We start from the raw sequence: 57,494 nt of genomic DNA, 5'->3' as shown, positions 1-57,494 counted from the left end.
CGACAATCATGATGCGGCGGTACGGTTTCTCTAGGCGTTGTAGCTCACTCATCACTGAGCGGATATGGTTACTTGCCGCTACAAAGAACACTTCATCATCGGCTTCAATGATGGTGGTGCCTTGTGGGCGAATAGGGCGACCTTGACGGAAGATAGCCGCTACACGTGTATCGATGTGCGGCATGTGCTCACGTAAAGCAGACAGGGCATTACCAACCAGTGGGCCACCATAGTAGGCTTTTACCGCCACTAGGCTCACTTTCTGCTCTGCGAAGCTCACCACTTGTAGTGCGCCTGGGTATTGAATTAAACGTTCGATGTAGCTGGTGACCAGTTCTTCCGGTGCGATCAGGTGATCAACCGGGATGGCACCAGATTTGAACAGCGCTTCTTTCTCTTCTAGATATTCTGGAGAGCGAATACGGGCAATTCGGTTTGGCGTGTTGAAAAGAGAGAAGGCAACTTGACATGCAGCCATGTTGGTTTCATCCATGTTGGTTACGGCAACCAACATGTCGGCATCTTGCGCACCCGCTTCACGTAGTGTGTTCGGGTGGCTGGCATAGCCGTTTACAACCCTAAGGTCGTATTTGTCTTGAAGTTCACGCAGTCGGTCGGCATTACGGTCGACGATCGTGATGTCATTGTTTTCACCTACTAGGTTTTCAGCAAGGGTACCGCCTACTTGTCCAGCACCTAGGATAATGATCTTCATAGCCTTTCTCTTATTTTCGCCGTTGTAATTCTAGTGCACTCATTTTGCTTCGATAATGCACTAGAAAGAAACAGCGGCTAAGAAATAAATTCTTAGCCGCTGTTAATTGTTATGCCTGTTTTACTAGAACTGCGTAGTAGAAGCCATCCATATCTTCTTCACCAGGCAGTATTTGACGACCCGGATTTTCGATATCAGACCCAACCAGCGTTGCGTTCTCGGTACGCTCTAGGAAAGCTTTCACTTGCAGAACGTTCTCTTGCGGTGTGATAGAGCATGTCGCGTAAACCATGGTTCCGCCTTCTTTCAGCTGACGCCACATTGCATCCATGATCTCACTTTGCAGTTCCGCAAGTGCATCAATATCAGATGCACGACGTAGCCACTTGATGTCAGGGTGACGGCGGATTACACCTGTCGCAGAACAAGGCGCATCAAGTAGGATACGGTCGAACTTATCGCCCATCCACCACTCTTCAGGGTAGCGAGCATCGCCACAAATTACGTCGGCACGCAGTTGTAGACGTTCAAGGTTATCGTAAACACGGTCTAGGCGTTTAATATCACAGTCAATGGCAACCACTTCAGTGTCGTTAGTGTGCTCAAGAATGTGTGCGGTTTTACCGCCTGGGGCTGCACAACAGTCTAGGATTAGCTCACCATCTTTTGGTGTTAGGTAATCTACAGAAAGCTGAGCCGCTGCGTCTTGTACTGATACCCAACCTCTGTCGAAGCCAGGTAGTAAAGTCACATCGCAAGGTGCGGCCAATTTTATGGCATCCGCCGCTTCTGGGTGCAGTGTGTATTCAATGTTTTCGTTTTTAAGCAGTTCAACATACTCGTCACGCGTGTGGTGTTGGCGGTTTACGCGCAACCACATTGGTGCCTTGCTGTTGTTTGCTTCAACCAGTTGCTCCCATTGATCTGGGTAGCTCTCTTGAAGCATTTTTAGAATCCAGCTTGGGTGGCCGTATTTGCCCGCATTGTGGCTAACCGCTTTCTCATCTAGCTCTTCTTGGTCACGTAGGTAGCTACGTAATACCGCGTTGATCAAACCACTTAGGCTTGGACCACGCAGTGTTTTGGTGCCCTCAACGGTTTCCGCAACGGCAGCGTGCGAAGGAATACGCATGAAACTCAGTTGGTAAATGCCCACCAAAATAAGGTGGTGGAATACACGCTTTTTACCTTTAAGCGGGTTTTCCATCAGTTCGTTAGCGATTGACTCTAGACGAGGCAGGTAACGAAGTGCGCCGTAGCAAATCTCTTGCAATAGAGCATGGTCTCGCGGGCGGATCGTTTTTTGAGCCGCAGGGAGAGCGTGTGAAAGAGAGTGGCCTTTATCGACAACTTGGAATAGGACATTTGCAGCAGCAGCGCGAACATTCATGAGGGGTACCGAATATTTATTTGAATACATGAGGGCATCTCTGCCCTCGTAAAGGTTTTCTAAGCTGCGCTTATGGCAGCTTTAAAAGCGATTAAGAAAGTTGAGTTCCAACTTCAAACCAGCTTGCACGAGAGTTCAAGATGTCCTGAACTGACATGGCTTTTTTACCAGGCACTTGTAGCTGTTCAAGAACAAGTACACCTTGTCCTGTTGCTACGTAGATACCCGTTTTATCGGCTTGCAGAATAGTACCTGCAGGCTTGTTAGAGGTTTGCTCTGCTACACGGCTTTGCCATACTTTGATGCTGTTTTCCGCAGCTTCAAAGTGGCTCATTGGCCATGGGTTGAAAGCACGAATGCAGCGCTCAATATGAGCCGCGTCATCACTCCAGTTGATACGCGCTTCTTCTTTACTTAGCTTCTTCGCGTAGTTAGCAAGTTCGTCGTCTTGCTTCTCAGCTACCGCTTTACCAGAAGCGATGTCAGACAAACACTCAACAAGCGCATCAGGGCCAAGGCCAGCTAGCTTTTCATACATCGAAGCACTGGTATCTGTCGCTTCAATTGGTAGCGTTGCGATGCTTAGCATGTCACCCGTATCTAGGCCAATATCCATCTGCATGATCGTTACGCCTGTCTCTTTATCACCCGCCCAAATAGAACGTTGGATAGGAGCAGCACCACGCCAGCGCGGCAAGATAGAACCATGCACATTGATACAACCTAAGCGAGGTGTATCTAAAACCACTTGTGGAAGCAATAAGCCGTACGCTACAACAACCATGATGTCAGCATTTAAATCCGCTAGTTCTTGCTTAGCTTCATCTGACTTGAAGTTTTCTGGTTGGTAAACCGGAATGTTGTTTTCAAGTGCGATGTTTTTTACTGGGCTCGCAGTTAGTTTTTTACCACGGCCTGCTGGACGATCTGGCTGTGTGTAAACAGCAATAACTTCATGCTCCGAAGACAACAACGCCGCCAAGTGACGGGCGGCGAAATCCGGAGTACCTGCGAAGACAATTCTTAAAGACTGACTCAAGGTAGGCTTCCTTCTAATTTAGTAATAGCAGCGGTGATTAACCCTGTTTCTCGTTGAAACGTTTAATTTTCGCTAGCTTATCTTGGATACGTTTACGCTTTAGTGGCGATAGGTAATCAACAAACAACTTGCCTTCTAGGTGGTCAAGTTCGTGCTGAACACAGATAGCCAGAAGGTCATCAGCATCGAATGTAAATTCGTTGCCGTCACGGTCTAATGCTTTAACCGTTACTTCTGCAGCGCGAGGTACTAGAGCTCGAGCGCCTGGTACAGATAGGCAGCCTTCTTCGATACCATCTTCGCCACGCTTTTCGGTGATTTCAGGGTTGATCAGAACCATAGGCTCATCACGCGTCTCTGAAATATCGATAACAACGATGCGTTGATGGAAATCTACTTGCGTTGCCGCAAGGCCGATACCTTCTTCGTCGTACATGGTTTCAATCATGTCATCAACGAACTTTTGAATCTCTGGGGTAACTTCTTTTACCGGTTTCGCCACGGTACGTAGACGATCATCTGGTAATGTTAATACTTGTAATACAGACATATACACTCGAAATATTGAACTGTGCCGAAACAGCTTAAACCTTGTTGGCTCAATTCTAGACATTTTAGAGGTCAAATGACAGCATCCTGAAGGTAATTCTCCAATCAGATGTCATATATTCAGACCAAGGAACCTAGGTCATGCGTCATTTATTCCCTGCTTTATCTCTTATTTGTGCCTCGATTTCGTTTGCCGCTACGGCTGAAAATAGTGAGCAACCTTTAACCATTAAACAGGGCGCGCCCGAGGCGTATGTGGTGGTTAAGGGCGATACCTTGTGGGATATCTCTGCGATGTATCTCGATAGTCCATGGCTGTGGCCAAGGTTATGGCAGGTGAACCCAGAGATAGAAAACCCTCACCTTATTTATCCCGGAGATAAACTGTCTTTGGTTTGGATTAATGGCGAGCCTGTATTGAGCCTCAAGCCTGTTATCAAACTTAGCCCCAAGATTCGTGTTTCTGAGAAGAAAGCAGTACCTACCGTCAACGAGGGACTGGTTCTACCTTATTTACAGTCTGATCGCTTGGTAGAGCAGCAAGACATCGAATCGGCACAACGAGTATTAGGAACTAGTGATGGTAAACGTTTCTTATCGGGTGCAGACCGGTTATTTATCTCAGGTAACCAACAGCATCAAAAGTGGGGTATCTACCGCGCAGTTGAAACTTATCAACGACAGCAACCTCAAGCGAGTATTACCTCGTTGCGTTTGGTTGCCACTGCGCGCTTAAAAGAGGTGGATGCTGAGTTCAGCAGCTTACATATAGAGACTCAGCTGCAAGAGGTACTGCTTAACGACCTGGTGCTACCTGAACTTGGTGTTGATCAGGTGAAGTTCTCTACCACGTTTTATCCTGCACCCAGTGCGGCGGGTCAGTTTGCTAATATCTTGGGTTCATTAGATGGCAGCCAGTACAGCGCGAAGAATCAGGTAGTGGTGATCAACAAAGGTTCACAGGATAATCTTCGTCAGGGGTCTATGTTTACCCTCAGCGAAAGCGGCGCGGTGGTGTTTGGTAAGCAGGGTGAATACAGCTATACAGAGTCAGCGGCGAGCGATAAGGTGCAATTGCCAAGTACCTCTCTGGGTAGCTTGATGGTCATTCGCCCTTATGAATATTTTAGCCTCGCGTTGATTACTCAGAGCTCTAAGCCTGTTAGTAATGACATTCTGGCAGTATCGCCTTTGGATCTTGCTTTGACGGAAGATATTAAGGGCACCGAGTGAATGAGCAACAACTGAGTGCTTGGCTAACTCTAAGTTTTGTTCCGCAATTGGGTGGCAAACGCCTTTCCCGCCTGCTGAGTATCGATTCCCCTTCGAACATTGTTGGCTACTCAAGTCAGCAGCTGCAAGCTATCGGTTTGTCAGCCAAGCAAATATCTTATTTAAGAGAGCAAGCCCCAAGAGAAGTTGAGGCTTGTCTCGCGTGGCAAGCAAGACAACCCAACCATCACATCATTACTCCTAATTGCTTACATTATCCCAAACTGCTGAACGAGATAGCTTCTGCGCCCAGTGTTCTTTTCGTTAAAGGACACGTTGAAAAGCTGATTGAACCTCAAATCGCCATGGTCGGCAGTCGCAATGCCAGTCTCGAAGGGCTGCAAACCGCGAAGTCCTTCGCCAAAGAGTTCGTCCAAAACGGTTTGATTGTCACCAGTGGCTTAGCTTTAGGCATCGATGGCTATGCACATGATGGTGCTCTAGATAAGGGAGGAGAAACTTTTGCAGTGTTGGGTTCTGGTTTGGACTCCATTTATCCTGCCCGCCACCGAAATCTAGCTGAGAGGATCTGTGAGAATGGCGCGCTGATTTCAGAGTTTCGCCCAAGTGCTAAACCAAGACCTGAACATTTTCCCCGTCGTAACCGTATTATAAGTGGCTTGTCGTTAGGCACTTTAGTGGTGGAAGCGGCTGAGAAGAGTGGTTCTTTGATTACGGCTCGCTATGCCATGGAGCAAGGGAGAGAGGTGTTTGCGCTGCCCGGTTCAATTCATAATCCAACCAGTCGCGGAGGTAACAGTCTCATCAAAGCTGGAGCATGTTTAGTGCAAAATGCTCAAGATGTTCTGATTGAAATAAAGAGTCTGTTAAACTGGTCTATAGATCAGCAGCCGAGCTTATTCGAACCTACGCAGAATAAGGGTGAAAATGAACAATTGCCATTTCCACAGCTGTTAGCTAACGTAGGATTAGAGGCGACACCCGTTGATATTTTGGCACAGAGAACCCATATACCTGTGCATGAAGTCATGATGCAGCTTTTAGAGCTTGAGCTCTCAGGGCATGTTGTTGCAGTTTCCGGTGGCTATATTCGAAAGGGGAGAGGCTAAGCTATGATGATGGACATACTGATGTACTTGTTTGAAACCTACATCCATAGCGATTCTGAATTGCAGGTGGATCAAGACGAACTTGAAGATGAGCTTCTTCGAGCAGGGTTTCACCAAGAAGATATTTATAAGGCCCTCCATTGGTTAGAAGACCTTGCGGCACTGCAAGATACCGATAACCAAGCGGCAATTACTATGTGCTCCAATACCTCGATGCGTGTTTACACTAGTCGAGAAGTATCGCGTATTAATATGGAGTGTCGAGGTTTCTTACTTTTCCTAGAGCAGATCAACGTGCTCACGACAGAGATTCGTGAAATGGTGATTGATCGTGTGATGGGACTTGAGACCAACGAATTTGAATTGGATGATCTGAAATGGATTATCTTAATGGTGCTATTCAATGTGCCGGGTAATGAAAGTGCTTACACGCAAATGGAAGAGCTGTTGTACACCAAAGAGCAAGGTATCTTGCATTAATACAGGCTTGTCATGAGTAGTAAGATTGATAATCAGCTTTTTTCAGCACATGAACATGCGTTAGAGCATGAACCATGTCCACAGTGTGGCGGGGAGCTTCAGCTTCGCCATGGTAAGCACGGCCCTTTTTTAGGCTGTAAGCAGTATCCGAGCTGTGATTACATCAAGCCTTTGCATCAAAACGATGGCCATGTGGTGAAAGAACTGGGTGTACCGTGTCCTAAATGCCAAAACGAATTGGTATTAAGACAAGGTCGCTTTGGGATGTTTATTGGTTGCAGCAACTATCCAGAGTGTAATCACATCGAATCTTTGGACCAGCCAAAAGAACAGCCTGAAGAGCAGCCGCTGGTTGCATGCCCTGAGTGTGGTAGAGGCCACTTGGTTGAACGCAAATCTCGCTATGGAAAAACCTTCTACGCTTGTGATAACTACCCTAAGTGTAAGTTTGCCATTAATCAGCCTCCTGTGATTGGTCGTTGTGAAGAGTGCCAGTTCCCGTTGTTGCTTGAGAAGAAAACAGCTAGTGGTACCAAGAAGCAATGTGCAGACCGCAAGTGTCATCACATTCAATCTCAGTAGTCATGTTAATCACAGTAAGTGAATGACCAGAAATAAAAAAACGGCGCTCAATGAGCGCCGTTTCTATATCCAATGAACTTTTTATATCCATAAACCAATGTAGGCTTACTTCATCTGCTCAGCAAACTCATGCACAGCCGGGTAGGCTTGCTTATCAAGAATATCAGCCAATGAGCACAACGCTCTTTGCAGTTCTGCATTGTAATCTGCGCTCACGTTGATGTGGCCCATCTTACGACCTGCACGCTTCTCTTTACCATACCAATGAACATGACAGCCGCCTTGAGCCAGAATAGCCTCAGGTAGAGTATCTTCACCAAGAATGTTGATCATTGCGGTTGGACGAATCAGCTTAGTGCTGCCTAGTGGCATGCCACATACAGCACGCAGATGGTTCTCAAACTGACAAGTTTCAGCGCCTTGCTGCGTCCAGTGGCCAGAGTTATGAACACGTGGTGCAATCTCGTTAACCAGCAGTGAACCTTGAACATCAAAGAACTCAAGTGCTAGTACGCCAACGTAATCTAAGCGTTCTGCTATTGCGGTGAACATGGTTTTTGCTTGATCTTGTAGTTCAATGTCATCAATCGCGGTCGATAAGCTCAATACGCCGTCGGTGTGAACATTTTCAGCCAGTGGGTACACTTGAATCTCGCCATTGGTACCGCGAGCACCAACCAGTGATACTTCACGGTCGAATGGGACGAACTCTTCAGCTACAATCGCTTGATTGTCGGTCGCTGCAATGCACTCAGCCATTTCTGCCCAAGTCGCGTCAACATTGTCTAATGTCTTTAAGCGCCACTGGCCCTTACCATCGTAGCCGCCAAGGGTGCTCTTCAGTACCATTGGTAAGCCAACGTGAGCGATCGCAGCGTCAAAGTCTTCGCGAGAATTAATCACATAATACTTAGCGTTTTTCACGTTCGCTTCGTCTAACAGCGCTTTTTCAAGACGACGGTCACCGCCTGCTTTGATAGCTTCTGTGGTCGGTAAGAACTTACCGCTGCGCTCACATACCTCAAGTACGTCGTGAGGGATGTGTTCGAACTCAGCAGTAATGACGTCCGCGCGCTCAATCGCATTTTCTAAGCCGTTGCCTAGAATCGCTTGCGTTAATGGATGAACAATATTTTTGCTGCCAACATCAAAAGCAGAAATTTCAATATTCAGCGGTGCCCCAGCTAGGGACATCATGCGAGCAAGTTGGCCCGCGCCTAACACAAGAACATGCATGGGAATTAGTCCTCTGCAGGGTTTGGATTCGCAAGTACCGTTTCTGTTTGCTCAGAGCGGAACGCTTCTACTTTTGCCATCACATCTTCATTGTATGTACCAATGATTTGTGCCGCTAGGATGCCAGCGTTCGCTGCACCCGCTTCACCGATAGCTAGAGTACCTACTGCGATGCCTTTTGGCATCTGTACGATAGAAAGTAGCGAGTCCATGCCTTTCAGTGCTTTAGACTGAACAGGAACACCAAGAACTGGGACGCTTGTGAAAGCAGCTGCCATGCCAGGAAGGTGAGCTGCACCGCCAGCACCAGCAATAATTACTTTAATATCGCGCTCTTTCGCACTGGTTGCGTAGTCTGCTAGCAACTGAGGTGTGCGGTGAGCAGAAACCACTTTTGTTTCGTACGCCACGCCAAACTGATCCAACATTTCTGCAGCTAGCTTCATTGTTGGCCAATCAGATTTAGAACCCATGATAATACCGACAGTCATCTCAAACTCCTTCAGGTACGATTTAATTAGTGATTAGATATTTTGCGCGCATTATACGGGTAAAAGTGCTTAAGGAAAACGTTTGCGTCAGTCTAAGTTGTTAATTGATGCATTTTATAAACAAATAGCTTTAGTCACAGTGAGTGATAATTTGTACACTTAGTGAGTTAGATAACTGAATTAATGAGGCACCCGTGGATAACTTTCAACATACATTGCAGGCATTACAACAAGGTGAAGTCATTGCTTACCCGACCGAAGGCGTTTTTGGGGTCGGTTGTGATCCAGATAATCCACAAGCCATCAAGAAATTACTCGAGTTAAAACAACGTCCGGTTGAAAAGGGCCTGATCTTAATTGCGGCAAGTTACGAGCAGTTGCTTCCTTATATTGATGAGAGCCAACTAACCGGTGACCAATTAGCGGCGGTTAAAGCGACTTGGCCGGGTCCGGTCACTTGGATTATGCCAACCAGCAGTAAAGTAACAGACTGGGTCAGCGGTCAGTTTGATTCGATCGCGGTACGCGTGACTGATCACCCTTTGGTTCAAAGAATGTGTAATGAATTCGGTAAGCCGTTAACCTCAACTAGTGCTAACTTAACGGGTGAGCCGCCTTGTATGACGACTGAAGAAGTCCAACAGCAACTGGGTCAGCACTTGGTCGCGATTCTTGAAGGTCAAACGGGTGGTCGCGAGAAGCCTAGCGAAATTAGAGATGCAAAAACGTCGAAAATATTAAGACAGGGTTAAACCCTGCAAAGGAAAGTAAAATGTCAGCAATTGATAAAGAAGCAGTAAAGCAGTTTTTACTGAGCCTACAAGATTCGATTTGCCAACAGCTTGAGCAAGCTGATGGTAACGCGTTGTTTGAAGAAGACGCATGGGAGCGCGAACCTGGCGAACGCCTCGGTGGTGGTGGTCGTACTCGTGTGATGACCAACGGTGCGGTCTTTGAGCAAGGTGGTGTTAACTTTTCTCACGTTGCAGGTAAGACAATGCCCGCTTCAGCAACCGCTCACCGCCCTGAATTAGCCGGACGTAAGTTTGAAGCGATGGGTGTATCGTTAGTTATCCACCCAAAAAACCCTTATATCCCAACCTCACACGCCAACGTACGATTCTTTATTGCCGAAAAGGAAGGGGAAGACCCTATTTGGTGGTTCGGTGGTGGTTTTGATTTAACGCCATTCTATCCAGTAGATGAAGATTGCCAGTCTTGGCATCAAACCGCTAAAGATCTGTGCGCACCATTTGGTGATAACGTGTATCAAGAGCACAAAGAGTGGTGTGATAAATACTTCTACTTGCCTCACCGTGATGAAACACGTGGTGTTGGTGGTCTGTTCTTTGATGACTTAAATGAGTGGGGGTTCGATAAGAGCTTTGCTTACATGCAGGCGGTCGGTGAAGGTTTTGCTGAGGCGTACTTACCTATTGTCGAGCGTCGCAAAGAGACACCTTATGGCGAACGTGAGCGTGACTTCCAACTATACCGTCGTGGCCGCTATGTTGAATTTAACCTAGTGTACGACCGTGGTACCCTATTTGGTCTACAAAGCGGTGGTCGCACAGAGTCTATCTTGATGTCTATGCCACCATTGGCTCGTTGGGAATACCGTTACGAACCACAAGTCGGGTCACCAGAAGCGCTGCTTTATAGTGACTACCTAAAACCGCGAGTTTGGTAGTTCTTCCTTCCTTATAGGGATAGTGATAGGGTCATCTATATAGATGACCCTTTTTATTATTTCTGTTAGGTAAGGATATGACACAGCAAGTAGATCGTTATGCCGTTTTCGGTAACCCTATTGGGCAAAGCAAATCGCCATTCATTCACACGTTATTTGCTCGCCAAACCAATCAACAACTTACCTATACAGCACTGCAGCCAGAACATGGCCAATTCATTACCGCGGCTAAAGCTTTTTTTAGCGAAGGTGGTAGAGGGTGTAATGTCACTGCGCCATTTAAAGAAGATGCCTATCAGTTTGCTAATCGCCTAACGGAAAGGGCTCAATTAGCCGGTGCCGTTAATACATTGAAGAAATTAGATGACGGAGAGATCATTGGTGATAACACTGATGGCGAGGGTCTCGTTCAAGACTTACTTCAGCATCAAGTGGTATTAGAGGGTGCTCGAGTTTTCTTGCTAGGTGCTGGTGGCGCAGCAAGAGGTGTAATTCAGCCCCTTCTTGATCAAAAACCACAACAATTGGTGGTTGCTAACCGAACCAGTTCCAAAGCTGAACTCCTAGCGGAGATGTTTTCTTCAAACGGCAATATCAAAGGAATGGGACTAAGTGATGTGAATGAAGGCTTTGATGTCATCATTAACTCCACCTCATCAGGCCTAAGTGGCCAACTCCCTGAAGTTTCCGATGCCATCTTTAATACAAACAGCGCCGTCTATGACATGGTCTACGGATCTGGAACGACAGTATTTAATCAGTGGGCGTTAGATAATGGTGTTCATGCTGCTTATGATGGTTTAGGTATGCTGGTGGGTCAGGCTGCAGAGAGCTTCATGTTATGGCGTGGTCTTCGCCCGGGAACCAAGCAGATCTTAAGAGAATTGCGTAGAAATCTAGAGATGTAATAAGGTACTTATAAAAATGAATCAATCAATCTTATTCCCTGACATCCAAGATTGGGATGAAGAGAGTCAGTCTATTGTTTTCCCAGCACAGCAGTCTGGTGCGTTGATCGAATGTGTTGTGTCTATTGAAGAGTTGTCTCGATTGGCAGGTAAAGATATAGAAGAAGGCAAACAAGCACTGGCTATATTTTCTGAGCTTCGTTTTGATATTGAAGAATTAGCAGAAGAGCTAATAGAAGAAGAGGAGTATGACTCCTCTAATCGAATTCAGATCAAAGCACTTTAAACAGGAAGCACAGAGTCTAGATAGTCGTTTTTATTCTGGACATAGTTGTCAGCCGACTTCTGCAAGAAAGCACGTTCTTTATCATTTAATGGGCGTGCTTGCTTAACGGGGCTTCCTACATATAGGTAACCGCTCTCAAGTACCTTGTTAGGTGGAACCAAGCTTCCCGCACCAATCATCACTTCTTGCTCGATAACCACACCATCCAGCACAATAGCTCCCATACCTACGAGTACGCGATCCTTAATAGTGCAGCCATGCAGCATGACTTTATGACCGATCGTGACATCATTACCTATTAATAGAGGATAACCCTCAGGGTTTTCTGCATTCTTGTGGGTCACATGTAGAACACTGCCATCTTGGATATTGGTTCTATCGCCTATATGTATGTGGTTCACATCTCCTCGAGCTGCAACCAAAGGCCATACACTAGAGTCATCACCGATTTTGATATCACCAACCAGTACAGAACTTGTATCTATATAGACACCTTGCCCGATCTGAGGTGATATACCTTTATAACTGCGTATTGAACTCATAAATCCTCCTTTATATAGGCACCTTAAGCCCTTAATTAAGGGGAATACTAGTGAAAACGGGGTGTTTTGAACAAAAAACGCTCGAACAATCAAAAAAGTAAGAAAAACTTCAAAAAGGGCTTGCCAGTGTGATCGAAATCTCTATAATGCCACCTCGCTGACACGGGATGGCTTCTTAGGAAACCAAAACGAATTAGCAAGCCAAATTAGCCAAGCTAAGCGCTTGAAAAAAGTTTTGAAAATAGTGGTTGACACTAAAACTTAAATCGCTAAAATGGCCGTCCGATTTGAGCGAAGCTCAAAAAGGAAAAGCTCTTTAACAATTTAAACCTATCAATCTGTGTGGGCACTCGTTGATGAATATCAAAACGTTTTATCATTAGATAAAACAGATTCTTCGGAATCAAAATGATTTCAATGAACTGAGTGACCAATACAAATAACTTCGGTTATTTGGCACAGTCAATTCATTATCATTCTGTTGGAATGGTAATAGCTTTAAAATTACATAGTAGTTTTGAAGTCAGTATTCGTTGAGTCACAAAATCTTAGATTGAAGAGTTTGATCATGGCTCAGATTGAACGCTGGCGGCAGGCCTAACACATGCAAGTCGAGCGGAAACGACACTAACAATCCTTCGGGTGCGTTAATGGGCGTCGAGCGGCGGACGGGTGAGTAATGCCTAGGAAATTGCCTTGATGTGGGGATAACCATTGGAAACGATGGCTAATACCGCATAATGCCTACGGGCCAAAGAGGGGGACCTTCGGGCCTCTCGCGTCAAGATATGCCTAGGTGGGATTAGCTAGTTGGTGAGGTAATGGCTCACCAAGGCGACGATCCCTAGCTGGTCTGAGAGGATGATCAGCCACACTGGAACTGAGACACGGTCCAGACTCCTACGGGAGGCAGCAGTGGGGAATATTGCACAATGGGCGAAAGCCTGATGCAGCCATGCCGCGTGTATGAAGAAGGCCTTCGGGTTGTAAAGTACTTTCAGTTGTGAGGAAGGGGTAGTGTTAATAGCGCTATCTCTTGACGTTAGCAACAGAAGAAGCACCGGCTAACTCCGTGCCAGCAGCCGCGGTAATACGGAGGGTGCGAGCGTTAATCGGAATTACTGGGCGTAAAGCGCATGCAGGTGGTTCATTAAGTCAGATGTGAAAGCCCGGGGCTCAACCTCGGAACTGCATTTGAAACTGGTGAACTAGAGTACTGTAGAGGGGGGTAGAATTTCAGGTGTAGCGGTGAAATGCGTAGAGATCTGAAGGAATACCAGTGGCGAAGGCGGCCCCCTGGACAGATACTGACACTCAGATGCGAAAGCGTGGGGAGCAAACAGGATTAGATACCCTGGTAGTCCACGCCGTAAACGATGTCTACTTGGAGGTTGTGGCCTTGAGCCGTGGCTTTCGGAGCTAACGCGTTAAGTAGACCGCCTGGGGAGTACGGTCGCAAGATTAAAACTCAAATGAATTGACGGGGGCCCGCACAAGCGGTGGAGCATGTGGTTTAATTCGATGCAACGCGAAGAACCTTACCTACTCTTGACATCCAGAGAAGCCAGCGGAGACGCAGGTGTGCCTTCGGGAGCTCTGAGACAGGTGCTGCATGGCTGTCGTCAGCTCGTGTTGTGAAATGTTGGGTTAAGTCCCGCAACGAGCGCAACCCTTATCCTTGTTTGCCAGCGAGTAATGTCGGGAACTCCAGGGAGACTGCCGGTGATAAACCGGAGGAAGGTGGGGACGACGTCAAGTCATCATGGCCCTTACGAGTAGGGCTACACACGTGCTACAATGGCGCATACAGAGGGCAGCAAGCCAGCGATGGTGAGCGAATCCCAAAAAGTGCGTCGTAGTCCGGATTGGAGTCTGCAACTCGACTCCATGAAGTCGGAATCGCTAGTAATCGTAGATCAGAATGCTACGGTGAATACGTTCCCGGGCCTTGTACACACCGCCCGTCACACCATGGGAGTGGGCTGCAAAAGAAGTGGGTAGTTTAACCTTTCGGGGAGGACGCTCACCACTTTGTGGTTCATGACTGGGGTGAAGTCGTAACAAGGTAGCCCTAGGGGAACCTGGGGCTGGATCACCTCCTTATACGAAGATATTCACGATAAGTGTCCACACAGATTGATTAGGTTTAGAAAGTAAAAGAGACGAAGAACTCCCAAGTTCTTCAATCCAGTGTCCCGTTCGTCTAGAGGCCTAGGACACCGCCCTTTCACGGCGGTAACAGGGGTTCGACTCCCCTACGGGATACCATTGGGTCGTTAGCTCAGTTGGTAGAGCAGTTGACTTTTAATCAATTGGTCGCAGGTTCGAATCCTGCACGACCCACCATTCTTTCTCCGCGAAGGAATTAAAACTATCGTGGGCGATTAGCTCAGTTGGGAGAGCACCTGCCTTACAAGCAGGGGGTCACTGGTTCGAGCCCGGTATCGCCCACCATTCTCTAAATATTCTTGGAAGTTAAAACTCCAAACCACTTCTTATGTCGCTGGTTGGATTTTTCGACTGTGAGAGTCTTTAGAAAATGTGAATTTTAGAACACTGGTTCTTAAAGTCTCATGCTCTTTAACAATTTGGAAAGCTGACTGATTGATTACTTACGAGTAATTCAATCAAATTTAAAAGTTCTCAATGTTTATCTTTTAGATAAACACAACAAACACATTCAAGTGTCTTGTATTCGATTCAAATTCGTTTGAATCACAATTGAGTCCGGCAAACAGTCATTGAGAATTAACCCTTCTTGATGACAACCAAAAACCTTGGTTAGTTGCCATACGCTAAGACCCTTTCGGGTTGTATGGTTAAGTGACTAAGCGTACACGGTGGATGCCTTGGCAGTCAGAGGCGATGAAAGGCGTAATAACTTGCGATAAGCCCAGATTAGGTAGTAATAACCTTTAAGTCTGGGATTCCTGAATGGGGAAACCCACTTACATAAGTAAGTATCCTGTTGTGAATACATAGCAACAGGAGGCAAACCGGGGAACTGAAACATCTAAGTACCCCGAGGAAGAGAAATCAACCGAGATTCCGAAAGTAGCGGCGAGCGAAATTGGATTAGCCCTTAAGCTTTTAATGAGACAGATGAAGGCTCTGGAAAGTGCCGCAATAAAGGGTGATAGCCCCGTAATCGACATCTCATCATCAGTGAAAACGAGTAGGGCGGGACACGTGATATCCTGTCTGAATATGGGGGGACCATCCTCCAAGGCTAAATACTACTGACTGACCGATAGTGAACCAGTACCGTGAGGGAAAGGCGAAAAGAACCCCTGTGAGGGGAGTGAAATAGAACCTGAAACCGTGTACGTACAAGCAGTAGGAGCACCTTCGTGGTGTGACTGCGTACCTTTGTATAATGGGTCAGCGACTTAATTTTAGTAGCAAGGTTAACCGTTTAGGGGAGCCGTAGGGAAACCGAGTCTTAACTGGGCGTACAGTTGCTAGGATTAGACCCGAAACCAGGTGATCTAGCCATGGGCAGGTTGAAGGTTGAGTAACATCAACTGGAGGACCGAACCGACTAATGTTGAAAAATTAGCGGATGACTTGTGGCTAGGGGTGAAAGGCCAATCAAACCTGGAGATAGCTGGTTCTCCCCGAAAGCTATTTAGGTAGCGCCTCGGACGAATACTACTGGGGGTAGAGCACTGTTAAGGCTAGGGGTCATCCCGACTTACCAACCCTTTGCAAACTCCGAATACCAGTAAGTACTATCCGGGAGACACACGGCGGGTGCTAACGTCCGTCGTGGAGAGGGAAACAACCCAGACCGCCAGCTAAGGTCCCAAAGTATAGCTAAGTGGGAAACGATGTGGGAAGGCTCAGACAGCCAGGATGTTGGCTTAGAAGCAGCCATCATTTAAAGAAAGCGTAATAGCTCACTGGTCGAGTCGGCCTGCGCGGAAGATGTAACGGGGCTAAGCTATACACCGAAGCTGCGGCTACGTACCTTAGGGTGCGTGGGGTAGGGGAGCGTTCTGTAAGCCGTTGAAGGTGGTCTGTAAGGGCTGCTGGAGGTATCAGAAGTGCGAATGCTGACATGAGTAACGATAAAGGGAGTGAAAAACTCCCTCGCCGGAAGACCAAGGGTTCCTGTCCAACGTTAATCGGGGCAGGGTAAGTCGACTCCTAAGGCGAGGCCGAAAGGCGTAGTCGATGGGAAACGGGTTAATATTCCCGTACTTTTACAATTGCGATGGGGGGACGGAGAAGGCTAGGTGGGCCTGGCGACGGTTGTCCAGGTTCAAGTACGTAGGCGGGTGGTTTAGGTAAATCCGGACCGCTACTAACGCTGAGATACGATGTCGAGCTACTACGGTAGTGAAGTCATTGATGCCATGCTTCCAGGAAAAGCCTCTAAGCTTCAGATTGTAAGGAATCGTACCCCAAACCGACACAGGTGGTCGGGTAGAGAATACCAAGGCGCTTGAGAGAACTCGGGTGAAGGAACTAGGCAAAATGGTACCGTAACTTCGGGAGAAGGTACGCTCTTATCAGTGAAGTCCCTTGCGGATGGAGCAGACGAGAGTCGCAGATACCAGGTGGCTGCAACTGTTTATTAAAAACACAGCACTGTGCAAAATCGTAAGATGACGTATACGGTGTGACGCCTGCCCGGTGCCGGAAGGTTAATTGATGGGGTTAGACTTCGGTCGAAGCTCTTGATCGAAGCCCCGGTAAACGGCGGCCGTAACTATAACGGTCCTAAGGTAGCGAAATTCCTTGTCGGGTAAGTTCCGACCTGCACGAATGGCGTAATGATGGCCACGCTGTCTCCACCCGAGACTCAGTGAAATTGAAATCGCTGTGAAGATGCAGTGTACCCGCGGCTAGACGGAAAGACCCCGTGAACCTTTACTACAGCTTGGCACTGAACATTGAACCTACATGTGTAGGATAGGTGGGAGACTATGAAACCGCGTCGCTAGATGTGGTGGAGTCGTCCTGAAATACCACCCTTGTAGTTTTGATGTTCTAACGTTGGTCCCTGAATCGGGATTACGGACAGTGCCTGGTGGGTAGTTTGACTGGGGCGGTCTCCTCCCAAAGAGTAACGGAGGAGCACGAAGGTGGGCTAAACACGGTTGGACATCGTGTGGTTAGTGCAATGGCATAAGCCCGCTTGACTGCGAGAATGACAATTCGAGCAGGTGCGAAAGCAGGTCATAGTGATCCGGTGGTTCTGAATGGAAGGGCCATCGCTCAACGGATAAAAGGTACTCCGGGGATAACAGGCTGATACCGCCCAAGAGTTCATATCGACGGCGGTGTTTGGCACCTCGATGTCGGCTCATCACATCCTGGGGCTGAAGTCGGTCCCAAGGGTATGGCTGTTCGCCATTTAAAGTGGTACGCGAGCTGGGTTTAGAACGTCGTGAGACAGTTCGGTCCCTATCTGCCGTGGGCGTTGGAAAATTGAAGGGGGCTGCTCCTAGTACGAGAGGACCGGAGTGGACGAACCTCTGGTGTTCGGGTTGTCATGCCAATGGCATTGCCCGGTAGCTAAGTTCGGAATCGATAACCGCTGAAAGCATCTAAGCGGGAAGCGAGCCCTGAGATGAGTTTTCCCTGACGCTTTAAGCGTCCTTAAGGGTTGTTCAAGACTAGAACGTTGATAGGCAGGGTGTGTAAGTGCTGCGAGGCATTGAGCTAACCTGTACTAATTGCCCGTGAGGCTTAACCATACAACACCCAAGGGGTTTTGTGGACTCAAAGACAGACCTTGAATGAGTTTGAAGAGACACTTTTAAATTACAGTTTTCCGAATTTTAAAATTTGCTTGGCGACCATAGCATTGTGGACCCACCTGATTCCATGCCGAACTCAGAAGTGAAACACAATAGCGCCGATGGTAGTGTGGGGCTTCCCCATGTGAGAGTAGGACATCGCCAGGCTTTAAATTATGAACGACTTGTCAGCGACGACAAGTAGTCCACTGCGGAGTGGTAGTTCAGTTGGTTAGAATACCGGCCTGTCACGCCGGGGGTCGCGGGTTCGAGTCCCGTCCACTCCGCCACTTATTCGATAACCTCGCCTAGTGCGAGGTTTTTTCGAATCTGAAGTAAGATAAATTTTTAGGGGTGTAGCTCCAATTGGCAGAGCAGCGGATTCCAAATCCGCGTGTTGGGAGTTCGAATCTCTCCACCCCTGCCATATTTAAGGCTCTAGCAGAAATGCTAGAGCCTTTTTGCTTTCCGCATCTAATATACGCCATTAGTAAAGCTGCGGATTCCCCGACCCACCAAAATAGCGCGTGTTGGGAGTCTAAACTTCCACTCCTGCCATATAAAACCTCATCAGAAATGCTGGGGCTTTTTTACGTCTGCTGGTTTGATTTTTAATCGATAATTCTTATCTTTGACAGAATCTATGCTTAAAAATGTAAGTGCTTACTTATCTCCGCTTCTTTTATAAACAATTGACAGCACAAACCGCACTTCTTTATGAGAATTGTTCTCAATATTTTGTTACATTTTGGTCGTTATTACTAAAAGGCAACAAATATGGATATTTCCCGTCGCAAGTTTATTCAATCATCTCTCGCTATATCTGCGCTAACCGTCCTACCTGCTTGCTCAATGAAGCGGTCTGTTGATGAGCAAGGAAAGCTCGTTTATGACTTAACTGCTGAGCCTTCAACCGCTGAGTTGGTGAAGGGATTTAGTACTAATGTTTTAGCCTTTAATGGACAGATTCCAGCACCGATTATTCGCTGTCGACAAGGCGAAAAGGTAACGATTCGATTTACAAACAAGCTATCAGAACCGACCACAATTCATTGGCATGGCCTGAGAATTCCGATCGAAATGGATGGGGTTCCTTTCTTAAGTCAGCCTCCTATTATGCCCGGTGAAACGTTTGTCTATGAGTTTGCGCCACCAGATGCGGGTACATTCTGGTATCACCCGCACATGAACAGTGTTAAGCAACTTGGTATGGGCTTGGTCGGGCTTATTATTGTCGAAGAGAGTGCGCCAGTTCAGTTCGATGAAGAGCATGCTCTGATGCTTAAACATTGGCATATCGACAAACAAGGCCAGTGGAAAGACTTGATGATTCCTCGTCTCAGTGCTCGTATGGGCACGCCAGGAGAGTGGAGTAGCGTCAATGGCGTACATGAACCCATCTATCAATTGAAGCAGCACGCAACGACTAGGCTACGTATCGCGAATGTTGATAACACGATTACCTATCCGATAGCTATTGAAGGTGCTGAAGCATGGGTGATTGCCATTGATGGTAACCCTGTAAAGACATCTTATAAGCTGACTCAACACAAAATTGGCCCAGGTATGCGTGTCGATCTCGGGTTGATTGCTCCCAAGGCGGGGGAGCGAGTGAATGTGCTTCAAATGAAAGGGCGCTTTCCTTTTTCCTTGTGTGAGTTTGAGGTTGTAGATTCCACGCTAATAGAAGGTCAAATACTTCCTTCATTGCCTCTCAATCCTGTGCCTAACTTAGATCTCGTTAACGCAGAAGAAATTGATTTTGTGTTTGAATGGGAAGGAGCAGTCTCACCGGTATCTAAAGATGGGAAGTCTATGCCTAAGTTTTGGCTTACGAATAAACGCGCGTGGGAGGGTATGAGCAAAGACAATATTCCCGATCCATTGGCGACTTTAGAGTTAGGCAAAACTTATATATTCGACCTTAAGAACGTCACTCAATACCACCACCCAATTCATATTCATGGTCATACATTCACTGTATTGGAACTAGATGGTAAAAAAATAGAAGAACCTTTCCATACCGATACTGTGTTACTAGGGAAAAATGGCCGAGCGAAAGCGGCATTTGTTGCAGACAACCCAGGACGTTGGATGTACCACTGTCATGTAATTGAGCACATGAAAACGGGTTTGATGGGATATATTGAAGTTAAGTGACACCTGTAACGTTTAATATTTGCACATGCATTCTTAGTTTCTACCCTCGCTTTTATCGGCGGTAAAGCTAGAATATAGGGACTGTTATTTGGGAGGATTCATGGGTCAGCTATCTATTTTAGGTTTTATTGCCATTGGTGGTGCATTTGGCGCTTGTTCGCGCTATTTGATTTCAGAGTTATGTGTAGTGATGTTAGGGCGTGGTTTTCCTTACGGTACACTAACTGTTAACGTAATCGGCTCCTTCATTATGGGTTTGCTCATCGCCGCATTTGAAAATGAGATGGTTGCGACTGAACCATGGAGACAGATCATCGGCCTTGGTTTCCTTGGAGCCCTGACTACGTTCTCTACATTTTCGATGGATAACGTACTTCTTATGCAGCAGGGTGCTTTCTTTAAGATGGGGCTCAATGTGCTGCTCAACGTGGTTCTCAGTATCTCGGCTGCATGGATCGGCTTCCAACTTTTGATAAAGTCTTAGAACTTTCTTACGATTTGTTAACAACTCGGCTTGGTTTATCCAAGCCGTTTTTATATACTCGATCGAACTTGTCGGAGTGCCATATGGCTGAGACCGTTAACTCGGGATCCGTTGAACCTGATCAGGCTAATACCTGCGAAGGGAACAAGAGTAGATATCTAACTAGAATCCTTCTAGAGATCTATCTCCAGATCACAACTGTATTTCTTACCGTGATCCCTCTTGTAGCATCTAATCCGTCAAGCATTTTTATCCCTATAAATAATGGCTAAAAGCCAAGGAAAAATGCTATGTCGAGTCGTAAACAAGCAAGACTGGAAGCGAAGAATTTCATCGATTCTTTATCCGTACAACCTTATCCAAATTCAAAAAAAGCTTACATCCAAGGATCTCGAGAGGACATTCAAGTCCCTGTACGAGAAATATCCCTCGCAGATAGCCTTGTTGGTGGTACCAAAAAAGAGCCTGTATTCGAACCTAATGAGCCGATTCATGTCTACGATACCTCCGGTGTTTATACCGATCCTACGCATGAAATAGACCTTTATAACGGCCTTCCTAAGTTGCGAGAGCAATGGATTGAAGAGCGTGGTGATACAGAATTGCTCGATGATGTAAGCTCTGTTTACACCAAAGAACGTTTAGAAGATGAAACCCTAGATGACCTTCGTTACGGAAACCTGCCTCGAATTCGTCGTGCTACTGGTGACCAATGTGTAACTCAACTGCATTATGCTCGTCAGGGCATTATCACTCCTGAGATGGAGTACATTGCGATACGTGAGAACATGGGGCGTCAGAAGTTCGCTGATGAACAGCTTAATCACCAACACCCTGGTCATAACTTTGGCGCAAACCTACCCAAAGAAATTACCCCTGAGTTCGTGCGCAAAGAGGTCGCTGAAGGCCGAGCTATCATCCCTTCAAACATCAACCACCCAGAATCAGAACCTATGATTATTGGCCGAAACTTCTTAGTGAAAGTGAACGCCAATATCGGTAACTCTTCGGTAAGCTCTTCGATTGAAGAAGAAGTTGAGAAGCTCGTGTGGTCGACTCGCTGGGGCGGCGATACCGTAATGGACCTTTCTACAGGCCGTAATATTCACGAGACTCGTGAATGGATCCTACGTAACAGCCCAGTGCCGATTGGCACGGTTCCTATGTATCAAGCGCTTGAGAAAGTGAATGGCGTAGCCGAAGACCTTAACTGGGAAGTGATGCGCGATACCTTGATTGAACAAGCGGAGCAGGGCGTTGATTACTTCACTATTCATGCCGGTTTGCTTCTTCGTTACGTTCCTATGACGGCTAAACGTGTGACAGGTATTGTCTCTCGTGGTGGATCTATCATCGCGAAATGGTGTCTTGCACATCACCAAGAAAGCTTCTTATACACACACTTCCGCGAGATCTGCGAGATCTGTGCGAAGTACGATGTGGCTTTGTCACTAGGTGACGGCCTGCGTCCTGGCTCTATTGCAGACGCCAACGATGAGGCTCAATTCTCGGAGTTACGTACTCTAGGTGAGCTGACTAAAGTAGCTTGGGAATACGACGTTCAGGTGATTATTGAAGGTCCTGGACATGTACCTATGCACCTTATTAAAGAGAACATGGACGAGCAGTTAGAGCACTGCCATGAAGCGCCGTTCTATACATTAGGCCCGCTGACCACTGATATCGCACCAGGTTATGACCACATTACCTCTGGTATTGGCGCGGCGATGATTGGTTGGTACGGCTGTGCGATGCTTTGCTATGTAACACCTAAAGAGCATTTGGGCTTACCAAATAAAGAAGATGTGAAGACTGGCTTGATTACTTACAAGCTGGCAGCACATGCAGCAGACTTGGCAAAAGGGCATCCGGGCGCACAAATCCGAGATAATGCATTATCTAAAGCGCGTTTTGAATTCCGTTGGGAAGACCAATTTAATCTAGCTTTAGATCCAGAAACAGCGCGTTCTTTCCACGATGAAACTCTGCCACAAGAGTCGGGCAAGGTTGCTCACTTCTGCTCTATGTGTGGACCTAAGTTCTGCTCGATGAAGATTTCTCAAGAAGTTCGAGAGTATGCGAAAGACACTGAACAAGTAGCCGCTGATCAGGCTATCGAGATTAAGATGCTAGATAACCCGTTGGAGGGAATGCGTCAAAAATCGCAAGAGTTCCGTGATACTGGCTCTGAACTTTATCACCCTGCTGTAGGCGCAAAAGAAGCTCAATTAGAGGAATAATGACAGTGAAGATTCTCATCCCATCTCAATACATCGAGTTAACGGGGGAGGTTCAAAGCTGTCTATTGGTTGCTAAACGACAAGGTTTAGCAACTGATGCAGTTGAGTTGGGTGTAAGCCCAACTCAATACTTCTCTATCGTTGATGCTCAACAGGCATTATCTATTGGCTTTGCTCATGATGTTGATTCATTGGCGGAGTGTCAGTTAGCGCAATTGAACCACGTTGTTGATTACAGTAATTCAGTTGCTTTAACCGATGTTTGTACTGCTTTGACTCAAGCTTCGAACACCGTCTATATCGGAGTCTCCGATGATTCATCTGTGTTAGATATCTGGTCACACTTAGATGCTAATCGTGCTATCGAGAGTGACACTACAGCTCCTCAAGAATTAGATAGTCGCGGTCACTTTGCTTGGCTACTTACTTTATTGGCGTTGGAATTCCCATTGGAAGACGCGCTGGCTTTAGCTCGCGCTGCATCGAATGTTTCACGTGGAACATGGCCATCACACTATCAAGATTTTCCTATCCCTGTCCTAGAAGATGAACGACTGGATATCAGTGTTGGTTGGGCCAACCAAGGGACATCACTTACCTTCCCTGAGTTGAGCAAAAATAGCCTCGGCTTATACCCGGTGGTTGATGATGTTGAGTGGATAGAAAGGTTGCTTAAACTCGGAATTAATACCGTCCAACTGCGTATTAAGAATCCTCAACAAGCCGATTTAGAGCAACAAGTCGCACGATCGATCGAACTTGGTCGAGAACATAACGCTCAGGTTTTTATTAACGATTACTGGCAGCTTGCACTTAAGCATGGTGCTTTTGGTGTGCATCTGGGGCAAGAGGATATTGAGGAATCAAACCTTTCCCAACTGAGCCAAGCGGGTATTAAGATCGGTCTATCAACTCATGGTTATTATGAGTTGCTACGCATCGTCCAAATCAATCCAAGCTACATTGCACTAGGCCATATATTTCCGACCACAACGAAAGAGATGCCATCGAAGCCTCAAGGTTTGGTGCGTTTATCTCTGTACCAGCAGCTAATTGATACCATCCCATATACAGAAGAACTTACTGGTTATCCGACGGTTGCAATTGGTGGTATTGACCAATCGACAGCTGCGCAGGTTTGGTATTGTGGTGTATCGAGCTTAGCTGTTGTACGTGCGATTACATTAGCGGAAGACCCACAAAAAGTGATCGAATTCTTCGACAAGCTAATGGCTCCTAGCTCTTCAACGCTTAGCAAAGAGGTTATGCGGGAGCCTAGCTATGTTGAGTGACTTTGAGTTCATTCGTTACCAACGACAAATTGCCTTACCTGAGATAGGTGAGCAAGGTCAACGAAACCTGTTAAACAGCCATGTGTTGGTTATTGGTTGTGGTGGCTTGGGTAATGCTGCTGCTCTCTATCTCGCAGCTTCTGGTGTGGGAAGAATTGTGTTGGTCGATGATGATTGTGTTGATTCGTCCAACCTTCAGAGACAGGTAGCGTTCAAGGAGAGCCAATTAGGTTTACCTAAGGTCGAAGCACTTAAACAACAACTGAATGAGCTCAATGGTCGAAGCCAAGTAAGAACCATCAATCTACGAATGAGTGAAAGCCAACTTGAATTAGAAGTCATGTTGGCTGATCTCGTGTTGGATTGTACTGACAACTTCGCGTCACGCCAGCAGGTTAACCGAGCTTGTTTTAAAGCTAATACACCTTTGATATCGGGTTCTGCAATCGGCTGGAAAGGTCAATTTATTGTCTTTGATTATCAGAACCAGAAAGGGTGTTACCACTGCCTTTTCCCGTTTGAGAACCATCCACAAACAACGCGTTGTAGTGATAGCGGCATCATTGGTCCTGTGGTCGGCACTATAGGTAACCTCCAAGCTCTTGCTGCTTTTCAGCGTATTAGTAGTGGCGAGTTTAAAGTCGCAACGCATCAACTAAAGTTGTTCGATGGCCAGACCATGAACTGGCAAAACCTATTGGTCACGCAAGATAGCGAATGTCCGGTTTGCAACACAACGGCGATCCAACACCTACAAGAAGAAGCACAATGAGCTACATAACTATTTCTATAAACGAGCAACCAGAGCAGGTCGCGCAATCGTCGTCTCTTTCAGACATCATCCAAGCACTATCGCTACCTGATTTAGGGTGTGTATTTGCTATCAATAACGCGGTTGTACCACGCAGCCAGTGGCAACAAACCATCGTCAACGAAGGCGATTCCATCTCTCTTTTCCAAGCTATTGCAGGGGGCTAACCATGTTAACCATCGCAGATAAAACGTTTCAATCACGTCTGTTCACTGGAACCGGCAAGTTCGCAAACAAACATTTGATGGCGAGTGCTATCGAAGCTTCCGGTTCTCAACTGGCAACCATGGCACTGAAGAGAGTTGATATTCGTTCTGAGCAAGATGATATTTTGCAGCCAATTATTGATGCTGGCGTAAATCTACTTCCGAATACCTCTGGTGCGAAGAACGCGAAGGATGCGATTTTTGCCGCACACTTGGCTCGCGAAGCACTAGGTACTAACTGGTTAAAACTTGAGATTCACCCAGATCCAAAGTACTTGATGCCAGACCCAATCGAGACACTTAACGCTGCTGAGCAGTTGGTGAAAGATGGCTTTGTTGTGTTGCCTTATTGCCACGCCGACCCTGTCTTGTGTAAGCGCTTAGAAGAGGTAGGTTGTGCTGTTGTGATGCCACTAGGTGCACCCATTGGTTCTAATAAGGGAATCGCGTCAGCCGACTTCTTAGAGATCATTATCGACCAAGCCAACGTTCCTGTGATTGTTGATGCCGGTATCGGAGCGCCATCACATGCTGCGCGTGCAATGGAAATGGGTGCTGACGCTGTGTTAGTGAATACTGCGATTGCAGCCTCACAACAGCCTGTTGAAATGGCGATTGCTTTTAAGTTGGCAGTTGAAGCGGGTCGTATGGCTTACCTTGCAGGACTAGCAGGTCAGGTATCTCATGCTGTTGCTTCCAGTCCGTTAACCTCATTCCTAGACGAGTAGTATTGCTATGACGTTTGTTGATCGATTTAAACAGCTCAACTGGGATGACATTGGTATGTCTATATTCAGTAAAACGGCGGCGGATGTTGAACGTGCTTTGAGTAAACCTAAGCGTGATTTAGAAGATTTTAAGGCTTTGATCTCTCCAGCGGCAGAGCCTTACTTAGAGCAGATGGCACAACAATCGTTGGCGCTAACGCGTAAGCGGTTCGGCAATACGATGTCGCTTTATATTCCTTTGTACCTATCGAACTTGTGCGCGAATGCGTGTACCTACTGTGGCTTCTCAATGGAGAACCGTATCAAGCGTCGTACATTAACTTTGGATGAAATTGATGCCGAGAGCGCGGCCATCAAAAAGATGAAATTCGATAGTGTATTGTTGGTGACCGGTGAGCACGAAACTAAGGTTGGGATGAAGTACTTCCGCGAGGTGTTACCGAATATCAAAGCGCAATTTAACTACCTTGCGATGGAAGTTCAGCCGCTTGATCAAGACGACTACGCGGAACTCAAAACCCTTGGCTTAGATGCTGTGATGGTTTACCAAGAAACATATAGCCCAAGTACTTACGCTGAGCACCACTTGCGTGGCAACAAAATGGATTTTGAATACCGGCTTGAAACGCCTGATCGTCTGGCAAAAGCGGGTATTGATAAGATAGGGATTGGTGCGTTGATTGGCTTGGAAGACTGGCGAACAGACTGTTTCTTCGTGGCCGCTCATTTGGATTACTTAGAGCGAACTTACTGGCAAACGCGTTACTCGATTTCGTTCCCACGCCTTCGTCCTTGTGAGGGTGGCTTGCAACCTAAGTCGATTATGAGTGATAAGCAGTTGGTGCAACTTATCTGTGCTTATCGACTATTAAACCCTGAGGTGGAGTTGTCGCTTTCGACTCGTGAGTCTGCAACGTTCCGTGATAACGTGTTGCCGTTAGGTATCACTAGCATGTCTGCTGCGTCAAAAACTCAACCGGGCGGTTATGCTTCGGGTGAGGAAGAGCTTGAGCAGTTTGAGATAAGTGATGAGAGAAGTGCAGCTGATGTTGAAACTATGATTCGTCAACGCGGCTTCGACCCGGTATGGCGAGATTGGCATAGCGCTTACTCAGGCTAACTAATACCAATCTAAATAAGTATCTGGACATTCTTGCTAGTTAAAATCGCTGATAGCATCGTTATAGATTTTGTAGGTAGGCCAACTAGCTAGCTGCAATCTATGCCCTGCTCTAAGCGATTTTTCCTACGCAATTATCTGATCACCTACTTATCCAGATTGGTATAACATCTTGGCTAATGTTCCACGTGAAACATCAGTGATGTGAAATCGACAAACAAAAACGGCTACCTGAGGGTAGCCGTTTGAATATCTAACTGAGCCAGCTAGTTTTGGTTCAGTTACCTGCTTAGCAAGGTATTAAGCGTGAGCAAGTGGTGTTGTTGATTGGCGTAGCCATTCCAACGTATCACCTTCAACTAATGGGCTAACATCGTTCCATACTTTTTGGTGGTAATCGTTCAGCCATGCAAGCTCAGGTCGTGTCAGTAGGTCGACGTTGATGTTGCGCTTATCGATAGGGCAACGTGTTAGCGATTCAAACGTCAATACTGAGAAGTCACCTTGAGTTGGCAGCTCAACAACCAATTCTAGGTTCTCGATACGAATACCAAACTCATCAGCACGGTAGTAGCCCGGCTCGTTTGATAACACCATGCCTTCAACAAGAGGTACGTCGATAAGCTTTTTAGAGATGCTTTGCGGACCTTCATGAACACTTAGGAAATGACCAACACCGTGACCTGTACCATGATCGTAATCGAAACCTTCTGCCCATAAGTGCTGACGCGCTAGGATATCAAGTTGGAAACCACGAGTACCTTGTGGGAAACGCGCACGTGCAATGCCGATGTGGCCTTTAAGCGCTAATGTGAACTGCTGAATCATTTCGTCGCTTGGTTGGCCAATCGCGATAGTACGAGTGATGTCGGTCGTACCATCTAAGTACTGACCGCCTGAATCGACTAGGTACAGAGTATTCAGTTCTAGCTGACCTGGTTCAGGTTGGTTCTCATGGTTGTAGTGACACATAGCTGCGTTGCCGCCTGCTGCTGAAATGGTGTCAAAACTTAGGTCCATCAGCGTTGGGTCTTGCTCGCGGAACGATTGTACTTTGTCAGCCAATACCGCTTCGTTGTGTAAGTTACCTTGCGCGACTTCAGCATCAATCCAAGACAAGAACTTTGCCATCGCAACACCATCACGAATGTGACACGCTTTCATGCCCGCAATTTCAGTTTCGTTCTTAGCTGCTTTTGGCATTAGGCATGGGTCGGCTGCTTCAATGACATGAGCGCCTGCGTTTTGTAGAACAAGCGTGTACCAAGCGTTGCTTGTGCCTGAATCAACTGACACATTCTTACCTTCTAAAGATTGAAGACGTGCTTCAAGCTCAGATGGGTGAGAAACACGAATACCATTACCAACGTGCGCTTCAAAGCCAGCAGGGATACGAGCTGGATCTAAGAAGAAATCGACACTTTCATCGGCGTGAATGATGGCATTAGACAATACAACCGGTAGGCGAGACACGTCTAAACCACGAACGTTGAGTAACCAGCAAATAGAGTCTAGTTCAGTAAGGATAGCGGCATCCGCACCTTTGGCTTTTAGTAAGCCTGCAATTTCAGCGCGTTTGCTTTCACTTGATTGACCAACGGCGTCGGTCGCCATTAGGCGAACATCAGATACAACAGGCTCAGGACGATCAGACCAAAGCTCATCAATCGGGTTTGCTGTTAATGTTGTGAGTTCGACTTTATCAGTGAGCTTTGCTTGTGCGCCTTTCAACCAAGCTGCTGTATGCATGCGTGGGTCGAATGCAACCTTGCTGCCTTGTGCTAGTGAATTGATGATCCAATCTAAAGCCGGCTCTTCAATAAGGTGGCGATACTCAAATAACTCTGCTGGTACCTGCTTACGAACCTGAACAGTATAGCGACCATCAACAAAAATAGCAGCGTTTTCACGAGTGATGACCGCTGCACCTGCAGAGCCAGTGAAACCAGTTAACCAGTGAAGTCGCTCGTTATGAGCTGGAACGTACTCGCCTAGGTACTCATCTTCGTGTGGGATGATAACGGCATCTAGTTGGTTTGCTTCAAGCCAAGCTCGAACCGCAGTAACGCGTTCCGCAGTGATATTGTGCATCTGTGTTTATCCTTATTGTTAGGGTCCTTGTTAACACTCACAGTAGATATACATGTGAGGGGACTTATTAGGTCAATAAGCTAGCGCTTTTGTTCGTTGGCTGCAAACGCTGTACGCCATTTTTATCTAAGGTGCAGAGTTTTTTCTTTGATGATATCTCGCAACCAAGTTAGCGCTGGGTCATTTTCTCTATCACGGTGCCAAAACAGAGTGTATGCCATCGGTGGAAATTCCATTGGTAGAGGGACAACGACTAAGTCGAGCTGCTTGGCAACAAGGTAGGTGAAGTGACTTGGTGCCGTAAACACAAAGTCAGTGTAAGTGCATAGGCTAGCCGCACTGTTGAAGTCGGGAACAGAAATAGCGATATCACGTTGGTGACCAAGGTCGGCAAGTTTGTAGTCGAGTAACCAACGATCGTTACCATCACATCTTACTTGTACATGACGCTGTGCGAGGTAGGTTTCCAGATCCCATTTGCCGCTCAGAGCAGGGTGGTTACGTCTTAGCACACACATTTGTGCATCGCGATAGATCTCTTGTTCGCAAATATCGTCTGGCGGCAACATGGTTAAACGCGCGTCGTTGATGTCGATATCCTTACCCGTGAGTCCGATATCCAGTTCACCAAGCTGCAATTTCTTAAAGGTTTGCTCCGTCCAAGCGTGAGTGTTGATATTCACCTTAGGGGCTTGTCGAAATATCGCCGGTAAGAAGTGGGGAAGAATAAGCGGGTAAACACTTTCAACTGCCGCAATGTGAAAACTGTGGTCACTGTTATTGGGAATGAACGTCTCTGGTTGGGTGAGCACATCAAGTTGGTTGATCAGCGTTTCTAATCGAGGTTTGAGAAAGACTGCCTTTGGTGTTGGTCTTAGGCCATGAGCACTTCGCGTGAAAAGGGGATCATTAAATTGCTCACGAAGTTTGGCTAATGACTTACTCACGGCTGACTGGCTTAGGCACAATCGATGTGCAGTGCGAGTAACACTCAGCTCTTCCATCAGTACTTGCAAGCAAACTAATAGATTGAGGTCGAGGCGTGATAGTTTCTCGATATTCATATGAGTTTCCTATTTGGAATAATGCTAATGAGTATATGCCATTTTTGTTCATATCTTTAGTTGGTTATTATGCACCTAAATTAACTCATCCGGAGAATCTTGTGCCTTCTAACGCGCTTCCAACCCCTAGTAAACTGCAGGTTGCTTTATTGGCAATGCTGGTTCTATTTAGCCCTTTGGCTATTGATATCTACCTACCAGCTCTGCCACAAATTTCGACAGCGTTTCACGTGGAACATGCACTAGCACAAGATACGATTACTTGGTTTTTATTTGCCATGGGTGTCGGGCAATTATTTGCAGGCCCTTTGGCTGATAAGCTAGGACGTCGAACCGTTGCATTGGGAGGTGTTAGTATCTATGCATTGAGTGCTTGCTTGGCGTGGGCAGCTCAATCGATTGATATGATGCTAATAGCTCGGCTGCTACAAGGCTTAGGAGCTTGTGCGACTTCTGTAGCAGCCTTTGCGACGGTTCGCGATCTATTTGGCCCTGAGAAGAGTGGCCGTATGATCAGTTACCTTAATGGTGCCATTTGCTTTATTCCTGCATTAGCACCGATTCTAGGTGCGTGGTTGACTCAACAGTTTGGCTGGCGCTCGAACTTCAGCTTCATGGCTGTGTTCGCTGTCGTGGTTGGCACAATTTTGTTTTTCCAAATGAAAGAGTCTAATCCAGCGACAGAAAAGGTCGCGGTGTTCAAACTTGAGCGTTACTGGTCGGTATTGAAAACACCATCATTCATCTTCCATGCGACATTGTGCTTGATGGCAATGGCAGTAATCCTGGCTTACGTTACCTCTGCACCTGTTGTGTTGATGGAAAACCTAGGTTTGACGATGAACGAATTTACCTTCTGGTTTGGTATTAACGCGGTTATCAACATCACGGCTGCATTCACTGCTCCGAAGTTCATGGACCGTTTTGGTACATATAAGGCGTTAGTTGTAGGTATCTCAACATTGGGTCTGGCTGGCGTCATTATGTTGGTACTTGCTGACTATGCTAGTGCGATCGCATTTATGCTACCAATCTTCTTGTCTTCAGTTGGTTTTGCTTGGATTCTTGGTGCTGCAGCCGGTAAGGCACTTGAACCTTTCGGTGACCGTGCGGGGACCGCAGCTGCGTTGCTTGGTTTGTTCCAAATGAGTGGCTCAGGTTTACTGGTTGGTACCATGCAGCGCCTTGATTTAACATCGCAAGTGATTATTGCGCTGCAAATGTTCCTTATTGTTCCTGCATTGTTAGTGCTTGCGAGCAAAGCAGGTAAGTCGTGGCACACGACGTTTGCTAAGGCATAAGTCTCAAGGGTGACAAAATATACAAATGGCGGTTTGCGAAACGTTAAAACATGGTATATTTGTCACTCATTGAAACGTTAGTCCCCAACGGAAAATACTGTAATGTCATTAACAACCTACGAAATGGCGCGCATCTTAGAACAAATGGAAGATGCACCTGAAAAGGTCATGTTTGGTAAATTGCTCAAAGAGCTAGGAAACCAAAGTGAAGAGCGTATTCGCAGTGCGGCAAAACAAGTTCCAATCGACACTTTGCGAGATATCATTTACCAATTTCAACGCGTGGTTGAATCTCGTAAAGGTGAACAAGTTCAGCTACTAGCAAAAGAGCTGGCAGAGCAAGGTATTTCAGCTGAGGAATTACAAGCTTTTCTGAGCAAGTAGTTTTTCACCAGTTAAAAAGAAACCACTCATTTGAGTGGTTTTTTGCGTTTTGGGTTTGCGATGAGGACTAGTTGCTAAATTGCTTCTTCAAGATTCTATCCAATGAGAATGGTCCTGCGCCCCATACAACGACGATAAGAATCATTAATCCCCAAAGCTGATGATCGTAGAAGCCTTGCGCCCACAATACAGGGTATGACACGACGGCCATGATATTGAAAACGAATAGTGCTGCAGCCATAGGTCGTGTTAATAAACCAAGTGCTAAGAATACTGGCAGAATCAATTCAGCGGCAGTACCCATATAGGCCGCTAACTCCCAAGGTAACAGTGGGACTTGGTATTCCAATTCAAACAAGTACAGAGTGCTATCCCAAGTTGCTATTTTAGTCAGCCCAGAATTAAAGAATACCCATGCCACCCAAAGGCGACAAAATAGTAGAAGCACTGGAACAAAAAGTGCCTGTGATTTCTCAATCAAATTGTCGTATTGAGCCATCATGTTCGTGACTGTGTTGTTATCCATATTATGTCTCCAATTCGGCATCGATTGAAAAACCTGATATGACGTTAAGCGCCATGACAGTATTCAGGTGTTGTAGTAGTGAAGGGGCAATCTCAGCGAGCGTTTGACCCGACTGCAATTCAGTTAATAGTTGGTGGCATTCTTCTGTCAAACAATGACTCTCAATCTGTGAATTCTCGGCGCGGATTAACACCCCAAATTCAGGTTGGTTGATGTCTAACCCGTCGAGTTGTTGCTGATAGATCGCTTGCTCAAGCGCGATCATCGTATAGCTAGAATTGACTAGCGTTATTGAACCTTTGAGATGAAAGACTAAAGCGCCTTGTTGCTCTTGTGGCACATCAGCTAAACAAGAAAGGGGACGTTGGTCGACATGTGATTCTGAAACACATCTCATCAAGCTATCTTTTTTCCATTCATACAAAGCCACTTCAGCGAGATAAGGTGCAGCCTCAATAACGGCAGGAAAAGCTTGGATAGTCTGTTCAAAGTGTTCCCCATAACCGCTGACATCACCAGAAGTCGATGGATAACTTAAGACATGTTGACGAGCCATCTGTTGGAAGCACTCTTCACCAACCAGTATTTCAGTGAGTGGGTAGGTAGCTGCCAGTACTTCGCTCAAGCTGATCACAAAGTTATTACGGTAAATCTGGATTCGCTGTTCATCGGTAAAATGGTTGCTCACTATGTCGCAGTGCTCACCATTGTTTTGATAGCGTAACGCGTTCGCAAACTCTGATTGAACATCAGCTAGGGAGTGGCTCATGATGCGCGACTCCTTTGGTTGAATTTGTCGTGTTGATACAAAATGTCGCTGGCTTTGGTTGCTTCAGCCAATAAAACTTGTGGCTCTGGAATATCGAGATCCCACTCAATCAAGGTATGGCGCAAACCATGTTTTGCTATCCAGTCAGTGTAGAGTTGCCACACTTCGTCACAGACAGGTTTACTGTGGGTGTCTATCCAGATCTCACCTTGTTCGAGTTTCTTTTTGGTGAAACCTGCCAAGTGAATCTCTTCCACTTTGTCTGCAGGAATTCCGCTTAAGTACTCTTCACAACTGAAACCATGATTAAAAGATGAGACAAAAATATTATTGAAATCGAGTAAGAGGCGACATTCGGTGCGCTTCTGTACCTCGACTAAAAACTCCCATTCAGGGATCGTTGAATGCTTGAAGGCAAGGTAACTCGATGGGTTCTCAATCAGCATAGGACGTTGCAGGCTGTCTTGGACCTCGATGACATTGCGACAGAAAACTTCTAACGCTTCTTCGGTATAAGGCAGCGGTAGCAAGTCATTGAAGTAATGCCCGCCAGTCTGACTCCAGCTGAGGTGGTCAGAAACCAAGAACGGCTCGATATCATCAATGAGGTCTTTTAACTGCACCAGATGGTGTTGATTGATGCGCTCAACAGAACCGAGAGACAAACCCACACCGTGGCAACTGATGTTGTGGGTGTTACGAATTTCTCTGAGTTGTTGACGTTGCGGTGATTGAGCTAAAAAGTAGTTCTCGCTGTGCACCTCTAACCAACTCACTAAAGCTGGGTTTTGGCTAAAGAAGTCCAAGTGCGGTGTTCTAAGGCCAACCCCTGTATTGGGGTGAAGAGTTTGAGTCACAACGATTCTCCTAATGGAAAGTGGAGGTGAGCTGAATGTCAGCTCACCATACTAAGCAGCTCAATTATGATGATTGAGTGTTACCACCTGATAATTTGCCACACAGTCCTTTAGGAACGACCACGAATGCATCGGATTGGTTGTCTTCTTTGGCTGTACCCGCACATGAACTTGTTTTGGTTGCACAATCATTTTGGCCAGCTTTTGCAACGCCGTAGCATTTCTCTTTTGCTGCTGCTTCCGCAGGTGCTGATGTAAGAACTGCACCGCCGAACGCTAGTACACTTGTGATTGCAGCTGTAACAGCAAGATTAGAATTTTTCATAGTCATTCCCTCTAGGACTTAATAGTATTTTTACATCGCAGGTTAATGAATTGTTAACTTGCTTACTAAAAAGGATAGGAAGAACTAGGAAATAATTTCATGGCATTATAAAAAATATCAATATTAATGATAATTCATCGATTAAGTTGCTGATTTTATGATGTTAATTTTTGATTGTTTTTTCTTCTGATTATCCTAAACGCAGCCTAGTGTTTAGGTTATAATCAACTTTTATGTATAAATACCCAGTAGTGAGCATATCCAATGATAGATCCTTCGCTTTTACTCGATGGCCTAAACGACAAACAACGTGAGGCGGTCGCGGCACCTTTAGAAAACCTACTTATTCTGGCAGGTGCTGGTAGTGGTAAAACGCGAGTGTTGGTGCATCGTATCGCTTGGCTGCAAAGCGTAGAGCAAGCATCACCGTTCTCTATTATGTCAGTTACCTTCACCAACAAAGCGGCAGCAGAGATGCGTGGCCGTATTGAAGAGTTGATGATGGGTAGCTCGTCGGGCATGTGGAACGGTACCTTCCACGGCATTTGTCACCGTATCCTTCGCGCTCACTACCTAGATGCAAAACTGCCAGAAGATTTCCAGATCATCGATTCAGATGATCAGATTCGTTTGCTGCGTCGCTTAATCAAAGCGCAAAACCTCGATGAAAAACAGTGGCCTGCAAAGCAAGCTTCTTGGTGGATCAACGGCAAGAAAGATGAAGGTCTGCGCCCAAGTCACATTGACGCCTACCATGATCCAGTCACTCAAACATGGCTAAAGATCTACTCTGCTTACCAAGAGGCATGTGACCGTGCTGGCTTGGTCGATTTTGCGGAGATCTTGCTAAGAGCACACGAACTTCTGCGTAATAAGAAACATATCCGAGAGCACTACCAAGCTCGCTTCAAGCACATTCTTGTCGACGAATTCCAAGATACCAACAACATCCAATACGCTTGGCTACGCATGATGGCAGGCCCTGATTGTCGTGTGATGATCGTGGGTGATGATGACCAATCTATCTATGGTTGGCGTGGTGCTAAGATCGAAAATATTCAGAAGTTCTTGGATGAATTCCCAGGCGCTTCAACGGTTCGACTCGAACAAAACTACCGTTCAACCAAAACCATTCTGCAGGCGTCGAACGAGCTTATCTCGAACAACACCGAGCGTATGGGTAAAGAGTTGTGGACCGACGGCAACGATGGCGAACCAATCTCAGTGTACTCGGCTTATAACGAGCTCGATGAAGCACGTTTCACGGTTAGCAAAATCAAAGAGTGGCAGGAGAAAGGCGGCGCGCTAGAAGATACCGCAATGCTTTATCGTAATAACGCCCAGTCTCGTGTTCTTGAAGAAGCCTTGATTCAAGGTGGTCTGCCTTACCGAATCTACGGCGGCATGCGATTCTTCGAGCGTCAGGAAATCCGAGATGCTTTGAGCTACATGCGCTTAATGGGTAACCGCAACGATGATGCTGCTTTTGAACGTGTGGTAAACACACCAACGCGTGGTTTGGGTGATAAAACCCTAGAGACGATTCGTTTCGCAGCGCGTGACCGTGGTGCAACGATGTGGCAAGCAAGTCTTGCTTTGATAGAAGAACAAGTGCTGCCAGGTCGTGCGGCTGGTGCCTTAAGCCGTTTTATCGAGCTAATTAATGCGCTTGAAGACGACACGCTAGAGCTTAGCCTACATGAACAAACTGACCACGTGATCAAATCGTCGGGTCTGTTTGCGATGTACGAGCAAGAGAAGGGTGAGAAGTCGAAGGCACGTATCGAGAACTTGGAAGAATTGGTAACGGCAACGCGCCAGTTTGAAAAGCCGGAAGAAGCGGATGAGATGAGCATGCTGACGGCGTTCTTAACTCACGCGGCTTTGGAAGCGGGTGAAGGTCAGGCCGGTGAGTTTGATGATGCGGTTCAGTTGATGACATTGCACAGTGCTAAAGGTCTAGAGTTTCCAATGGTATTCATGGTGGGTGTCGAAGAAGGCATGTTCCCAAGCCAGATGTCTGCCGAAGAAGCGGGGCGTTTAGAAGAAGAGCGTCGCTTGTGTTACGTAGGTATGACTCGTGCGATGGAGAAGCTTTACATCACGTATGCTGAGATGCGTCGTTTGTACGGTCAGGACAAGTACCACAAACCATCACGTTTTATTCGTGAGCTACCAGAGACCTGTCTAGATGAAGTACGTATGAAAGCGCAAGTCAGCCGTCCTGCAAGCAGTGGTCGCTTTAGCCAAACCGCTGTGAAAGAGAACTTCAATGAAACAGGCTTTAGCTTGGGCTCTCGCGTTAAGCACCCTAAGTTTGGTGAAGGCACTATCATTAACTTCGAAGGAAGCGGTCCACAGAGCCGAGTGCAAGTGGCGTTTAACGGTGAAGGGATTAAGTGGTTAGTAACGGCTTACGCGCGTTTAGAGCAGCTTTAATCTATTACTTCTGCATCTAATAACCGTTGATTATTGAAAACAAAAAGAGCAGCCAATGGCTGCTCTTTTTATTGCGTAGCGCTTTAAGCGATCACAATACATGACTGACTAGAAAGGATCTTACAGTGCTGCAAGTGCCGCTTCGTAGTTTGGTTCTTCAGTGATCTCTGCAACCAACTCGCTGTGTGTTACCACACCTTTTTCATCAACAACGACAACTGCACGTGTTGTTAGGCTTGCTAGTGGACCTTCAGCAATCGCTACGCCGTAGTCTGATGCGAATGTAGGAGAACGGAAAGTCGAAGCGTGTTGAACGCCTTCAATGCCTTCTAGTTCGCAGAAGCGACCTGCAGCAAATGGTAGGTCAGCAGAAATACAAACAACAACCGTGTTCTCAAGCTCTGCCGCTTTTGCGTTGAACGTACGTACGCTCGTTGCACAAGTTGCTGTGTCGATGCTTGGGAAGATGTTTAGAACCACTTTCTTGCCAGTAAGAGAAGCAAGAGTCAGTTCAGAAAGATCGCCTGCAGTCAGTGCAAAGCTTGGTGCCAGTTCGCCAGTTTGTGGGAATGTGCCAGTTAGCGGTACAGCAGCGCCTTTGAAGGTAACGTGTGACATGAATTTGTCCTTAGTTTAATTATGGTTATGAAACTAGTTGAGCCTAGTAAGACTTACGTTACTCGGAAGTGATTAAGAAGTGAATGATTTAAATGTCAGAATTGTAATCAAAGGTCGTTGATTTATTTGTTTTAAGGGAAGAAAAGGTGAGGCGACAGATAAAGAAAAACCCCGAGAGCTTGCGCTCATCGGGGTCTATAGTCTTACTCGCAGCAATCCGGCTACTAAGTGTGCTCCATGCATCAAATCCATGATAGTGTGCTGTTATCCTTCAGCGTATTCCTTTCGTCGCCTTCCTAGCGGTGTCCTTGATCTTATCCTGATCTGCCAACAATCCTCGTTAGTGCGCGTCACTTGTTCCTTGAGCGGTGTCCTTTACATCATCCTGATGTTCAGTCCTTTCCTCGTCCAGAGGTGTCCATTGTCTTTCCTTAGTAGCAACCATCCTAGTTACTATTGCGTCCATTCAATGTCCATTTCGCTATCCATGCCGATTATTCATCCTGAGTAATCGAATCTTCATCCTGAAGATAACCAAGTCCTTGGCGTTTCCTGTTCCGTGTCAGCATCCTTCCGACACCATTCATATTACCGATTCCTTATTTATCAGCAATGGTGCATAAGCGAATTTCTATATAATTATTTGAATGATAAATGTACGTATTGTTTAATTTCAATTGGTTACAATATGTAGGTGCTTAATTTCGCAGTTAAATATCGATATTTACTCACTGCCTTGTGAGAGATCTCGCACAAGACAGGGAGTAAAAAGGGAGTATTTTCCCTTATTGGCCGATAGCGGCACCTTCACGACGAGGGTCTGCAGCACCTTCTAGACCATCTTTTGTGATGCGAATAGCGTGCAAACCCGAGTTAAGATCGCGAACGTTGACCTCAAATCCCATCTTTTCTAGCTCAGGTTTGAAGTTTTCCGCCGATGTTCCTTTTTCCAAATCTAAGGTTCCGAAACGGTTTAGGAAGTGTGGTTGGTTGATCGCTTGTTGGATATCCATGTCCCATTGGGTGTGGGCAATAATGGCTTGTGCCACATAACCTATGATACGACTGCCGCCCGGAGAACCGATCGCCATGTAAGGTTTGTCGTCTTGCATGATGATGGTCGGTGCCATTGAAGAACGTGGGCGTTTACCCGGTTCAAGTCGGTTCGCGATAGGCTTGCCATCGTTATGAGTCTTGAATGAGAAGTCGGTCAGTTCGTTGTTGAGCAGGAAGCCTCTCACCATCAGGCGTGAGCCAAATGCGTTCTCAATGGTGGTGGTCATCGATACGACATTGCCATCGCTGTCGACAATATTGAAGTGGCTGGTGGACGGCAGTTCAATAGACACATCTTGGCTTCGTAACATGGCATGATCCCACGGTGGGGTACCTGATGGCGCACTCTCTAATGCCTTTCCAGCAGTAATTAGCTGGGCACGTTCCTGCAAATAGTCAGTATTCACTAACCCTTGGGTTGGCATTGGCACGTAATCTTGGTCGGCCATGTACATACCACGGTCTGCAAAGGCTAAACGAGAAGCGTCCGCTAACACTTGCCAAGATTTTGCGTCGTTTGGTCCCCATGATTTCAGATCAAACTGCTCGGTCATCGCTAAGATCTGCCCAACCGTTAATGCGCCTGAACTAGGTGGTCCCATTCCACAGATATCGTAGCTCTCATAAGCGGAACAAACCGGTTCACGTTGCTTAATTGAATACGCATCGAAGTCTTTCTGCGCTAATACGCCCGGGTTACCTTTGGCGGTTTGTACCGTGTTGATGATGTCGGCAGAAATCTCGCCTTGATAGAAAGCCTTAGCACCATTCTTCGAGATAGCGTTTAGCGTTGCCGCGTATTCTGGGTTCTTAAGTAGCGTACCTGCGGTTTTCGGGCTGCCATCGGCATTGAAGAAATAGGCCTTGGTGGTGACAAAGCGGCTTAGTCGCTCTTGGTCATTTTCAATCAAGGTCGCTAAACGTGGGCTGATGGTAAAACCTTTTTCAGCCAGTTGAGCGATAGGTTTGATCAGCGATGCCCACTCTAACTTGCCGTATTTTTGGTGAGTGTCCCACAGCAGTTGGACTGTGCCCGGTGTCGCCACTGAGCGACCACCAACCACAGCATCGTAAAACTTAAGTGGTTGGCCGTTTTCGTCTTGGAATAGACGTGGTGTTGCATCAAGTGGTGCGGTTTCACGACCATCGTAGGTTTTGAGTTGTTTGTCCTTGCCATCAAAGTAAACAAGGAACGCGCCACCGCCAATACCTGACGATTGTGGCTCCACTAAGCCAAGCATCAGTTGCACGGCAACCATGGCATCAATGGCATTACCACCACGAGCAAGTACATCAGCGCCCGCTTGGGTTGCCAGTGGGTTGGCCGCAGTGACCATCCAATCGTTGGCTTTAACGAGTTGTTTGGTTTCTAAACCACTACTTTGTTCTGGAGCGACGGAATCGGCAGCTTGATTTGCCCAACTGACGTGAGAGGCAAAAAGTAGGGTAGAAGTGGCAAGGGTTGTTAGTTTTGTTTTCCACTGCATGATCTTCTCCTTTTAATATGCAGAGCTAGATTGGCAGTGGAAAGATAAGATAGCCAGTGCGTTGTTAACGAATTGTAATCTTGATTCGAATTTAAGCGATTAAACCAGACAGCGACTGCCAAAGAATACTCAGGCCAATAATGCTGAATAGTACGCCACACAGGCCATCAATGTAGACTGTTGCTTCGCTAAGCTTCTTCTGTAGGGTTTTAGTCGAAAGCATCCACGCCAATAGCGAGAACCAGAATAGCGAAAGGCCGAATAGGATGATCAAAGCAAGGCCTTTGCCTGACAGCGACATGTCTGCAGGAACTAAGCTCGACATCAAACTGATGAAAAACACTAAGGCTTTTGGGTTCAAGATGTTAGTCGCAAACCCTTTCGAAAAAGCCTGACGTTTATTGGTGAGAATCAGATCCTTTGAATCGACAGGATTGGTCTCATCTTCGTGATGAGTAATGATCTGCCAAGTTGCCTTTAGTGCACCAACACCGAGATACAACAAGTAGCTACCGCCAGCTAACTGTATGGTGGCGAAAAGAGTTGGGTGCTGATGAACCAGATAACTGATACCCGTCAGGCTCAACAATGAATGCAGCAAGATCCCGCAAGATAATCCCAGAGCAATGTATAAGCCAGTTTGTCGTCCGTGGCGTGTTGCGTTTTGTACCACAAGGGCAAAGTCAGGGCCTGGGCTCATCAGGGCAATAAAGTGGATAGAGGCGAGGGTGACTAATATGGTGACTTCATTCATATCTGTTCCAATAACTGGGTTGTTCTGTTGAGAGTTGTTGAGCGCAGCTTACCGTGATTTCGAATCTCTCAATTGTAAATTATCAACACTTAGTTAATTTTCGACGGGGAAACACCAAATGCGGTCTTAAATGCCTTTGAGAAATGGGCTTGATCGTAAAAACCGACTTGATGAGCGACCTCGGTTCCGCCAACACCTGACTTAATTAGTCGCATGCCTTGTTCCATACGTAAACGGCTTAGCCAAGCATAAGGGGTAATGCCCATTTTGTTCTTAAAGTGGCGTTGAAACTGTGTGGTGGTGAGATCGCACAGTTCAGACAGCTGCTCTAGGCGTACTGGTTGGTCGAGGTTTGCCATTAAATAGTCTTTTAGTGTGTTAACCGATTGAGTACCAAGTTGCACCTGAGTTTTCGACCCAAACTGCGCGTAACGATCAACTATTGTCGAAAAACCTTCGAACGGTAGGCAGTCTTGAGCGAGTTGACTGATGTTTGGATTGATAAGTAGCCCATGAAGGTTACACAATTGTAAAAAAGTCGCTTGATCGGAGAGGATCAACTCCGAAAAGCTTAAAGTGTGACCATTTTCTCTGTGATCGGCAAGATCGCCCAGCCATTGCGGCGAGACAGCAAATACACTCACTTGGTAGCCAGATTCTAGCTTTGAATGGCCATCGTGCAGCTCATCCGGTGGCATCATCACCACTTGTCCTGCGCCTGCGTGGTAGCTTGTCCCTTTATAGACAAACTTTTGCTGACCCTGAGTGATTAGGCCGATATGAAAGTCCAAATGATAGTGGCGCTGAAAGGCAAACTCTTGGTATTGAGCTTGGATCAGGCTGATATCTTGGCTAGGTGTCGAGTAATAGTGGACTTTATCCATGGCATAAAAAAGCTTGGTTAAATTATCATCAATTCAACCAAGCTTATCTCTGTATTTATAGATTGTCTTGTAAAAAACGATCAGTGCTACTGTTTCGCGCGCTTGTTCTTTTTGCGTGGCGCAGACCATCAAAGCTAAAGATAACCAGTGCGCCCCAGATGAAGGCGAAGGTGATCGCTTTGTCACTGGTAAAGGCTTCACCATAGATAAGAACCGCCAACAAGAACATCAGGCTAGGGCCTATATACTGGAAGAAGCCGAGTGTCGATAGCTTCAAGCGGGTTGCTGCACCAGTAAAACAAAGCAACGGAACCGTGGTGATAACACCTGCTGCAATTAGTAATAGATTGAGTTGCATCGGGTTCATCGAAAAATCTGAGGTTGGACTGTCTGCGATAAACAACAAGTATGTTGCGGCGATAGGCAGCATCACTAATGTTTCAATGAACAAGCCAGTTTGCGCTTCTAAGCTAACTTTTTTACGCAATAGGCCATAGAAACCGAAGCTGAAGGCTAGGGCAATGGCAACGACTGGCACTGAGCCAAACGCGATCAATTGAATGATCACGCCAATTGCAGCAAGGGCGACCGCAAACCATTGAAGCTTGCGTAAGCGTTCGCCAAGGAAGAACATCCCGAGCAACACGTTAATCAGTGGGTTGATGTAATACCCCAAACTGGCATCAAGCATGTGATTGGAGTTTACCGCCCAGATAAAGATCAGCCAGTTAGCCCCCACTAAGATAGAGGTCGCCACCAAATAGAGCATTTTTGGCTTTGAGGTGAGGGTGTCGCGCACTTTGCGCCAACTGCGGCTAACGTGTAGTAAAAAAGCGAGTAGGAAAAAAGACCATACTACACGGTGGCTGAGAATCTCAAATGGGGAAACTTCACTTAAAGATTTGAAATATATAGGGGCGATACCCCACATTGTGTAGGCACCAACTGCAAGCAAAATTCCTTGGCGCGTACGTTGTTGTTCTTCTTGTGTCATGCATCTTTCTCTAGCACTGAGTGCTTATTAATAAGATTTATAAGAGAGTTGGCCAGTATAGGAGCGTTAACCCTTTTCACCTAACAATTTGCGGTTTAATTCGCCAGCGTTCCCCTCTACAATGTGCGCCTTGCTTGCGAATGATGCTGGCTGATTTTATACCTCGATTAGGAACCACAATGACCGCCACTCTGATTGCTGAGCAAATACCGACTCCCGCGAATGATGCGCAAAACATCTTACAAGATGTCTTTGGTTATCAAAGTTTTCGCGATGGTCAGCAAGAGGTCATCGATCTTGCCGTTGAAGGCAGAGACAGCTTGGTGATAATGCCAACCGGTGGTGGTAAGTCACTGTGTTACCAGATTCCTGCTTTGGTTCGTGAAGGGCTCACTCTGGTTATCTCACCGCTGATCTCGCTGATGAAAGACCAGGTCGATCAATTGAAGGCGAACGGTGTTGCGGCTGAGTGTATCAACTCTTCAATGCCACGTGACCAGCTGATGAGTGTGTTTAATCGCATGAATTCAGGCCAGTTGAAGATGGTTTATGTGTCGCCAGAGCGTGTGTTGATGCGCGATTTTATCGAACGTCTTCAAGGTTTACCGCTTTCGATGATTGCGGTGGATGAAGCGCACTGTATCTCTCAATGGGGACATGACTTCCGTCCGGAATACGCATCATTAGGTCAACTTAAACAATATTTCCCGCATGTGCCTTATATGGCGCTGACGGCAACCGCCGACGATGCAACGCGCAAAGACATTATCTCGCGTCTGCAGCTGGTGGATCCGCATACCTACTTGGGTAGCTTTGACCGTCCTAACATTCGCTACAATCTGGTTGAGAAGCATAAGCCCGTGTCACAGGTGGTTCGCTACTTAGAAACACAGAAGGGCAATTGCGGCATCATCTATTGTGGTAGCCGTAAGAAAGTAGAGATGGTGACCGAGAAGCTTTGCAACAACGGTATTCGTGCTGCGGGTTATCACGCAGGCATGGACACTGATGAGCGCGCTTACGTTCAAGAAGCCTTCCAACGTGATGATATCCAAATTGTTGTCGCCACCGTGGCGTTTGGTATGGGTATCAACAAACCCAACGTTCGCTTTGTTGTGCACTTTGATATTCCACGCAATATCGAGTCTTACTATCAAGAGACTGGCCGTGCTGGTCGTGATGGCTTGCCTGCTGAAGCCATGATGTTGTTTGACCCTGCTGATATGGGTTGGCTACGTCGTATGCTGGATGAGAAAGAAGAAGGCCCGCAAAAACAGGTCGAGATGCACAAGCTAAACGCGATGAGTGCCTTTGCCGAGGCGCAAACCTGTCGTCGTCAGGTGCTGCTCAACTACTTTGGCGAATATCGTGAGAAACAATGTGGTAACTGCGATATCTGTTTGGACCCACCAAAACACTTTGATGCGACCCAAGAGGCTCAGAAGGCGTTGTCTTGTGTGTATCGTGTGAATCAGTCGTTTGGTATGGGCTATGTGGTTGAAGTGATGCGTGGCATGCAGAACATCCGAGTGCGCGATAATGGTCACGATAAGCTGTCTACTTACGGCATTGGCCGCGATCATAGCCATGATTACTGGATCAGTATCTTCCGTCAGCTGATTCACAAAGGTTTACTGTTCCAGAACATCACTCGTAATTCGACATTACAGCTAACAGAGGAAGCGCGTCCGCTACTGCGTGGTGAGATGTCTTTGGAATTGGCTGTGCCTCGTTTGGATACGGCGGTGCGTAATGCTAAGTCCGATAAACTCAGCAGCAAGAACTACGATAAGAAGCTGTTTGCCAAACTGCGTAAGCTGCGTAAGTCGATTGCAGATGAAGATGGTTTGCCACCTTATGTGGTATTCAGTGACGCGACTCTGATTGATATGGCTGAAGTGCTGCCTACCTCATACGGTGAAATGTTGGCAGTAAACGGTGTTGGTCAGCGTAAACTCGATAAGTACGCGGACCCATTCTTAGATTTGATTCAAGAACACATCACGACACACGGCTAGTTTGCAGAATTGTTTAGCTTCTAAAAACGGTTAGATCATAGAAAAAGAATAAGGTTGATAGGGACATGACAACACAAACAGAATTTGGCTTAAGAGAGTATTTGGCTGAGGAAGGGCGTTTATTGATTACGTCTCCAAGTTTTGATTTTGATTCTTATGAAGTATTAGGTGAAAAGCTGGTGGCATTGTTGTCCGCTTCTGTGGTTGAAAAGCAATGGGACGCTGACATGCACTCTTGGTTGATCGATTTTGAAGATTGTAAGATGTTTTTAAAGTCTGAACATTACAGCGAATTAATCTGGTTTGAGTCGTTAAACGCGGAAGAGAGTCGAGAAGAGTTTGATTATCTCGCAGCGCTTTTTAAGCGCGGTTTTTAACTTTTAGCACCGCTTCTTAACGTAGCTTTTAAACCTGCTTTCAAAAGATGGTTTCTAACGCCATTCACCGATAAAAGTGAGAATAAACGTTTGCGTTTGTTCTCACCATTGCAGCCAATATTGATTAATGTATAATCGCCCGCCGCTCAATAGAGCAAATTATAGAAACATTTTTAATTCACATTATTGGTAAGAGCTTTCTTAGTTTATTCGAAGAAATGACTCGATTTGGGTTCCCTCACCCCCAAACCAAACTAAAAAGGTACAGCATGAGTAACTTTACCCCTGCGCAACAGCGCAAAGCCCTAGCACTATTAGTTTTGTTCCATTTGGTCATTATTGCGTCAAGCAACTATCTGGTTCAGCTACCTTTTACCGTTTTCGGTATGCACACCACTTGGGGTGCTTTCACTTTCCCGTTTATCTTCCTAGCGACTGATCTGACTGTACGCATTTTTGGTGCGCAGCTTGCTCGTAAAATCATTTTCTTAGTGATGCTACCTGCACTGGCCGTTTCTTACTTTTTGTCAGTAGTGTTCTTCGAAGGTTCATTCCAAGGCTTTAGCCAATTAGGTGAGTTCAACCTGTTTGTTGCACGTATCGCAGCGGCAAGCTTCATGGCTTACTTGCTCGGTCAGATCTTGGATGTGCACGTTTTCAACCGTTTACGTCAGCTTAAACAGTGGTGGGTTGCCCCTACGTGTTCAACGTTATTCGGTAATGCCATTGATACCATCGCTTTCTTTGCGATTGCTTTCTACCAAAGCCCAGATCCATTCATGGCTGAACACTGGACTGAGATTGCTTTAGTCGACTACGGCTTCAAACTTATCATTAGCTTAGGTTTGTTCGTTCCTATGTACGGCGTGCTTCTGAACTACATTGTTAAGAAGCTGACTGCGGTAAACCCAGACTTTAAAGCGACAGGCGTTAACGCTTAGTTGCTATCGAAATGCGCGGTTATTCCCTTACTGTTAGGGATAACCGCGTTTCAATGCTCTTTCATCTTCTGCTTTCTCGCTTACACTCCACGCCTTCTCGCTTGTATTTCACACCTTAGCTTCAATCACACTCTCTATATCCATACCTTTGTCTTTTATTGTTCTTTTGGGCGTCGATGCTGCATATTTCAAATTCTTACCGGTCACCTTAGTTACACTTTTCTGTAGCAGGAGGGAGTTTGGGTAAGTAATGATGTTTCCTTCTGGGTGTCGAATAAGGGTATGAAACATCTTTATGTCTAATATCTTGCCTTCAATGCCGTCTCCGTCCGCGACGATGATTGAATCCCCAATGCGGTAGGGAAATACAAAGAAGATAAGAAAGCTGGCAGTGATGTTGCTTAAAATTGACCACTGAGCAATAAAACCTACGCCTATGACGGTGAATACCGAAGAGATAAAAATCGAAAAGTTACCGTAACCGATGCCACTGACAATCAAATACGTCGCGAACAGGAAACCGAAGTAAATGATACTAAAGCAGCGGTTGATAAAAGCGGTACGTGTAGCGTCGACGGTTTTCTTTTGGGCGAGGGTGATGATGGCTTTCTCTGTCGAGCGTTTAAGTAGCCAGTAGATAAAGATGAACAGCATAGCGAGCAGCAAATCGTACTCTTTAAGCGTCATAAAAATGGTTTCGATATAGCTTGGCATAGTGACCTCTGAATTGTTGAGGCTGCATTATTATGGCGTGCTACTTTCAATACATCATTAAACCATTATCGTTTTATTCTCCTGCCTATTTCTCCAGTCTCTGATAGCTAAAGCAGTGTTTTATCAGTCAGTTAATGATTTTAAGTAGCTGATATAAATAACTTTACATTCTTGTTATATCGTCTTTATCTATAGGTAACGCTTTGATGATGAAGCTATTTGACCAGTTCGTAGAATGGCCGGCCATTCACTACTGAGTTAGATTTCTGATGATACTGATTACTTTAAAATTGGCTGTGTTCTGCTTTATGAAGCTAAGAAAACAGGGCTATTTAGACAGCATTTTAGGTGCGCGCAATAACGTGGAGCCGTCATAACCATGATGACTTTATTTATTGTCCAATTAATGATGCTTTGGCTAATGGTTGAACCTTTAGCTTCTTTGGCTTGGTTGAAAATAACCCGAAGAAGAGGCTGTTATGTACGTTGATTATCTCGCGTCATTTAGCATGCTCTTGCTGCTCGAAGTTATTCTCGGTGTCGACAACATTATCTTTATCTCCATCTTGGTCGAGAAACTGCCTGTCAGGCTCAGAAGTCGCATTCGTAATCTTGGTATTGGATTAGCGGTGTTAACTCGTATTGGCTTGGTGTTTTCTGTCACTTGGCTCATGTCGCTCACTGAACCTTTTGTCACGGTGTTTGATCGAGGGTTATCGGGCAAGGACTTAATCTTGATTGTTGGGGGTGCCTTCCTTTTAGTTAAGAGCTTTAAGGAGTTGTTGGGCTGGTTGCTAGCGAAAGAGAAGAAAGAGAAAAGCGCGCTTGAGAATAGTGTCACCATGATCGTGCTGCAGATTATCGCGATTGATGCGGTGTTCTCGTTTGATTCAGTGATCACTGCAGTTGCACTGGTACACAATGTCGAAATCATTATCGCTGCTATCGTTATTTCTGCAATCATCATGTTGGCCGTGGCAGAGAAGATTCAGATAACCATTACCGCTTACCCAGGCTTGAAGTTGCTGGCGCTGTTATTCCTGATTTTGCTCGGGGGATTATTGGTTATAGAAGGGTATGGGTTACATGTGGACAAAAGCTATTTGTACGTTGCTTTGGCGTTTGGACTGACACTCGAAATCTGCCATATCCTGTTAGATAGGCAGCTAACGAAAGACAAACAGTCTTCTGAACATGAACAAGCACCAGACAGCCAACTGAAGAACAGCAACGCACTATCTGGTGATGTGTTCCAATGATGAACGTTGCTATGTCGTGAGGTTAGCCTTGTAGGTCATCACTCTAGTTCTTTGAGTAGAGGTTCGAGATTACTGTCGAAGAAGAGAGGTGAGGCGAGTTGTATCGCTTTAAGCGAAGAGTTGCCTTGCGTCGCTTTGATGTAGAGCTCTTTCGCAGCACTGGCATTACCACGAGACTCTTCAGCCTTCGCGAGCAACAAATAGGTCAGTATTGATTGGTTTTGTGGTGGCATTGACAATTAGATCTTCATCGCTTTTTCTGGGTCATCCTCAGAAAGGGCGATGATGGCGTTGGCATCGTAGGCGCGTGCCAACTTCCCTTCAGCTAATAAGCGCTCTAGCCTTGGCTTCGCATCTTGGTTCAGTTTGGCAATCGCCTGCTTTTTACTGCCTGATGAGGCGTAAAAGGTATTCATTATCTTGCCGATGTAGTTCGCCACGAACACAAAGTCATTGCTCGGATCTAATTCCTGCGCTTTTTCAAAGTAGTCCATCACCATTGGCAGTTCTGCACGGTTATACAAAACACCTAAACCGCTGAGAGTGTACTTGAGCGCTTCGTCTTCTGTAGGCAGTTGGCTAATACTCTCTGTGAGCTCTTCTTTGGGTACTTTGATGTACAGAGAATCTAAGATGTCATCGACCATGCGATACAGCGTGTGATGAAGTTCTGGTAGCTCTGTTGGGTAACGACGATTGAGGTGCGATCGATCAGAGATGTTGTTGTGATAACGCATTGTGAGTCGCGTGTGTTTGCCGTCTCGACTTGGACTGGTACCAAAGGTGAGTTTGATAGCGGCAATTTTCTGTAATGGCTCGCTCTGTACGATACGAATGCCACTGTAAGCACTCACGTATTCAATAAACTTGGTGACGATGCCGTAGAGAACCGGATCGGCTCTGACATCATCACTGATATCGAGCACCACATAGCGAAACTCATAATGTCTGAGCTGTGTTGTCGGTGCTGCTTCTTTGTTGTTAGTATTGCTGGTGGCTGAGTAGAGGATATAACCAGACTCTAAAACGACAATCGCGCTAAGCAATAAGCCAATCATGAGGTTTCTTTTGCTAGGCTTGGTGTTTTTCGTTTGTTCTTCGGGAGTAGTTGCTGCCACTGATGGTGAAGGCGGCGTGGTGTTTTCTATCGCTACAGGTTCTGGCTCTGTCGTTTGTTCGGTTTCGATCTTGCTTTGGATAACATCTGCTTCGAACTTATAACCACGCTTAGGTACTGTGATGATATAGCTACTGTGGTGTTCAGAGTTCTGCTTGAGGACTTTACGCAGTTCAAAGACGGCTTGGGTTACCACTTGGTCTGTGAGGATCATACCGCTCCACACGTGGTCGATGAGCTCGTCACGAGTGTGGGTCTGCCCAGGGTTAAGGCACAGGAATTCTAAGAGCTTGGTTAAGCGCTTATCAATGGTTACTGTTTTGTTGGCAAAGAGAATCTGTCCTTCATTGGGTATGAACAGCCACTCATCCACACTAAAACACGAATTTTTCTCCAACATCCCTTTCTCCTGCATCCAAACAGAGCCCTTGTAATTTTGATCTACAATATTAACTCTATTACATAATGTAATGAATTTGTTGTAATTATCTAGTGGATTATCAGATGTGTGTGATGGGGTGAGGGTTTGATGCGAAAGATGCAACGGATTGTGGTTTTCGATAGACCTAAAAAAGCTCTCAATGCAGAGAGCTTTTTGGTATTACTTTGCCGGTTTTAACTTAATAGCGAGTGGCTTTATCTATGTGCTATTGCTCGGCAATAACAAGAGGCCAGCCGATGTCGGTTTGTCTGTTCGACTCGATCTCTAGCTCTGCAGCGGTCAGCGGGTTGTTTGCTAGCCATTGCTTAGAAAGCGTTAAGGTCAGGTTGTTACCATCAGTTGTCAGCTTAAACTCAGGTTCTAGTGCTGGGTTACGGCGGTGAGTCAGCAAAATAGCCAAACGCAGAATACGTAAAATACGCTTACTGCTGGTGCCTGTGATAGCATGTTGCTCTGGCAATGAGGTTAATTGCTCACGGTAACGACGTGTTAATTCACCCAAGTAGTATTTCTGTGCTCGGGTAAAACCTGGCAAATCTAAATTCTGCAGTAGATAAGCGCTGTGTTCGCCGCCTTTTTTGAAATCGATGGTTAAACCAATTTCGTGAAGTTTGGCTGCGGTTTGCAATAGAACGCTTGCTTGAGGCTCTGACACCCAAGCTTCTCCGCCGGCTTGATCTAGCAGAGTCTGTGCTACTACAGCAACTTGTTCACCGTAGCTTACGTCCATCTGGTAGCGAGATTGCACGCTCTTGATGGTACGTGCACGGATATCGTCTTGGCGTAGCTCATCAACCATCTCGTAGGCTAGGCCTTCACGGAGTGCGCCGCCTGCGAGTGTCATTGAATCGATTTCAAGCAGCTCAAAAATCGCAATAAGAATAGAAAGACCACTTGGGAACACTAATGCGCGTTCAAGGGTTAGCCCTTCTATTTCTAGCTCTTCCAAGCGCTCAGTGATCATCGCTTGTTTTTGTAGGCGCTTAAGTTTGGCATGAGTAATTACCTCATCCATGCCTTGCGCTAACATAATTTCTTGCAGTGCCTGAACGGTACCACTGGCGCCAACACATACATCCCATCCGATATCGGTATAGCTATCTAGAATCGGAGCCAACGTCGACTTCGCCGCTTCAATGGCGTTGTTAAAGTTGGTTGCGGTTAACTGGCGATCTTTAAAGTGGCGTTCAAGCCAAGTCACACAGCCCATTTTTAAGCTGGTTAGTGCTTTCGCTGAGAAGCCTTCACCGATGATCATCTCGGTACTTGCGCCACCAATATCCACTACCAGTCGGCGGCCACTACCACCTGAAGTGTGTGCCACGCCTTTATAGATAGTCGCAGCTTCTTCTTCACCAGAGATAACATTGATGTCGTAACCAAGGATCTGGTTCGCTTTCTCTAGAAAGATATCCACATTGATAGCAGTACGTAGGGTCGCTGTACCTACAATGCGGATATTTTCTTTCGGAATATCTTGCAGTCGCTCTGCAAAGAGACTCAAACAGTCCCAACCGCGCTGCATGGCTTCAGTACTAAGCGCATTATTTTCATCTAAGCCTGCAGCTAAACGCACTTTGCGCTTAATTTTAGCCATGGTTTGTACGCTGCCATCGATATGACGCACAACGAGCATATGAAAACTGTTCGACCCGAGGTCGATTGCAGCGTAAAGCGGTGGTGACACTGTTTGACTCATAAGCGACTAAGCTTCCTTGTTATGACGCGGTTGGCGTGGGCGACGGTTCTGGTTTGGTTTACGGTTACCGTTACGTGGGCCATTGTTGTTTGAACGACGCTGTTGCGGGTTACGTGTGCGTAAGCGCAATGGTGCTGGTAGATCTTCTAGTAGTGCAGAAGAGTCGTAGTCAGACACAGGGATAGCGTGCTCAATGTATTCTTCGATAGGCGGCAAGTTGATTGCGTAATCTTCACAAGCAAAGCTGATCGAGTGACCACTTGCGCCAGCACGACCTGTACGGCCGATACGGTGAACGTAATCTTCACAATCGTCTGGTAGGTCGAAGTTGAATACGTGTGTTACTTGAGGAATGTGTAGGCCACGTGCTGCAACGTCGGTTGCTACAAGTAGGTCAACATCACCTTTAGTGAATTGCTCAAGAATCTTTTCACGTTTCTTCTGAGGAACATCGCCAGTTAGCAGGCCAACACGGTGACCATCTGCTGCTAGGTGACCCCAAACAGACTCACACTTGTGCTTAGTGTTAGCGAAGATGATAGCGCGCTCTGGCCATTCTTCTTCAACTAGTGTCTGCAGTAGTGCCATTTTGTGTTCGTTTGAAGGGTAGAACAGCTCTTCTTTGATGCGGTGACCTGTTTTACGCTCTGGCTCAACAACAACATGCTCTGGGTTATGCATGTGCTCGAACGCTAGCTCTTGTACGCGGTAAGAAAGCGTCGCAGAGAACAGCATGTTCAGGCGATCTTTTGGCTCAGGCATACGGCGGAACAAGAAGCGGATGTCTTTGATGAAACCAAGATCGAACATGCGATCAGCTTCGTCAAGAACAACAGCTTGAATGTGGTTAAGGTTAAATACCTTCTGCTTGTAGAAGTCGATGATACGGCCTGTAGTACCAATTAAGATATCTGCGCCTTCTTCGATTTTACCTAGCTGCTTGTCGTAGCTTTCGCCACCGTAAGCTAATGCTGCTTTGATACCAGTGCTTGCAACTAGAGAATCAGCATCGTTGTAGATCTGAATCGCGAGTTCACGCGTTGGTGCCATAATAATCGCACGTGGCTGGTTAGGCTTACGCCCTTCATGCTCAGGTGTTTTTAGCAGGTGGTTGAAAGTAGCAGTAAGAAACGCAAGCGTTTTACCAGTACCCGTTTGGGCCTGGCCTGCAATGTCTTGGCCGGTGAGCAGTACCGGGAGCGCCAAGGCTTGGATCGGGGTACAATAATCGAACCCTTTTTTCTCCAATCCTTCAATGACTTGCGGAAGTAAATCCAAGTCGGCGAACTTTTGCTCTGTGATATGCGTCTTTTTCATTGCTATAGAATATCAGCTTAAGCTTGCAATACGAAAGTAAATACATTCCAATAGGGCATCTATTTACTGGTTATCATCCAACCAGTTCTAAAAAATACATTGGAGTGGAAGATGAGTGATAAGATTTTGCAGCTAACTGATGACGGTTTTGATAACGATGTAATCAATGCTGCAGGCCCGGTTCTTGTTGATTTTTGGGCTGAATGGTGTGGCCCTTGTAAGATGATTGCTCCGATTCTTGATGAAATCGCAGACGAGTACGAAGGCAAGCTCACTATCGGTAAACTTAATATCGACCAAAATGCTGGAACACCACCAAAGTTTGGTATTCGCGGCATTCCAACGCTTCTTCTTTTCAAAGATGGCGGCGTAGCAGCGACTAAAGTTGGTGCATTATCTAAAACTCAACTCAAAGAGTTCTTAGACGCTAACCTTTAATCAGGTCAGCATTTGAAAAGAAACCGTGCAGTTAACAAATGCGCGGTTTTGTTTTTTCTAAGCTATGGACTAGTCTTAGTTTTAGTGCTAATTTATCGCACGTTAATTGAACGAATTTCTCTTCTTGGTCGATCCTGTGACCAACTCCTTCTTAACTTAAGAAAACAGATCCTATTTTGACTAAACAAACTTCCACCACTATGAATCTTACTGAACTGAAGAACAGACCTGTGTCTGAGCTTGTTAAACTTAGCGAAAGCTTAGGTCTTGAGAATCAAGCTCGCCTAAGAAAACAAGACATTATCTTCTCCATCCTTAAAGCACATGCAAAAAGTGGTGAAGACATCTTTGGTGATGGTGTTCTAGAAATTCTTCAAGACGGTTTTGGTTTCCTACGTAGCGCCGACAGTTCATACCTGGCTGGCCCTGATGATATCTACGTATCTCCAAGCCAAATTCGTCGTTTTAACTTACGTACTGGTGATTCAATTGGCGGTAAAATTCGCCCACCTAAAGACGGTGAACGTTACTTTGCACTGCTAAAAGTAAACACTGTTAACTACGATAAGCCAGACAACGCTCGTAACAAGATTCTTTTCGAAAACCTTACTCCTCTTCACGCCAACGAACGTATGGTGATGGAACGTGGTAACGGTGCGACTGAAGATATTACGGCTCGTATTCTTGACCTTGCGTCTCCAATTGGTAAAGGTCAGCGTGGTCTGATTGTTGCTCCGCCAAAAGCGGGTAAAACAATGCTTCTACAGAACATCGCTCAGAGCATCGCTCACAATCACCCTGAATGTGAACTGATGGTTCTTCTGATCGATGAGCGTCCAGAAGAAGTAACAGAAATGCAGCGCCTAGTTAAAGGTGAAGTAGTTGCTTCAACATTCGATGAGCCAGCATCTCGCCACGTACAAGTAGCAGAAATGGTTATCGAGAAAGCGAAACGCCTTGTTGAACACAAGAAAGATGTCGTTATCCTTCTGGATTCTATTACTCGTCTAGCTCGTGCTTACAACACTGTGATTCCTTCATCAGGTAAAGTTCTTACTGGTGGTGTAGACGCTAACGCACTTCACCGTCCTAAGCGTTTCTTCGGTGCAGCACGTAACGTAGAAGAAGGCGGTAGCTTAACGATCATCGCAACAGCACTGGTTGATACTGGCTCTAAGATGGATGAAGTTATCTACGAAGAATTCAAAGGTACAGGTAACATGGAACTGCACCTTAACCGTAAGATTGCTGAAAAACGCGTATTCCCTGCGATTGATTTCAACCGCTCTGGTACTCGTCGTGAAGAGCTTCTTACGAAGAACGATGAACTACAGAAGATGTGGATCCTGCGTAAGATTGTTCACCCAATGGGCGAAATCGATGCGATGGAATTTCTTATCGACAAGCTAGCAATGACGAAAACGAACGATGAGTTCTTTGACGCAATGCGTCGTCAGTAATATTGATTAGCTGATAGTTATTAAAAAGCGCTGCCTTCGGGTGGCGCTTTTTATTTGCATTTTGTAGCGACAGCTTGCAGAATGACCAAAAGTGTTACAAGGAAGTTAAAATGCAACATGGACTGTTGTCATCATTACTCCTGTCTACTTCACTGTTATTTTCACCGGTCGGTATTAGTTATGCCACCGAGATGTCTCCAACTACAGTAGAGTCTTGGCTTGAGAATGATCAAGTAAAACTGAAAACTGCTGAATTGCTCGAGTTTGTCGTGCGTGACGAAGTGAATTCGCTACGCTTTGCACTTGAGCGTCTGACATTTCCCCAACAAGAGGTGGCTCGTTACCAACTCTTGAAGAAGCTCGAACAGCAAAAAATCGTACTCACGCCCAAGATGTCTATCTTCATTGAGCAGCAACTTGCTATCACGCCAACTTATCAAGTACTAGAGCGTGGCGATGGTTATGAGTTTACGGTTCCTGCTTTTAATTACCCTTCGATTGCCAACCGACTCATTAAGCAGTGGCGCCAAGACCAAAAGACATTGGTATTTGTTCTTGATGCAGAGAAACAAGATCTCAACCTGAAAGAGTGGTTATCTGGCTCTGAACACCAAGTCCAAACTCGAGAAGCGCTGTTAATCCGAGAGCTAGACAGCTTGTCGCCTGAGGCGGTTGATTACCTAACCAAACAACTGACCACGTCGTCGATTGTAAGTTGGCTACCGTCTTCCGAGGTGGTGGTTCGATTAGCGCAGGTGAGTGAAGACCCTGAAGTCTATAAGATCTTATGGCGTATGAAGGCGGATTATCACAGTCAAGCTGAGTTGGTTCGTCTTGCTGAAACCAAGCAAGCATTCGCGCTTGAGCAGGTCATGGCTGCAACTAAGAATCCGCGTTTGAAAGATGAAGCTATTACCTTACTCACCAAAGTGAATCCATTATCGGAAGAGGTGAAGCAGTTCTTGGTCTCTAGAATGGCGATTGCCGATGAGGCCTCTTTGGTTGCCCGTGAATTAGCAAAACAAGGTCATACACAATGGTTACAAGATCTCGTCAATGACAACCCTCAGGTGAAGAGTTCTTTGATTGAGCAAGCATTACCGTAAAGTGGATTTTGGCTCTCAATAACCACATTAAAAAGGGGGATCTCAGTGTCACCCTTTTTGATATACTGAGCGCAGAATAATCAGCATGTAGAAGTCCTATGAGTTTTAAAGATTTACGTGATTTTATCGACCATCTTGAAAGTGTTGGTCAGTTGAAACGCATCTCTCACCCAGTCGACCCAGACTATGAAATGACCGAGATTAGCGACCGTACTCTACGTGCTGGTGGCCCGGCTCTATTGTTTGAAAACCCAGTAGGCTATGACATGCCTGTTTTGACCAACCTATTTGGTACACCTAATCGTGTTGCCATTGGTATGGGGCGTCAGGATGTAAAAGAGCTACGTGAAGTGGGTAAGCTGCTTGCTTATCTAAAAGAGCCTGAGCCACCAAAAGGTTTTAAAGACGCTATCGATAAGCTGCCAGTGTTTAAGCAAGTCTTAAACATGCCAGCTAAACGCCTTCGTAAAGCGGCTTGCCAACAAGTGGTATGGCAAGGTGATGACGTCGACCTAGATAAAATTCCGGTGATGAGCTGTTGGGCCGACGATGTCGCACCATTGCTAACATGGGGTTTAACGGTTACTCGTGGTCCAAACAAAAAACGCCAAAACTTAGGCATCTATCGTCAGCAAAAGATCGGTAAGAACAAAATCATCATGCGTTGGTTAGCCCACCGCGGTGGAGCGCTTGATCTACGTGACTGGATGGAAACCAATCCTGGCAAACCATTCCCAGTATCTGTTGCGTTTGGCGCAGACCCTGCCACCATTCTTGGCGCGGTGACACCAGTACCTGATACTTTATCGGAATACGCGTTTGCAGGTTTGCTGCGTGGTAGTAAAACTGAGGTCGTTAAATCAATCAGTAATGACTTAGAAGTACCAGCAAGTGCGGAAATCGTAATGGAAGGCTACATCGACCCGAATGAGTTCGCGGACGAAGGCCCATACGGAGACCACACGGGTTACTACAACGAGAAAGAAAAGCACCACGTATTTACGATTACTCATGTAACCATGCGCGAGAATCCTATCTATCACAGCACATACACTGGCCGCCCGCCAGATGAGCCTGCTGTATTGGGTGTTGCGTTAAATGAAGTGTTTGTTCCTATCCTTCAAAAGCAGTTCCCAGAGATAGAAGACTTCTACCTGCCACCTGAGGGCTGTTCGTACCGAATGGCGGTAGTGACAATGAAGAAGCAATACCCAGGTCACGCTAAGCGTGTGATGATGGGTGTATGGTCTTTCTTGCGTCAATTCATGTACACCAAATTTGTATTGGTGTGTGATGAGGATGTGAACGCACGTGATTGGCCTCAAGTAACGGCTGCGATGTGTGAACACATGGATCCGTCTCGTGATAGCTTGATGATTGAGAACACGCCTATCGACTCGTTAGATTTTGCATCACCAGTGGTTGGACTGGGCTCTAAGATGGGTTTAGACATCACCAAGAAGTGGGATGCGGAGTTAGCACTATCGCCAGACGTTGAATCTGCGCCTGTAAGTAGTGAACATATCGAAGGTAGCCTGGCTGAGTTAACTAAGGCTCACCCTGAAATTATTGATATTCATCTACAGAACGACAACGCCAGCATGGTTGTGGTGTCTATTGATAAGCAAGCTGCAGGTAATGGTAAGAAAATCATGGAGGCGGTTTGGTCTCAATTTGATGAGAACAAGTTTGTTATCGTGTGTGATAGTGATGTCAACGTGAGTGACTGGAATGACATCATTTGGGCGGTGACCACCAGAATGGATCCGGCAAGAGATACATTGTTCCTACAGAACGAAGCTGGACACTCTAAAATGGGACTAGATGCGACTAATAAATGGGAAGGCGAATGTCTTCGCGAGTGGGGCGTTCCTATCACAAAAGATCCTGATGTCGTTAAAAAGATTGATAGCATCTGGGAACAACTAGGAATTTCATGAGCTACCAAGTAGTCTTATATCCAGAAAACATCAGTTTCACAGTAGAAAAAGGGCAAACGGTCTTGGATGCTGCGCTCAA

General features: G+C 46.2%; 51 protein-coding genes, 5 tRNA genes, 3 rRNA genes and 1 riboswitch (2 of these 60 only partly in view). Of the genes, 36 read left to right on the top strand and 23 right to left on the bottom strand.

The features are described 5' to 3' along the window. The 4 genes from trkA to def all read right to left on the bottom strand — a co-directional run. Positions 1-715 carry the 5' portion of a Trk system potassium transporter TrkA gene (gene trkA / locus ITG10_RS07550; RefSeq protein ID WP_004739332.1) on the bottom strand. 662 nt of this gene lie to the left of the window's left edge, so only the first 715 of its 1,377 coding nucleotides appear in the window; its start codon is at positions 713-715; its stop codon lies off the left edge, out of view. A gap of 109 nt (positions 716-824) precedes the next feature. Then, complete coding sequence (gene rsmB, locus ITG10_RS07545; RefSeq protein ID WP_017631532.1) at positions 825-2,105, bottom strand: 16S rRNA (cytosine(967)-C(5))-methyltransferase RsmB; 1,281 nt, start codon at positions 2,103-2,105, stop codon at positions 825-827. A gap of 91 nt (positions 2,106-2,196) precedes the next feature. Next, positions 2,197-3,144 (bottom strand): methionyl-tRNA formyltransferase, encoded by a 948-nt coding sequence (fmt, locus tag ITG10_RS07540; protein ID WP_017631531.1) that lies wholly within the window; start codon positions 3,142-3,144, stop codon positions 2,197-2,199. 37 nt (positions 3,145-3,181) lie between these two features. Continuing rightward, entirely contained in the window at positions 3,182-3,694 is a 513-nt protein-coding gene (def, locus tag ITG10_RS07535) for a peptide deformylase (protein ID WP_017058772.1), read from the bottom strand. A 140-nt stretch (positions 3,695-3,834) separates the two neighbouring features. Here def and ITG10_RS07530 point away from each other — a divergent pair, with 140 nt between their 5' ends. Genes ITG10_RS07530 through ITG10_RS07515 form a run of 4 tightly spaced genes read left to right on the top strand, consistent with a single transcriptional unit; the run spans position 3,835 to position 7,097 of the window. Continuing rightward, positions 3,835-4,926 carry a LysM peptidoglycan-binding domain-containing protein gene (locus ITG10_RS07530; RefSeq protein ID WP_017631530.1) on the top strand — a complete coding sequence of 364 codons (1,092 nt, stop codon included), beginning with the start codon at positions 3,835-3,837 and terminating at the stop codon, positions 4,924-4,926. Continuing rightward, positions 4,923-6,035 (top strand): DNA-processing protein DprA, encoded by a 1,113-nt coding sequence (dprA, locus tag ITG10_RS07525; protein ID WP_248386761.1) that lies wholly within the window; start codon positions 4,923-4,925, stop codon positions 6,033-6,035. Before ITG10_RS07530 ends, dprA begins: the two co-directional genes overlap by 4 nt. A 3-nt stretch (positions 6,036-6,038) precedes the next feature. Next, positions 6,039-6,515 carry a DUF494 family protein gene (locus ITG10_RS07520; RefSeq protein WP_017631529.1) on the top strand — a complete coding sequence of 159 codons (477 nt, stop codon included), beginning with the start codon at positions 6,039-6,041 and terminating at the stop codon, positions 6,513-6,515. Between the two features lie 12 nt (positions 6,516-6,527). Next, positions 6,528-7,097 carry a topoisomerase DNA-binding C4 zinc finger domain-containing protein gene (locus ITG10_RS07515; RefSeq protein WP_017631528.1) on the top strand — a complete coding sequence of 190 codons (570 nt, stop codon included), beginning with the start codon at positions 6,528-6,530 and terminating at the stop codon, positions 7,095-7,097. Positions 7,098-7,202: 105 nt separating this feature from the next. On the opposite strand, the gene ITG10_RS07510 is transcribed toward ITG10_RS07515, so the two are convergent. Together ITG10_RS07510 and purE are read right to left on the bottom strand one after the other, a co-directional pair. After that, positions 7,203-8,333: a 5-(carboxyamino)imidazole ribonucleotide synthase gene (locus ITG10_RS07510; RefSeq protein WP_017631527.1), complete on the bottom strand. Its 1,131-nt coding sequence runs from the start codon at positions 8,331-8,333 to the stop codon at positions 7,203-7,205. Positions 8,334-8,338: 5 nt separating this feature from the next. Then, a complete protein-coding gene (purE, locus tag ITG10_RS07505; RefSeq protein WP_017631526.1) occupies positions 8,339-8,824 on the bottom strand; it encodes a 5-(carboxyamino)imidazole ribonucleotide mutase in 486 nt (161 codons plus the stop codon). A 194-nt stretch (positions 8,825-9,018) separates the two neighbouring features. On the opposite strand from purE, the gene ITG10_RS07500 reads away from it, so the two are divergent. The 4 genes from ITG10_RS07500 (at position 9,019) to ITG10_RS07485 (ending at position 11,708) form a co-directional block, all read left to right on the top strand. Beyond that, a complete protein-coding gene (locus ITG10_RS07500) occupies positions 9,019-9,576 on the top strand; it encodes an L-threonylcarbamoyladenylate synthase (RefSeq protein ID WP_017631525.1) in 558 nt (185 codons plus the stop codon). A 20-nt stretch (positions 9,577-9,596) separates the two neighbouring features. Further along, positions 9,597-10,514 (top strand): oxygen-dependent coproporphyrinogen oxidase, encoded by a 918-nt coding sequence (gene hemF / locus ITG10_RS07495; protein WP_017631524.1) that lies wholly within the window; start codon positions 9,597-9,599, stop codon positions 10,512-10,514. 77 nt (positions 10,515-10,591) lie between these two features. Next, positions 10,592-11,422, top strand: a complete 831-nt coding sequence (aroE, locus tag ITG10_RS07490; protein ID WP_017631523.1) for a shikimate dehydrogenase — start codon at positions 10,592-10,594, stop codon at positions 11,420-11,422. A gap of 16 nt (positions 11,423-11,438) precedes the next feature. Further along, positions 11,439-11,708: a DUF1488 domain-containing protein gene (locus ITG10_RS07485; protein ID WP_017631522.1), complete on the top strand. Its 270-nt coding sequence runs from the start codon at positions 11,439-11,441 to the stop codon at positions 11,706-11,708. Here ITG10_RS07485 and ITG10_RS07480 read toward each other — a convergent pair. Then, entirely contained in the window at positions 11,705-12,250 is a 546-nt protein-coding gene (locus ITG10_RS07480; protein ID WP_017631521.1) for a gamma carbonic anhydrase family protein, read from the bottom strand. The two genes, ITG10_RS07485 and ITG10_RS07480, sit on opposite strands and share 4 nt — an antisense overlap. Positions 12,251-12,800: 550 nt before the next feature. On the opposite strand from ITG10_RS07480, the gene ITG10_RS07475 reads away from it, so the two are divergent. The 16 genes from ITG10_RS07475 to thiH all read left to right on the top strand — a co-directional run bounded on the left by ITG10_RS07475 (position 12,801) and on the right by thiH (position 27,038). Then, positions 12,801-14,353 (top strand): 16S ribosomal RNA (locus ITG10_RS07475). A gap of 89 nt (positions 14,354-14,442) precedes the next feature. After that, positions 14,443-14,518 (top strand) — tRNA-Glu (locus ITG10_RS07470). A 2-nt stretch (positions 14,519-14,520) separates the two neighbouring features. Then, positions 14,521-14,596: transfer RNA gene (locus ITG10_RS07465), tRNA-Lys, on the top strand. 32 nt (positions 14,597-14,628) lie between these two features. Continuing rightward, a tRNA-Val gene (locus ITG10_RS07460) sits at positions 14,629-14,704 on the top strand. Between the two features lie 363 nt (positions 14,705-15,067). Further along, positions 15,068-17,955: ribosomal RNA gene (locus ITG10_RS07455) — 23S ribosomal RNA — on the top strand. Positions 17,956-18,049: 94 nt separating this feature from the next. Beyond that, positions 18,050-18,165 (top strand): 5S ribosomal RNA (rrf, locus tag ITG10_RS07450). Together the 16S, 23S and 5S rRNA genes with 5 tRNA genes alongside form the textbook arrangement of a ribosomal RNA operon. A 45-nt stretch (positions 18,166-18,210) precedes the next feature. Further along, positions 18,211-18,287, top strand: a tRNA-Asp gene (locus ITG10_RS07445). 60 nt (positions 18,288-18,347) lie between these two features. Further along, a tRNA-Trp gene (locus ITG10_RS07440) sits at positions 18,348-18,424 on the top strand. A 350-nt stretch (positions 18,425-18,774) separates the two neighbouring features. After that, positions 18,775-20,157, top strand: a complete 1,383-nt coding sequence (locus ITG10_RS07435; protein ID WP_017631663.1) for a multicopper oxidase family protein — start codon at positions 18,775-18,777, stop codon at positions 20,155-20,157. A 100-nt stretch (positions 20,158-20,257) separates the two neighbouring features. Continuing rightward, positions 20,258-20,641 (top strand): fluoride efflux transporter CrcB, encoded by a 384-nt coding sequence (gene crcB / locus ITG10_RS07430; RefSeq protein ID WP_029405270.1) that lies wholly within the window; start codon positions 20,258-20,260, stop codon positions 20,639-20,641. A gap of 62 nt (positions 20,642-20,703) precedes the next feature. Further along, a riboswitch (TPP riboswitch) is annotated at positions 20,704-20,802 on the top strand. 129 nt (positions 20,803-20,931) lie between these two features. After that, complete coding sequence (thiC, locus tag ITG10_RS07425) at positions 20,932-22,881, top strand: phosphomethylpyrimidine synthase ThiC (protein WP_017631664.1); 1,950 nt, start codon at positions 20,932-20,934, stop codon at positions 22,879-22,881. After that, positions 22,881-24,173, top strand: coding sequence for a thiamine phosphate synthase (locus ITG10_RS07420; RefSeq protein WP_017631665.1), 1,293 nt, complete (start codon positions 22,881-22,883; stop codon positions 24,171-24,173). The genes thiC and ITG10_RS07420 overlap by 1 nt, the downstream gene beginning before the upstream one ends. Next, a complete protein-coding gene (locus ITG10_RS07415; protein WP_017631666.1) occupies positions 24,163-24,945 on the top strand; it encodes a HesA/MoeB/ThiF family protein in 783 nt (260 codons plus the stop codon). Before ITG10_RS07420 ends, ITG10_RS07415 begins: the two co-directional genes overlap by 11 nt. Continuing rightward, entirely contained in the window at positions 24,942-25,151 is a 210-nt protein-coding gene (gene thiS, locus ITG10_RS07410; RefSeq protein WP_017631667.1) for a sulfur carrier protein ThiS, read from the top strand. Before ITG10_RS07415 ends, thiS begins: the two co-directional genes overlap by 4 nt. 2 nt (positions 25,152-25,153) lie before the next feature. Continuing rightward, positions 25,154-25,918, top strand: a complete 765-nt coding sequence (locus tag ITG10_RS07405; RefSeq protein ID WP_017631668.1) for a thiazole synthase — start codon at positions 25,154-25,156, stop codon at positions 25,916-25,918. 7 nt (positions 25,919-25,925) lie between these two features. Further along, the gene (thiH, locus tag ITG10_RS07400) at positions 25,926-27,038 is read left to right on the top strand and encodes a 2-iminoacetate synthase ThiH (RefSeq protein ID WP_017631669.1); all 1,113 of its coding nucleotides are present in this window, start codon (positions 25,926-25,928) and stop codon (positions 27,036-27,038) included. A 300-nt stretch (positions 27,039-27,338) separates the two neighbouring features. On the opposite strand, the gene ITG10_RS07395 is transcribed toward thiH, so the two are convergent. Beyond that, on the bottom strand, positions 27,339-29,129 hold the full coding sequence (locus tag ITG10_RS07395; RefSeq protein ID WP_017631670.1) for an aminopeptidase P family protein: 1,791 nt from the start codon (positions 29,127-29,129) through the stop codon (positions 27,339-27,341). A gap of 122 nt (positions 29,130-29,251) precedes the next feature. Next, positions 29,252-30,193: a LysR family transcriptional regulator gene (locus ITG10_RS07390; RefSeq protein WP_012605070.1), complete on the bottom strand. Its 942-nt coding sequence runs from the start codon at positions 30,191-30,193 to the stop codon at positions 29,252-29,254. A gap of 101 nt (positions 30,194-30,294) precedes the next feature. Here ITG10_RS07390 and ITG10_RS07385 point away from each other — a divergent pair, with 101 nt between their 5' ends. Both ITG10_RS07385 and ITG10_RS07380 read left to right on the top strand, forming a co-directional pair. Then, positions 30,295-31,494 (top strand): multidrug effflux MFS transporter, encoded by a 1,200-nt coding sequence (locus tag ITG10_RS07385; RefSeq protein WP_026084333.1) that lies wholly within the window; start codon positions 30,295-30,297, stop codon positions 31,492-31,494. A gap of 102 nt (positions 31,495-31,596) precedes the next feature. Continuing rightward, a complete protein-coding gene (locus tag ITG10_RS07380; protein WP_016787602.1) occupies positions 31,597-31,878 on the top strand; it encodes a hypothetical protein in 282 nt (93 codons plus the stop codon). 67 nt (positions 31,879-31,945) lie between these two features. Here the strand turns inward: ITG10_RS07380 and ITG10_RS07375 are convergent, their stop codons facing one another. The 4 genes from ITG10_RS07375 to ITG10_RS07360 all read right to left on the bottom strand — a co-directional run bounded on the left by ITG10_RS07375 (position 31,946) and on the right by ITG10_RS07360 (position 34,355). Beyond that, positions 31,946-32,404 carry a DoxX family protein gene (locus ITG10_RS07375; protein ID WP_016787601.1) on the bottom strand — a complete coding sequence of 153 codons (459 nt, stop codon included), beginning with the start codon at positions 32,402-32,404 and terminating at the stop codon, positions 31,946-31,948. 1 nt (position 32,405) lies between these two features. After that, positions 32,406-33,173, bottom strand: coding sequence for a DNA-binding domain-containing protein (locus ITG10_RS07370; RefSeq protein WP_248386760.1), 768 nt, complete (start codon positions 33,171-33,173; stop codon positions 32,406-32,408). Then, positions 33,170-34,030 (bottom strand): DUF692 domain-containing protein, encoded by an 861-nt coding sequence (locus ITG10_RS07365; RefSeq protein WP_017631672.1) that lies wholly within the window; start codon positions 34,028-34,030, stop codon positions 33,170-33,172. The genes ITG10_RS07370 and ITG10_RS07365 overlap by 4 nt, the downstream gene beginning before the upstream one ends. A gap of 64 nt (positions 34,031-34,094) precedes the next feature. Then, positions 34,095-34,355, bottom strand: a complete 261-nt coding sequence (locus ITG10_RS07360) for a DUF2282 domain-containing protein (RefSeq protein ID WP_004736650.1) — start codon at positions 34,353-34,355, stop codon at positions 34,095-34,097. 264 nt (positions 34,356-34,619) lie between these two features. Here ITG10_RS07360 and uvrD point away from each other — a divergent pair, with 264 nt between their 5' ends. Further along, a complete protein-coding gene (gene uvrD, locus ITG10_RS07355; protein WP_017631673.1) occupies positions 34,620-36,794 on the top strand; it encodes a DNA helicase II in 2,175 nt (724 codons plus the stop codon). Positions 36,795-36,914: 120 nt separating this feature from the next. Here the strand turns inward: uvrD and tpx are convergent, their stop codons facing one another. The 5 genes from tpx to rarD form a co-directional block, all read right to left on the bottom strand. Next, positions 36,915-37,412 carry a thiol peroxidase gene (gene tpx / locus ITG10_RS07350; protein WP_017631674.1) on the bottom strand — a complete coding sequence of 166 codons (498 nt, stop codon included), beginning with the start codon at positions 37,410-37,412 and terminating at the stop codon, positions 36,915-36,917. Between the two features lie 785 nt (positions 37,413-38,197). Then, a complete protein-coding gene (gene ggt / locus ITG10_RS07345) occupies positions 38,198-39,955 on the bottom strand; it encodes a gamma-glutamyltransferase (protein WP_017631676.1) in 1,758 nt (585 codons plus the stop codon). Between the two features lie 91 nt (positions 39,956-40,046). After that, entirely contained in the window at positions 40,047-40,709 is a 663-nt protein-coding gene (locus tag ITG10_RS07340; protein WP_017631677.1) for a LysE family translocator, read from the bottom strand. A gap of 89 nt (positions 40,710-40,798) precedes the next feature. After that, a complete protein-coding gene (locus ITG10_RS07335) occupies positions 40,799-41,593 on the bottom strand; it encodes an AraC family transcriptional regulator (protein ID WP_017631678.1) in 795 nt (264 codons plus the stop codon). A gap of 55 nt (positions 41,594-41,648) precedes the next feature. Continuing rightward, the gene (gene rarD / locus ITG10_RS07330) at positions 41,649-42,587 is read right to left on the bottom strand and encodes an EamA family transporter RarD (RefSeq protein WP_017631679.1); all 939 of its coding nucleotides are present in this window, start codon (positions 42,585-42,587) and stop codon (positions 41,649-41,651) included. Between the two features lie 179 nt (positions 42,588-42,766). Here rarD and recQ point away from each other — a divergent pair, with 179 nt between their 5' ends. The 3 genes from recQ to ITG10_RS07315 all read left to right on the top strand — a co-directional run bounded on the left by recQ (position 42,767) and on the right by ITG10_RS07315 (position 45,923). Beyond that, positions 42,767-44,605 carry an ATP-dependent DNA helicase RecQ gene (gene recQ, locus ITG10_RS07325; RefSeq protein WP_017631680.1) on the top strand — a complete coding sequence of 613 codons (1,839 nt, stop codon included), beginning with the start codon at positions 42,767-42,769 and terminating at the stop codon, positions 44,603-44,605. A 65-nt stretch (positions 44,606-44,670) separates the two neighbouring features. Next, a complete protein-coding gene (locus ITG10_RS07320; protein ID WP_017631681.1) occupies positions 44,671-44,982 on the top strand; it encodes a DUF3630 family protein in 312 nt (103 codons plus the stop codon). 269 nt (positions 44,983-45,251) lie between these two features. Continuing rightward, the gene (locus tag ITG10_RS07315; RefSeq protein ID WP_017631682.1) at positions 45,252-45,923 is read left to right on the top strand and encodes a 7-cyano-7-deazaguanine/7-aminomethyl-7-deazaguanine transporter; all 672 of its coding nucleotides are present in this window, start codon (positions 45,252-45,254) and stop codon (positions 45,921-45,923) included. Positions 45,924-46,031: 108 nt separating this feature from the next. Here ITG10_RS07315 and ITG10_RS07310 read toward each other — a convergent pair whose 3' ends face one another. Then, the gene (locus tag ITG10_RS07310; RefSeq protein WP_017631683.1) at positions 46,032-46,637 is read right to left on the bottom strand and encodes a mechanosensitive ion channel family protein; all 606 of its coding nucleotides are present in this window, start codon (positions 46,635-46,637) and stop codon (positions 46,032-46,034) included. A 479-nt stretch (positions 46,638-47,116) separates the two neighbouring features. On the opposite strand from ITG10_RS07310, the gene ITG10_RS07305 reads away from it, so the two are divergent. Continuing rightward, complete coding sequence (locus ITG10_RS07305) at positions 47,117-47,896, top strand: TerC family protein (RefSeq protein WP_248386759.1); 780 nt, start codon at positions 47,117-47,119, stop codon at positions 47,894-47,896. Positions 47,897-47,934: 38 nt separating this feature from the next. Here ITG10_RS07305 and ITG10_RS07300 read toward each other — a convergent pair whose 3' ends face one another. The 4 genes from ITG10_RS07300 to rhlB all read right to left on the bottom strand — a co-directional run bounded on the left by ITG10_RS07300 (position 47,935) and on the right by rhlB (position 52,471). Beyond that, a complete protein-coding gene (locus ITG10_RS07300) occupies positions 47,935-48,129 on the bottom strand; it encodes a hypothetical protein (RefSeq protein WP_017631295.1) in 195 nt (64 codons plus the stop codon). A 6-nt stretch (positions 48,130-48,135) separates the two neighbouring features. Next, the gene (locus ITG10_RS07295; RefSeq protein WP_017631296.1) at positions 48,136-49,413 is read right to left on the bottom strand and encodes a winged helix-turn-helix domain-containing protein; all 1,278 of its coding nucleotides are present in this window, start codon (positions 49,411-49,413) and stop codon (positions 48,136-48,138) included. 247 nt (positions 49,414-49,660) lie between these two features. Continuing rightward, positions 49,661-51,154, bottom strand: coding sequence for a guanosine-5'-triphosphate,3'-diphosphate diphosphatase (gene gppA, locus ITG10_RS07290; protein ID WP_248386758.1), 1,494 nt, complete (start codon positions 51,152-51,154; stop codon positions 49,661-49,663). A 6-nt stretch (positions 51,155-51,160) separates the two neighbouring features. Beyond that, entirely contained in the window at positions 51,161-52,471 is a 1,311-nt protein-coding gene (gene rhlB / locus ITG10_RS07285; protein WP_017631297.1) for an ATP-dependent RNA helicase RhlB, read from the bottom strand. 111 nt (positions 52,472-52,582) lie between these two features. Between rhlB and trxA the strand changes: the two genes are divergently transcribed. The 5 genes from trxA to ITG10_RS07260 form a co-directional block, all read left to right on the top strand. Then, on the top strand, positions 52,583-52,909 hold the full coding sequence (trxA, locus tag ITG10_RS07280; protein WP_010440700.1) for a thioredoxin TrxA: 327 nt from the start codon (positions 52,583-52,585) through the stop codon (positions 52,907-52,909). Between the two features lie 200 nt (positions 52,910-53,109). Then, positions 53,110-54,369, top strand: coding sequence for a transcription termination factor Rho (gene rho, locus ITG10_RS07275; RefSeq protein ID WP_017631298.1), 1,260 nt, complete (start codon positions 53,110-53,112; stop codon positions 54,367-54,369). Between the two features lie 110 nt (positions 54,370-54,479). Beyond that, positions 54,480-55,475, top strand: a complete 996-nt coding sequence (locus ITG10_RS07270; RefSeq protein ID WP_017631299.1) for a hypothetical protein — start codon at positions 54,480-54,482, stop codon at positions 55,473-55,475. 98 nt (positions 55,476-55,573) lie between these two features. Then, a complete protein-coding gene (gene ubiD, locus ITG10_RS07265) occupies positions 55,574-57,415 on the top strand; it encodes a 4-hydroxy-3-polyprenylbenzoate decarboxylase (RefSeq protein WP_017631300.1) in 1,842 nt (613 codons plus the stop codon). Continuing rightward, positions 57,412-57,494 carry the 5' portion of a 2Fe-2S iron-sulfur cluster-binding protein gene (locus tag ITG10_RS07260; protein ID WP_060468860.1) on the top strand. Its footprint extends 187 nt past the window's final position, so the window shows 83 of its 270 coding nt (coding positions 1-83); the start codon lies at positions 57,412-57,414; its stop codon lies off the right edge, out of view. Before ubiD ends, ITG10_RS07260 begins: the two co-directional genes overlap by 4 nt.

The sequence above is a fragment of the Vibrio sp. ED004 genome (genome assembly GCF_023206395.1).
Taxonomy (GTDB): domain Bacteria; phylum Pseudomonadota; class Gammaproteobacteria; order Enterobacterales; family Vibrionaceae; genus Vibrio.
This window is presented reverse-complemented; position numbering and strand designations above follow the sequence as displayed.

What these genes read in the sequence shown, in the direction of transcription:
- rsmB (WP_017631532.1), bottom strand. Translation starts at nt 2,105, where the DNA reads ATGAATGTTCGCGCTGCTGCTGCAAATGTCCTATTCCAAGTTGTCGAT.
- def (WP_017058772.1), bottom strand. Translation starts at nt 3,694, where the DNA reads ATGTCTGTATTACAAGTATTAACATTACCAGATGATCGTCTACGTACC.
- ITG10_RS07530 (WP_017631530.1), top strand. Translation starts at nt 3,835, where the DNA reads ATGCGTCATTTATTCCCTGCTTTATCTCTTATTTGTGCCTCGATTTCG.
- ITG10_RS07520 (WP_017631529.1), top strand. Translation starts at nt 6,039, where the DNA reads ATGATGATGGACATACTGATGTACTTGTTTGAAACCTACATCCATAGC.
- ITG10_RS07515 (WP_017631528.1), top strand. Translation starts at nt 6,528, where the DNA reads ATGAGTAGTAAGATTGATAATCAGCTTTTTTCAGCACATGAACATGCG.
- ITG10_RS07510 (WP_017631527.1), bottom strand. Translation starts at nt 8,333, where the DNA reads ATGCATGTTCTTGTGTTAGGCGCGGGCCAACTTGCTCGCATGATGTCC.
- purE (WP_017631526.1), bottom strand. Translation starts at nt 8,824, where the DNA reads ATGACTGTCGGTATTATCATGGGTTCTAAATCTGATTGGCCAACAATG.
- hemF (WP_017631524.1), top strand. Translation starts at nt 9,597, where the DNA reads ATGTCAGCAATTGATAAAGAAGCAGTAAAGCAGTTTTTACTGAGCCTA.
- aroE (WP_017631523.1), top strand. Translation starts at nt 10,592, where the DNA reads ATGACACAGCAAGTAGATCGTTATGCCGTTTTCGGTAACCCTATTGGG.
- ITG10_RS07485 (WP_017631522.1), top strand. Translation starts at nt 11,439, where the DNA reads ATGAATCAATCAATCTTATTCCCTGACATCCAAGATTGGGATGAAGAG.
- ITG10_RS07480 (WP_017631521.1), bottom strand. Translation starts at nt 12,250, where the DNA reads ATGAGTTCAATACGCAGTTATAAAGGTATATCACCTCAGATCGGGCAA.
- ITG10_RS07435 (WP_017631663.1), top strand. Translation starts at nt 18,775, where the DNA reads ATGGATATTTCCCGTCGCAAGTTTATTCAATCATCTCTCGCTATATCT.
- crcB (WP_029405270.1), top strand. Translation starts at nt 20,258, where the DNA reads ATGGGTCAGCTATCTATTTTAGGTTTTATTGCCATTGGTGGTGCATTT.
- thiC (WP_017631664.1), top strand. Translation starts at nt 20,932, where the DNA reads ATGTCGAGTCGTAAACAAGCAAGACTGGAAGCGAAGAATTTCATCGAT.
- ITG10_RS07420 (WP_017631665.1), top strand. Translation starts at nt 22,881, where the DNA reads ATGACAGTGAAGATTCTCATCCCATCTCAATACATCGAGTTAACGGGG.
- ITG10_RS07415 (WP_017631666.1), top strand. Translation starts at nt 24,163, where the DNA reads ATGTTGAGTGACTTTGAGTTCATTCGTTACCAACGACAAATTGCCTTA.
- thiS (WP_017631667.1), top strand. Translation starts at nt 24,942, where the DNA reads ATGAGCTACATAACTATTTCTATAAACGAGCAACCAGAGCAGGTCGCG.
- ITG10_RS07405 (WP_017631668.1), top strand. Translation starts at nt 25,154, where the DNA reads ATGTTAACCATCGCAGATAAAACGTTTCAATCACGTCTGTTCACTGGA.
- thiH (WP_017631669.1), top strand. Translation starts at nt 25,926, where the DNA reads ATGACGTTTGTTGATCGATTTAAACAGCTCAACTGGGATGACATTGGT.
- ITG10_RS07395 (WP_017631670.1), bottom strand. Translation starts at nt 29,129, where the DNA reads ATGCACAATATCACTGCGGAACGCGTTACTGCGGTTCGAGCTTGGCTT.
- ITG10_RS07390 (WP_012605070.1), bottom strand. Translation starts at nt 30,193, where the DNA reads ATGAATATCGAGAAACTATCACGCCTCGACCTCAATCTATTAGTTTGC.
- ITG10_RS07380 (WP_016787602.1), top strand. Translation starts at nt 31,597, where the DNA reads ATGTCATTAACAACCTACGAAATGGCGCGCATCTTAGAACAAATGGAA.
- ITG10_RS07375 (WP_016787601.1), bottom strand. Translation starts at nt 32,404, where the DNA reads ATGGATAACAACACAGTCACGAACATGATGGCTCAATACGACAATTTG.
- ITG10_RS07370 (WP_248386760.1), bottom strand. Translation starts at nt 33,173, where the DNA reads ATGAGCCACTCCCTAGCTGATGTTCAATCAGAGTTTGCGAACGCGTTA.
- ITG10_RS07360 (WP_004736650.1), bottom strand. Translation starts at nt 34,355, where the DNA reads ATGAAAAATTCTAATCTTGCTGTTACAGCTGCAATCACAAGTGTACTA.
- uvrD (WP_017631673.1), top strand. Translation starts at nt 34,620, where the DNA reads ATGATAGATCCTTCGCTTTTACTCGATGGCCTAAACGACAAACAACGT.
- tpx (WP_017631674.1), bottom strand. Translation starts at nt 37,412, where the DNA reads ATGTCACACGTTACCTTCAAAGGCGCTGCTGTACCGCTAACTGGCACA.
- ggt (WP_017631676.1), bottom strand. Translation starts at nt 39,955, where the DNA reads ATGCAGTGGAAAACAAAACTAACAACCCTTGCCACTTCTACCCTACTT.
- ITG10_RS07340 (WP_017631677.1), bottom strand. Translation starts at nt 40,709, where the DNA reads ATGAATGAAGTCACCATATTAGTCACCCTCGCCTCTATCCACTTTATT.
- ITG10_RS07335 (WP_017631678.1), bottom strand. Translation starts at nt 41,593, where the DNA reads ATGGATAAAGTCCACTATTACTCGACACCTAGCCAAGATATCAGCCTG.
- rarD (WP_017631679.1), bottom strand. Translation starts at nt 42,587, where the DNA reads ATGACACAAGAAGAACAACAACGTACGCGCCAAGGAATTTTGCTTGCA.
- recQ (WP_017631680.1), top strand. Translation starts at nt 42,767, where the DNA reads ATGACCGCCACTCTGATTGCTGAGCAAATACCGACTCCCGCGAATGAT.
- ITG10_RS07320 (WP_017631681.1), top strand. Translation starts at nt 44,671, where the DNA reads ATGACAACACAAACAGAATTTGGCTTAAGAGAGTATTTGGCTGAGGAA.
- ITG10_RS07315 (WP_017631682.1), top strand. Translation starts at nt 45,252, where the DNA reads ATGAGTAACTTTACCCCTGCGCAACAGCGCAAAGCCCTAGCACTATTA.
- ITG10_RS07310 (WP_017631683.1), bottom strand. Translation starts at nt 46,637, where the DNA reads ATGCCAAGCTATATCGAAACCATTTTTATGACGCTTAAAGAGTACGAT.
- ITG10_RS07305 (WP_248386759.1), top strand. Translation starts at nt 47,117, where the DNA reads ATGTACGTTGATTATCTCGCGTCATTTAGCATGCTCTTGCTGCTCGAA.
- ITG10_RS07300 (WP_017631295.1), bottom strand. Translation starts at nt 48,129, where the DNA reads ATGCCACCACAAAACCAATCAATACTGACCTATTTGTTGCTCGCGAAG.
- ITG10_RS07295 (WP_017631296.1), bottom strand. Translation starts at nt 49,413, where the DNA reads ATGTTGGAGAAAAATTCGTGTTTTAGTGTGGATGAGTGGCTGTTCATA.
- gppA (WP_248386758.1), bottom strand. Translation starts at nt 51,154, where the DNA reads ATGAGTCAAACAGTGTCACCACCGCTTTACGCTGCAATCGACCTCGGG.
- rhlB (WP_017631297.1), bottom strand. Translation starts at nt 52,471, where the DNA reads ATGAAAAAGACGCATATCACAGAGCAAAAGTTCGCCGACTTGGATTTA.
- trxA (WP_010440700.1), top strand. Translation starts at nt 52,583, where the DNA reads ATGAGTGATAAGATTTTGCAGCTAACTGATGACGGTTTTGATAACGAT.
- rho (WP_017631298.1), top strand. Translation starts at nt 53,110, where the DNA reads ATGAATCTTACTGAACTGAAGAACAGACCTGTGTCTGAGCTTGTTAAA.
- ITG10_RS07270 (WP_017631299.1), top strand. Translation starts at nt 54,480, where the DNA reads ATGCAACATGGACTGTTGTCATCATTACTCCTGTCTACTTCACTGTTA.
- ubiD (WP_017631300.1), top strand. Translation starts at nt 55,574, where the DNA reads ATGAGTTTTAAAGATTTACGTGATTTTATCGACCATCTTGAAAGTGTT.